A 57,413-nucleotide genomic window follows, 5' to 3' on the forward strand; every position below is an offset into this window, starting at 1 on the left:
GTCCTCTAAAGAGCCGTTGAAGACTACGACGTTGATAGGTTGGATGTGGAAGCATAGTGATATGTGAAGCTGACCAATACTAATTGCTCGTGAGGCTTGACTATACAACACCCAAACAGTTGTTGTATAAAGCTCGATTGATTCGATATTAAGCAAAATAGCTTGATTCAGAAGACCGTTAGTAAGACAATGTTCAACTCAGATATACCTGTTAATGTATTCTATTTGGTACGAAGTAAGGCAAACACTACAAAAAAGTAGTTAAATAAGACCCGAACAAGTCCATAACAGTTGTGCTGGCGACAATAGCAAGAGTGAACCACCTGATCCCTTCCCGAACTCAGAAGTGAAACCTCTTTGCGCTGATGGTAGTGTGGGGTTACCCATGTGAGAGTAAGTCATCGCCAGCTCATTATTCGAAACACCCCTAACTTAACAGTTGGGGGTGTTTTTTTGTGCGCGGGATAATATTATAAGTAGATGAAATTGGGGCAGGTATTTAGATGCTAGATCCAAAAGTAAAATCAAAGCCATTCAAATACTATAAAACGAGTCTCTGCTGTTGCTGCAAATATATCTGTTTACTTTTCTATGCTGAATTTCTGTGAAGACTTGTGTATTGTGATATTAATTTAGAGAATAAAAAAGCGTGGAGAGGATGATGGTAGCGCAATTTAAAATAAAAATTTTACTCAGTTGTTGTGCTTTGGCATTGACTGCCTGTCATGCCGATAACTCATCTTCTGGCAGTATTCAAGAGGCTTCCACCTCATCTTCTAAATCTGAAGCTACAGCCTCAAATGTACAAAAATATAAGATCGCACAGGTGGCACAATTTAATGAGCCGTGGGCAATTGAATCACTCAAAGATGGCCGTTTACTGATTACCGAACGTAAAGGAAAATTACAACTTTTTGATCCACGCACCAAGCAGAAAGTCGAAGTTAAAGGTATTCCTCAAGTTGCCTATGGTGGCCAAGGAGGCTTGGGTGAAGTCGCTTTACATCCGGATTTTGCAAACAATCAGTGGGTCTATCTCAGCTATGCTGAACAAGGTCAGGGTGGCTATGGCGCAGTGGTGATCCGTGGCAAACTGGATTTAAACCAGACTGCCCCTCAATTGACTCAAATTGAACGGATCTGGACTCAAGTCCCTAAATTTTCAGGGCAGGGACATTATGCACACCGGATTGTATTTGGACCGTATGGTAAGCTCTGGATCGGTTCAGGGGAACGGCAGCAATTTACTCCAGCACAGGATATGCAGTCCAATGCCGGTAAAATTATTCGTTTAAATGATGACGGTTCAATTCCTGCTGATAATCCTTTTATGAATCAGGGTAAAATTGCCCAGCAGATCTGGAGTCTTGGACACCGCAATCCTTTAGGCATGGCTTTTGATCCACAGGGGCAGTTCTGGGTGATTGAAATGGGCCCGAAGGGTGGGGATGAGCTGAATAAGATCATCAAAGCTAAAAATTATGGCTATCCAGTGGTGTCAAATGGTGATCATTATGATGGCAAGCCCATTCCCGACCATGCTACTCGCCCGGAATTTGAAGCGCCAGCACTGGATTGGACGCCGGTCATTTCTCCTTCAGATCTGTTGTTTTATACAGGAAATGTATTTCCACAATGGAAAAATAAAGCGATCACGACTGGTTTGTCTTCCAAGGCGCTTGTGATTGTGGATACGACACAGAATCCGGTCAAAGAAGTCCAGCGTGTGGATATGAAGGAGCGGATTCGTGGCGCGATTCAGGCCAGTGATGGTACGCTTTGGATAATTCAGGATGGCACGCAAGCCAAGTTATTAAAAATGACCGCACCTTAATCCTTTTTTTGAAAGGCTGCATTTGAACATGAAATATCGAGCGAGACAGAATGCTCATGATTTGCTGACGACCTGAGTAAATTTTTTAAGATGATCCTGATATGAAAGAACAAGGCCTCGACATCCTGTGAAGGCCTTTTCATATTCTGGCAAAGGTATAATGTCTGTTATACCGATCAGCATCCTGCTTGGTGAATATTTTTATTTTTCTGATAAGACTGCCTGTCTTGGTATGACTCGAATATAGCCCGAAGTAGTGTAGCCCAATAGGGCATTTAACTGCATCGATTGTAGGTCAAAGCTGACAGGTGAATTTCAAAAATAGCAGTGAAAGAATGATTATTCAACCAAAGCAGCAGTCCATCATTTTTATTAAATGAATCATTAAACCCAACCTGAATATTTTAGTTTGAGCACGATCTAAGCTTAAAAACAAAAAAGCCTCAACATCCTGTTGAGGCTTTTCTGGATTTGCTTCTCAGATCTGACTCCTGTCTAATCTGTCAACGTCCTGTTGATTTGCGCTTGTTATTGTTGTCGTATCGCTTTGCAGACGTCCTGTCTGTCTATGTAGTGACTATAGTCCTAACTAAGCGTAGTACATAGCCGCTAAATGCAGCGGTCGCTGTAGGCGAAAACCTACGATGCTGTCGGCTAAAGTCTCAAGCACTGACATACTGAATTAATTTATCCACCACTACTTTTAGATTTTTAGTATCAAATTCATTGCCCTGGAACGAATAATCCTTATTTCTTGCGAAGATGTCACGGATTTCAATCACGGCATTGGTATCGATCAGTCCAAGTTGAGTCCCGACCTGACGAATCTGGTCTATTGAACGTGAACCGTTGGTGACACCATAACCAATATAGGCTGCCGGTTTGCCTTGCCATTCCTTGGCAAGGTAATCCAGCGCATTTTTTAGCGCAGGGCTGTAGCCATGATTATATTCAGGTGTGATAAAAATAAAGGCATCGCCGCGCGCAATTTTGTCTGCCCAGTCTTGCTGTTTGGGCTGATCATAGATCCCGGTCAGTGGCGGATGAGCACCGCTAAAGAGTGGAAGAGCCCATTCTTTTAAATCGACAATTTCAATTTCAAGCGTACTAAAACCATAGCTTTTAATTTCCTGTAGTACCCAGTGCGCCACTTTAAGCGCGGTACGCCCCTCACGTACACTGCCGACCACAATATAAATTTTCATACCTATTCCTTTCTGGGTTTCTTATCATCCAATTAAATTAATCAGATTTCAGAGAGGTGACTAGAGATGATTTGTATCCTGAGTATAAAAAAGCTCCCGAAGGAGCTTTTAAAAATCATGCGATTAGCAGATGTTTTACATCAACTTTAGGCCTTGCTGACCGGCAGGGGTTACTTTAAAGATTTCCACTTCAAAGGTGATGTTCTTGCCTGCCAGTGGATGGTTAAAGTCCACTTCGGTGATGTCATCATTGACTGAACGTACCACACCATACAAGGTCGCCTTGGCTTTGTCTTCAAACTCGATCATGTGACCCTCGATCGGACGTTCTCCAAACTTCACCGTATCGAACTTCTGGATGTTTTCCGGATTCCACGGACCAAAAGCATCTTCCGGAGGCAGACTTACAGTACGACGGTCACCGGCACGTAAACCAAACAGTGCTTTTTCAAAGCCTGGCAATAAATTACCATCGCCAATCGTGAGGCTGACCGGGGCTTCACGGCTACGGGTATTGTCAATTTCTACGCCATTTTCGATCGCGACAGAAAAATGCAGCTCGACCTTAGAGCCGTCTGCAACCCGGGTTTCTTCATTAGGATGAATAAAATCAGTCATGTTGTGCTTGCGCCCGTTGAATTCGATATTTTTCTAAGAAAAAGGTATCAATTAGCATCAGAATAGTGCCAAGCGTGATGGCACTGTCTGCGATATTGAAAGCAGGGAAGTGGCTGTTCTGGTAATACACATGAATAAAATCGACCACATAGCCGAGACTGACCCGGTCGATTAAATTACCGATTGCACCACCCAAAATCAGGGCAATTGCTAGCGGTAAAACCTTCATGTTTTTTGGCATACGCATCAGCCAAAAAACAAAGATCACAGACACAATCCCTGCCAGTGAAGTAAAGAAATAACGTTGCCAACCACCCGCATCGGACAGAAAACTAAAGGCAGCGCCATAGTTATGCAATAGTGTCCAATTTAAAAAGGGCAGCACAGGGATAGGATCTGCATAGTTCAGATTCGTCACTGCAATCCATTTGGTCCATTGATCCAGAATGATCGCCACAATGGCCAGCCCAATCCACCATAAATTATGTGGATAGAACTGGAATAAGCCCTTTTTAGTCTGGGTATTAGGCATATTTTCTCTCTTCGCCTTGGCCTGTAGGAAGGTTAATAATACAACGGCCACAGAGTCCTGGATGTGAGCTATGTGTATTTACATCCGGAAGCACGTGCCAGCAGCGTACACATTTCTCGCCATCTGCCGCAGAGACTTTCACGTTAAGCCCTTCAAGATCTGAGGCTTCACCTTGTGTAGCCTCAAACTCGTTCACGATCACTTGCGAGGTAATCAGAACGAAGCGTAATTCATCATCGAGACGGTCAAGTACGGTTTTCAGTTCTGCTGTTGCCCACAGTTCAACTTTCGCCGACAGGTTCGAGCCGACTGTTTTGGCACCACGTGCAGTTTCAATAAACTTATTCACGGCCGACTTCACCGCAATCAGGGTTTGCCATTCTGCTTCTGAAATCACGTTGGCTGTAGACGCGACCGGAATGTCATACCATTCAGTGGTGAATACATATTTCTCTGATTGCTCAGGAATCAGTGGCCATGCTTCTTGTGCAGTAAAGCTCAGGATCGGTGCCATCCAGCGCACAAAGGCCTGTACCAAATGATACAACGCAGTTTGTGCAGAATGACGCGCTTTTGAGTCCGCTTTGGTGGTGTATTGACGGTCTTTGATGATGTCGAGGTAGAAACCACCGAGGTCGTTGATACAGAAGTTAGTTAATGCGCTGGTCACGATATGGAAGTTCATATCTTCATAAGCTTGCTGAACGGTTTTCTGAACTTCCGCTGCACGTTGCAGGATGTATTGATCCAGTGCAATCAACTGATCGACTGGTAATGCATCTGTTGAAGGTTTGAAGCCATTCAAGTTCGCTAACAAGAAACGCAAGGTGTTACGGATACGACGATAACCATCGGATGCACGGCTAAAGATTTCTTTACCCGCGGTCATTTCATAACGGTAATCCGCAGAGGCGATCCAGAAACGCAAGCCGTCTGCTCCCATATCTTTAATGATGTCTTGCGGTGTGATTACATTACCGATTGATTTCGACATCTTGCGGCCTTTTTCATCGACCACGAAACCGTGAGTCAGCAAGCCTTTATACGGTGCGCGTTCATTGATGGCAATCGAGGTCAATAACGATGACTGGAACCAGCCACGGTGCTGGTCTGAACCTTCAAGATACAAATCAGCAGGATCAGTTAAGTCTTCACGTTCACGCAGTACCGCATAATGGGTGGTACCAGAGTCGAACCAAACGTCTAGCGTATCGCGTACAGCATTGTATTGCTCCGCGTCCGCACCGATGAATTCAGATGCATCACGGTTGTACCAACCATCAATGCCTTCTTGTTCAATCAGTTTTGCTACGATTTCGATTAATTCAGGTGTACGTGGGTGCAATTCATTGGTGTCTTTATGTACGAAGAACGGAATTGGCACGCCCCAAGTACGTTGACGTGAAATACACCAGTCCGGACGACCTTCGATCATGGCCTGAATTCGGTTTTTACCCCAATCTGGAACGAATTGGATGTCATTTTCAATCGCATTCAACGCGCCCTGACGCAGGCCTTTGGCATCCATGCTGATAAACCATTGTGGTGTGGCACGGAAGATAATCGGGGTTTTATGACGCCAGCAATGTGGGTAGCTATGCTTGATTGGCTTATGTGCCCACAGCTTATTGGCTTCACCCAGCGCCGCAATAATTTGTGGATTGGCTTTATAAATGTGCTCACCCGCAAACAGTGGCGAAGTCGGTAAATACACCCCATTTCCGCCGACTGGATTGTCAACCTTCAAGTTGTACAATAAGCCCACTTTATAGTCGTCCACACCATGACCCGGAGCCGTATGTACTGCACCGGTACCACTGGTGGCAATCACGTGCTCGCCCAAAATGACCGGTACCTGACGATCGCTAATTAAAGGATGTTGCAGAACAAGGTGTTCAAGTTTGCTACCGCTAAAGCCTGCAATTACTTCGAATGAAGTAAAACCATAACGCTCAGTTGCAGATTCCACCAGATCTTTGGCCAGGATAAAGTTTTGTGCTGCTTTTTCGTCACCACGTGCTTTAACCAGTTGATACTCAATTTCGGCATGTACAGCAACGGCCTGGTTGGCAGGTAGTGTCCAAGGCGTGGTGGTCCAGATGACGATGTCTGTTGAATCACTAACAGTTACACCCAAACGTGCAGATAAATCCGCTAAATCAACCACCGTAAAACCGACATCAATGGCATCTGATTTTTTATCTTCATATTCAACTTCAGCTTCAGCCAAAGATGAACCACAGTCCAGACACCAGTTCACCGGTTTCAGACCCGGCTCGATATGACCGGCTTTGGCAATCGCACCCAATGAACGTACGATGTCCGCTTCCTGTTTGAAGTTCATGGTCAGGTAAGGGTTGTTCCAATCACCGAATACACCCATACGCACGAAGTCTTTCTTTTGCAGTTCAACTTGGGTGTAGGCATATTCACGGCAGGCTTTACGGAAGGTAGAGGCATCTACCTTGACGCCGACTTTACCGACTTTTTCTTCAACTTTGAGTTCGATTGGCAGACCGTGACAGTCCCAGCCCGGTACATAGGGTGCATCAAAACCATCCATCACGCGGCTTTTGATGATGATGTCTTTTAATACTTTATTGACCGCATGACCCAAATGGATTTGACCATTTGCATAGGGAGGGCCGTCATGAAGTACATATTTTTTCTTGCCAATACGCGACGCACGAATCTGCTGATAAATGTTGTCGGCATACCACTCTTCTAACCATTTCGCTTCACGTACTGCCAAATTTGCTTTCATTGCAAATTCAGTACCTGGGAGGTTTAGCGTGGCTTTATAGTCCACTGCATTTTCAGGAGTTTGCTTATCGCTCATGCAAGTCGTCTTCCAATCTAATCAGTTATGTTACTGACACGTTTTACAATAAAAATATGGGATATTAAAAGGGAAATGTAGGATGATTTCGACGAAACTCCAGCAGTTTCTCGACATCATCATCAATTCCGGCTTTTAGCGCTTCAAGCGAAGGATAGTCCTTTTCGCCATGTAAATAGTTTAAGAACGTCACCCGCATTAACAGGCCATACAGATTAGCAGAAACATCTGGAAAATGTACTTCTAATCGCCATTCTGGATGGGCTTGTTTGATGGCTGGGCGTGTTCCCACATGACCCGCACCAAACAGGGCAGTGGGGTCATAACCCGCAATGCCTGTTTTAGTAGCATGATCATGTTTTACTTTATCCCTGAGGGATTCAGTTTCACAGATGACTTCAACCCCATAAATGCCATTCAGACAGGGCTTATGCCGGTTTAGTCGTACATTAATGGTTGGGAAATCAATGGTTCGGCCAATCTGATCGCCGTATTGCACCCGTCCGGTAATGCTATAGGGTCGGCCGAGTAATTTGGCAGCAAGGGCTAAATCGCCTGCTTGTAAAGTTTGACGAATCCGGGTTGAACTGACCCGTTCACCCTCTAAAGCAATGGTGCTTAAATTGGTGACTTGGAAACCATAATTGCGCAGGAATTCGCTATTGCCCTGACGGTTTTTACCGAAGTGAAAGTCATCACCGAGTACCAGATGCTGTGCATTGAGTTTGTCTTTTAAAATATCGGCAAAGGCTTCTGCAGTCAGGCTGCGAAAAGTATGATCGAATTTCGCCACCGCAATATAGTCCACACCGAGTTCAGTCAGGTATTCGACTTTTTCACGTAAGGATGAAATCCGCGGTGGGGCTTCATAACCCTTAAAATATTCAAGCGGTTGCGGCTCAAAAATCATTACAACAGATTTTAAGCCCTGTGCTTCAGCCACCTGTTGCAGCTGACGGATCATCGCCTGATGACCTAAATGCACGCCGTCAAAATTGCCGATCGTCAAGGCCGTTTTGGGTAGTTCAGAATGAGATGCTAAAGCATTTAGACGGAGCAGCTGCATGGGCAAATCAAGTGCTTGGAAATATCGAGAGGCTATATATTGCCATAATCTCGCCGTTTCGTCTTGTTGTTGTGTTTTTATGCAATATTTTTCTTGAAAATTCATTTTCCTGAATATCAAATCAGATTGTTTTTCGACGCTTTAAATGGATCCGATCAGCGCATTCCTGCTTTTCATTCAGCGAATTTTGCTTTCTAATGTCAGCGCTTTTCTTTGTATTTTTCTTTGTATCAGGTATTTCAAATGTCCAATCTGGCACTCATCATGGCGCTACCCAATGAATCAAAAGGCTTGTTTGAAGCTCAAGGCATAAATGTGCATTACAGCGGGATTGGTAAAGTGAACGCAGCCTTTAAAGCCTTCGAGGTGATTCAAAAAACGGGCTGCACAACCTTGCTGAATTTGGGTACAGCTGGCAGCTCGCATTTTAATGCCCATGAACTGATTGAAGTCAGTCAGTTTGTACAGCGTGATATGGATGTTTCACCACTTGGTTTTGAAGTCGGTGTAACACCCATGGATCAGGATTATCCTGCCGCGATTGAACTAGAGGCTTTCTTTGAACATTTACCCAAAGGAATTTGCGGGACAGGCGACAGTTTTGAAACCGGTAGTGCGAAAGTGCCATGTCATCTGGTCGATATGGAAGGTTATGCCCTGGCAAAAGTGTGTAAGAAGCTCGGTGTTCGCCTGATTTCAGTCAAGTATATTACGGATGGGGCCAATGAGACTGCGCATCTGGACTGGGAGGAAAACCTGTTACTGGGTGCGAAAAAGTTATTAGATTTATATCGAATGGTAAAATAAGAGAGAAGGGTAAGTTTGCTCGGCGACCATAGCAGCTATGGTCGTATGCCAATCAGAAGCGCTTGCTTATTTATCCGTACGTGGAATCACGCCGTATAACATCATATTGACCGTATGCTGGATAATGCGTTGCTGCATACTGCGGTTACGCAAGGTTTTCCCTGTCACCATTTCCATCTGGGTCGAAAAATCTGCATAGTTCTGGGTAAGGGCCCAAATATTCAGAATCAGCAATTCAGGATCGATATCTGCTGAAATCTTGCCCTGTTCCTGCCAGTTAGAAATGACTTTGGCCTTACGCTTCACCAGTTTCTTTAGCGGGCCTTTTAAAATTTCCAGTATATGCGGTGCGCCTTGGATCACCTCTAAAGCAAACAAACGAGATGCTTTAGGCTGGGTACGCGATACTTCAATTTTTTGCATTAAATAGTTGGTAATCGCTTCTTCAGGCTCAAGTTCGGCCTCAAGGGTTTGTAAAGGCGCCAGCCATTTTTGTAGAACGGTGGTCAATACCTCTACATAGAGGGCTTCTTTATTTTCATAATAATAGAAAATATTCGACTTATGCATTTCTGCAATCTGTGCAATTTCATCTAGACTTGCCCCATTAAAACCGTACAGGGAAAATACATCTAGTGCAGCATTCAGCAGCTGGTTGCGTTTTTGAGTACTCTTTTTTTGTTCCATTAGCAAATATAAAAAACAATGAAAAAATGGGAATCCTCAATTGTACGGCAAATCATCAGATTTGTGCACACAGTCCATGGCTAATTTTTTGAATAATGATGATTTATTCTCTAGATCAATATTTAAAATGGCTTAAATGCATCAAGCCAGAGCAAAAAATGCAAGTTTATGAAAATACTTAAATTATTGAAATATTTTTATTTTGAAATAGAGTCAAAAAATGAATGCTTTTATGACCCAGATTAGCCTGCAGTTTTAAATTCAGCTCAGGACTTGGCTTGAAGATGAAACCCAAAACTCCCCTATTCTGGGCTTCATCGGATATTTAGGTGGCCAAAACTGCCTGTAAGACTTGCTGTTCCAGTTCTGCAAATTTCAGACTTTTTTGCCGTGGACGTGGCAACCCAACCCGAAACTCTTTGGCAATATGACCCTTATCCAGCAGGATAATCCGGTCTGCCAGTTGCACTGCCTCACTGACATCATGAGTCACCAGAATCGCGGTAAAGCCTTGCTCGGTCCATAAGCGTTCGATCAGGTTTTGCATCTCCAGACGTGTCAGGGCATCCAGGGCACCGAGTGGTTCATCCAGCAGCAGAATACGGGGCTGATGCGATAATGCACGTGCCAGGGCCGTCCGTTGACGTTGACCACCAGACAACTGTGATGGCCACAGCCCGGCTTTCTCTTTTAAGCCCACTTTTTCCAGCATGTGTGAAGCTTTGGCATGTTGCTCTTTGCCGAGGCCTAATTGTACATTCTGTTCGATGCTACGCCATGGCAGCAGGCGCGGGTCCTGAAACATCACCCGAATATCATCTGCAGTAATTCCTTCACGGATATGCCGTGCGGATTTAAACTTGATTTCGCCATAACTCTGTTTTTCCAGATCAGCAATCAGACGCAATAGGGTACTTTTACCACAACCACTACGACCGACAATCGCCAGAAATTCGCCCGGTTGAATATGCAGATCCAGATCTTCTAGAACTTTGACTGAACCATAAAATTTGTGCAATTGTTCAATAATGATTTCGGCACCAAGGGCTGCATTCGGATTGATATCTGTCGCAGGTTGCTCGGGTGGTGCAATCGGGTCATTGACATGACGCCCTAAACTCAGATCAGTCATTATATGCTCCTCATTTCAATTTATTTTTGATAGCCGGCATGCCAGCGCAGCAGGAATCGTTCTAAGGCGACTGCCAGCACATCGGCCAGTTTACCGAGCAGGGCATAGAGTAAAATACCGACCAGGACGATATCCGTTTGCAGGAATTCGCGTGCATTCATGGTCATATAGCCAATACCGGACTGGGCAGAAATCGTTTCGGCAACAATCAAAAGCACCCAGACCAGCCCTAGAGAAAAGCGTAGCCCGACTAAAATGGAAGGCATTGCTCCTGGGAGAATAATCTCTTTATACAGCTGCCAACGCGTGAGGCCGTAGCTTTTACCCATCTCGATCAATTGGGGATCGACTGAGCGAATTCCGTGATAGGTATTGATATAAATCGGGAAAAATACCCCGATCGCGACTAAAAACAGTTTGGCGGATTCATCAATGCCGAACCAGAGAATCACCAATGGAATCAGCGCGAGCGCCGGAATGTTGCGGATCATCTGCAAAGTGGTATCGAGCAGGGTAGAGGCGATTTTGGATGAACCATTTAACAGACCCAATAACAGACCTAAACCACCACCGACCAATAAGCCGCTGATGGCACGTCCTGCGCTGACTTGTACATGAGTCTGGAGTTCGCCGCTGAGCAATAAATTCCAGAAGGCCAAAATTACTGCAGTGGGTGCAGGCAAAATCCGGCTTTCCAGTAGACCTGTGCTGGAAGCAATTTGCCAAATGGCAATCAATATAACTGGAACCAGCCAGGGCAGCAAATGCCGCCCCAGAATTGTTCCACGTGAAACCTGCTTTTTTGAGAGGGTTTCAACGGAAACGACTTTCGACATTAAGCAGACTCCTGAATTTTCTCAGCCTGCTTGTTCTCATCCGGTGTGTAGTTATTCGCTACGATTTCACCGAATGGACCCGTCAAGTTCGGTTGAGCCAATTTTTTCTGGGTTTCCAGTGGAAGGAATGGGAACACCAGTTCGGCAAAACGGATGGATTCTTCCAGATGCGGGTAACCAGAAAAAATGAAAGTATCAATTCCTAAATCCGCATATTCCTGAATACGTGCTGCGACAGTTTCCGGGTCACCAACCAGTGCCGTACCTGCGCCACCACGCACCAGTCCTACACCGGCCCAGAGGTTTGGCGATACTTCCAGCTTGCTACGGTCACCATTGTGCAGTTCAGCCATACGACGCTGACCGACCGAATCCATAGATTTGAACTTGGCTTGGGCCGCTGCAATGGTGGCATCATCGACATATTGAATCAGTTCTTCTGCTGCTGCCCAAGCCTGTTCATTGGTTTCACGCACAATCACATGCAGGCGGATACCGTAGCTCAGTTCACGACCCTTAGCGGCTGCCTTGGCACGGACATTTTCAATTTTTTCTTTGACTGCTGCTGGTGGTTCACCCCAGGTCAGGTAAGTGTCCACCTGATCGGTGGCCAGCTCAACCGCATCATCTGAAGAACCACCGAACCAGAGCGGCGGATGTGGCTGTTGTACAGGTGGATAGAGGAGTTTGGCATCATCGACACTTAAGCGTTCGCCGTGGAAAGTGAAGCTTTCACCAGTATGTGAACGCTTCAGAATTTCACGCCAGATGGTGGTGTATTCAGTGGCAGTTTTATAGCGGGTTTTGTGATCTTCATAGACGCCATCACCTTTTAGCTCCTGCTCATCACCACCAGTAACCAGATTTAGCAGCACCCGGCCATTGGATAAACGGTCAAAGGTTGCAGCCATACGTGCCGCCAGCGCAGGTGTGGTCACCCCGGTACGAAGTGCCACCAGGAATTTTAGTTTTTTCGTTGCATCAATCAAACTTGCTGCTGTTAACCAAGGATCTTCACATGAACGGCCTGTGGGAATCAGGACACCTTCATAACCTAAGTTATCGACCGCAACTGCAATCTGCTTCATATAGGCATGATCGACTTGGCGTGCACCTTTGCTGGTGCCCAAGTATCGACTGTCACCATGTGTTGGGATAAACCAGAAAATTTTCATGCTCTATATCCTTAAAATTAAATTGCTCAGAAATTAATGTGGAGTAGTCGGCGACCAAATCTGTTGCTGGACGCTAATGTGATTAGGAATTAATTGAACCCGCTGGAACAGGTCAGCTTGTCATTGCGTGCTACCAGCAGATTCAAGGCTGATTTCTGAAAACTCATCGCAATGCTTTGAACCTGTTGCCGTGCTGTATGTTCTGCAGCAGTGCTTCGCTGTGGCTCGTGTTTCCGGCAAGCAGTCAGAGCCAAGCTGCATAAGGCTAAACTGAGGTAGGAAACCGTTTTTAAATGACTCATCTGTATTCCCGAATTATTCTGTTGTTATTTAATAATCGCTGCATCAATATTCAGCTTTTGTGGAATCAGCTGCTGCGCATAAAACGCATCTGCCACCTGTTGCTGTTTTTGAATCACGTCAGTCGTGAGAGGTTTAACGCCAAAGCCCATACGGGAAATCGAGGTTTTTAAGACATCAACGGCCAGACCGGTCGGTTGTTGCAGAAGTTTGGCTGCTGCATCCTGGTTTTTTGCAACCCAGTCCGTGGTCAGATTCAGTTCATTGACGACTGCCTGTACCACCTGAGGATGGCTTTCTGCAAACTTGCGATCTGCCAGATAAAATTGGTGATTGCTCACGATGTTCTCACCCGTGGCAATCACACGCGCGCCAATTTGATGTTCAGCAGCGGCAAAGAATGGATCCCAAATCACCCAAGCGTCCACTGCACCACGTTCAAAAGCTGCACGTGCATCAGAGGGTGGCAGGTAAATCACTTCAATATCGCTGAGTTTCAGATTGTTGGCTTCAAGAACTTTCAACAGTAAATAATGCACGTTGGAACCTTTGTTCAAGACTACACGTTTGCCTTTCAGATCCTGAATCGATTGAATCGGGGAGTCTTTCGGTACAATTAGGGCTTCGGCTTTAGGCGCTGGTGGCTGGTTTGCGACATAGACCAGATTTGAGTTCGCTGCCTGGGCAAAAATGGGGGGTGCTTCACCTGCTTCACCAAAAGACACGCTGCCGACATTCAGGCCTTCAAGTAACTGTGGGCCAGCCGGAAACTCCACCCATTTCACATTTACGCCTTGTTTTTTTAATGAGGCTTCTAGCGTGCCGCGTTCTTTTAAAATTGGCAGTACGCCGTATTTTTGGAAACCAATGTTTAGGGTGGTGGTATCTTCCTGTTTTGAACAGCCAGAAAGCATCATGACGCCAGCCATTGCAGTACCGAGTACTGCAGTTTTTGCTAAAAACTGAACATTAGATTGGCGCATGAAGCAAAACTCCCGAAAGTGAAAACTAGCGAATAAAACCTAGACACACGCTAATCGTTTTTGTTTTTCTAAAAAAATAACTATTCAGGAATTTCTAATGAAGAAAAAAGATAAATAAAAAAACGCAAAACTTATGCGAAAAAGTGATTTATATGACAATGAAGATCTGCCAATAAAATTAATCAAGCTTATGAAATATATATTTATTTTTATAAATTCAATCTGCTGATATATTTAGCTAAAAAGCAGCAATGGCATTTTAAAATTTAAATTGGAATTGTCAGATATCTTTATCTGAAATTAAGCTAAGGCACTCAAAGAAAAAGCCACCTTAAAGTGACTTTTTACAAACGATTGAATTACGTTGATAATTATAAAATGCCTGACGCGCATCCGGCAGGTCATCGACTGAAGCTGGTTCAAAGCCCTGTTCCAGAAACCAGTGCGCGGTACGCGTGGTTAAAATAAACAGCTGCTGAATCTGCATGCTTTTGGCTTTTTCTTCAAGATAATGCAAGATCTGGCTACCGCGATTGGACTGGCGATAACTTGGATGCACTGCGACACAGGCAATTTCTGCAGAACGTAATTCATCGCCCGTGGTCGGAATCGGGTAAAGGGCTGCACAGGCCAGAATCATGCCATCCCGTTCAATCACGGCAAACTGGTTAATTTCATTTTCCAGACGTTCACGGGAACGATAGACCAGAATCCCTTCTTCTTCTAACGGACGCAGCAAGCCGATCAGGCCACCGACATCCTGAATATCTGCCATTCGCACTTCTTCATAATGTGCGTCAGTGACCAAGGTGCCAGAACCATCACGGGTAAACAGCTCTTCAAGTAGCGCACCATCATAGGCATAGGAAATCAGGTGCACCCGATGTACGCCGTTCATGGAGGCCTCTTGTGCTGCCTTAAGTTGCAAGCCTCTTTCAAGCCCATCTTGTTCTGCCGGAATATAGTCATCCAGCTGTTGCGGGGTGACTTCGCGTTTGAGCTGGCCGTTACTGTCCATTAAACCATGCTGCTTGCCCAGAAAAATCAGCTTATCTGCCTTCAGTCGAATCGCAGTTTTGGTCGCAACTTCTTCAGCCAATAGATTAAAAACTTCGCCGGTGGTGGAATAACCAGTCGGGCCAAGCACCACAATATTATGGCTGTCCAGATGTCGCTGAATCGCATCGGTATCGACCGCGCGGACTTCACCAGTGAGCTGAAAATCTATGCCATCACGAATGCCATAAGGTTTGGCCGTCACAAAATTTCCTGAAACCGTATCAATACGGGCACCATACATCGGTGAGTTGGCCAGTCCCATAGACAGCAGGGCTTCAATTTGCAGACGAATCGAACCGACCGCATTCATCACACAGCTTAAGGATTCACGGGTGGTTACCCGGCGCTGCTGATGAAAGGGCGTACTGATCTGGCTCTGCGCCAGATTCTGGTTAATTTGCGGACGCGCACCATGTACCAGAATCAGCCGAATGCCCAAAGAGTGCAATAAGGCGATATCGTGAATGATATGTTGAAAATTGTCATTTAAGACCGCTTCACCATCAAACATGATCACAAAGGTTTTGTTGCGGTGCGCATTGATATAAGGCGCAGAATGGCGAAACCAGTGCACATATTGCAATGTTGTGCTGTGTGAGGTTTCTGCTGAAGTCATGCCTGTGCCTATTTCAATGATTGAAGATCCAGCTTTGATTCTAATGAAAAAAAACGCAAGTGGAAGTGCAGAAATAAAAAAACACCTGAAGGGGACTTCAGGTGTCTGCAAGACGAGCAGCAATGGAGAAAAATTAATTGATGATTCGTATAATTCTATTGCTACGTTCATTGACCAGAACGTAGTCATTGTTGACTTTGTACCATTGCTGGAAACGGCCGGTATTCGGTAAACGGCGAGCTTCGCGATCACTCACTTCAAAACGCTTGTTATCGTATTGACGCGGTAAGCTTTGTCCTACGCGCCAGTCACGGCTTGGATTAACCATACGGTTGTTATGGCGGCGGTCATCATTCCAGCGACGGTCGTCATTCCATTTTTTACTGTCTTTGGCATTCCAGTGCGGTGCCGGTTTATGCGGATTATGGTTATAACGCGGGTCATGCTGTGGTGCTGCCATTGCAGAAGTAGCCAACAAAGCACTTAGGGATAACGCAATTGTAGTTAGGACTTTTTTCATGGCTCTCACCTAAAATGTAGATCTGATTTCGATGAGATTAAATTAGCGAATAAGTACATAGAAAGCGTGAGGGCTATTTAGTTAAATTGTTAAATTCATGAAGAAATTTAGAAGATAAATCACTTGAACCAAAAGTGTGAAAATCAGCAGGAGTTTTAGTTCAAAAATTTTCAATTGCTGAAAATAAAAAAAGACCCAAACATGGTTGAGTCGATACGAGGATCGGAGCTTGAACAGGATGGTGAATTAATCCCCCACAATCCGGATAATGCTGTTATTTTCAGAATTGACCAGAATGTAGTCATTGTTAATTTTATACCACTGCTGTTTGCGATCTGGTCGAGGCAGGTTATGCTCTTTATATTCGACTTTATAGCCATTGCCACGATAATGCTGCGGCATGACATAGCCAGGCTGCCATCTGAGCTGTTGCAGGCGTTTGACCCCGCGTTCTTCACGCATACGGCGTTTATCATGTTGCCCTTGATCATTTTCACGGAATTCACGGCCTTTCTTGCCATGCCCATGACGGCTATCCATTTGTGATTCAGCATTGAAATGAGGGGAGGCTATTGCAACATGACTCAGCATGAATGTACTGCAGGAGATCGCTAATGCCACCAAAACCTTTTTCATGTTGAACCCTCATTAAATCGTTCATGTTCTACTGTGTCTAATATACGGAAAGATTACAGAGAAACTGTGAAGAACAGGCACCAGTTTTATAACAAATGCAGAGATATTATGATTATGTCATGATTTTACATGAGCTTAGGCTGCGCATTTGTCCGATGACCCGACAGGCTGAGCCTAGTTCTTATCTCATCAAAGTGAGGGCAAACATGCAAGCTAAAATCGATGATTTAGCTCAAAAAAACAGCATTGAAGTCACACCGAAACGATTTATGATCGGCTTAAAACACAGAAAATTCTAAAAACTTTCTGGATATTAATTCCATTGCTCGGTCAAACCTTGCAAGGACTGAATCGCTGCAGCCACCGATTCAGCTTGAACTGCATCATCGAGTGCCACAATGAGAGCCTCGGATAACTGCAAATGTTCGATGCGGCGAATGGTGTCAATTTTACGTTTTTGGTCAGCCATGCTGTGTTCCTGATTTAAGCTATATGGAATCAGAAAAGCATAGCTCAGAACAATTTATTTGAAAAACCGAATAATTTTATAAATTTGATATAAAAAATCGATTGATTGTCAGGCTGATAAAACACAGGCTAAAAAAAGGCACTTTTAGGAAGTGCCCTCATAGATATAAATTGCGTGGCTTTTAATATGCGTAATTCAGATCGGTATAATCGTTAAGTGATTTTTGTACATGTGCCTGAATAAAGCTACGGACATCTTCGGCAGTCATGGCTTTCCCCTGATTGCTGATCACATGCTCAATTTCGGGTTGACCTTCAATTTTAACTAACTGTGCGAAATTCCCCATCTATAATCTTCAATTTAGGTGGGGATGGATAGCACGACTTTTCGTTATTCGGGTCTTTCTTGATTTTTTATATATTCACGAATTACATCAATTGTCGCACCACCTGTTGTAAGCAAGCAATAAGCCCTAGTCCAAAGTACAGGCTTCCAATAATACTGCTTTAGTTCTGCATCAAATTCTTTGCGTATAAGTCTGCTAGATACCGTTTTGAGGTTATTTATAAACTTGCTTGGCATGATATTAGGGTGCATTTCTAGTAATAAATGAATGTGGTCAGCTTCACCATTAAACTCAAGCAAGTCAATTTCCCAATCTTGACAGTTCTTTCTTACGATTTCTTCAAGGCGATTGAGCATTTCATTTGTAAAGCATTTTCTCCTGTATTTTGTTACCAACACTAAATGATAAGTTAGCTTATAAACACAGTGGTAATGTGACTTCATGTTATTTACACCAAGATTAATATTTGTTAAATTATAGGTATGAATGAAGTTCAAATGAAAGCCTACAAGTATCGTATTTATCCGAATGGTGAGCAAAAAGTGCTAATCGAAAAGCACTTCGGCTGTGCTAGGTTTACTTACAACTGGGCTTTAGCACTTCAACAAAAATATTATGATGAACATAAAAAATCACTGAGCCGAAAAGATATTCAGGATCAGCTTGTGAGTATGAAAAAGCAAGAACAATACTCATGGCTCAATGAGGTGAACAGTCAAACCCTACTTAGTGGATTACTTCATGTTTATACGGCTTTTGGAAACTTCTTCAAAGGTCGGGCGAAATTCCCCAAGTTCAAGTCTAAGAAAATTCCACAACGATCATATCAATGCCCTCAACATGGTAGTGTTGATTTTGAAAAAGGCACACTGAATCTACCTAAATTAAAAGGCATTAAAGCTGTATTTAGTCGTCAATTTGATGGAAAGATTAAAACTGTCACTATTAGTAAAACAGCAACAGGAAAGTATTACGCATCAATTTTAGTTGAAACTAATCAAGCCAAAGTAACAGCATCAATAATTGAGGCAGATAAAACCATTGGTATTGATTTGGGCTTAAATCACTTGTTGATTCAGTCGGATGGTCAAAAAATTGAAAATCCAAAATATTTACGACAAGCTCAAAATGGATTAGCAATTCAGCAAAAGATATTTGCTCGAAAGAAAAAAGAATCCAAGAATTATCAACGTCAGAAATTAAATGTTGCATGTATCTATGAAAAGGTACGTTTGCAACGCTTAGACCTACATCACAAACTAACGCATCACTTGATCTGTGAAAACCAAGCGACCACGTATGCATTAGAAGATTTAGGAATTAAAAACATGGTTAAGAACAGTAAACTAGCCAAGTCCATTTCGGATGTGGCATGGGGGCAATTCTTAACGCTGTTACAATACAAAGCTGAATGGTATGGCAAGAATGTTTTGAAAATTGGTCGATTTGTACCAAGTTCAAAAACTTGTTCTTGCTGTGGCTATAAGATGGAAAAGTTACCGCTAAGTGTCAGATTGTTTGAATGTCCAAGTTGCAACTTGGTTGAAGATCGTGATGTGAATGCGAGTATAAATATCCGTAATTTCGCTTTAGCTGATGCACTAGGGCTTCGTGCTGTGTAAAGAGTTCCTGTGCCACAATACTTGTCAGCGCAAGTGTGGCATCGAAAGGTGTAATCAATTTGATTGCATGGGTCGCAAAGATTCCCCCACTATAACTTTCAGTTTAGTGGTGGGAGTATGTCAATTCAGTCATGGTGCACTCGAGTGAAATTTGTTGGAGCTTAGTATGCTGTAATTTGAGTGGAACTCAAGGCTGGCTGTATCAGGCTGCGGAAGATTTATTCACTGTGCGAAGCTCAAACGGAAATGAAAAGGCAGCGATTACTGCACTGCTGTCTCATCATCTTTTCTTCAAATATTTAAATGGCTTGTGTCGGCGAAATCCTACTTTTGACAGCCCCAAAGTAGGCAAAAGTCTTTTGTTCGCCATACCCAACATCCTTGTCGTGATGGCTAAGGTGTGACATTCCTGTCACACTCGCGTATCCAAAATCAACTCAATGCAATTGTGGGACAGCAACAGCAGGCGGCGCTTGCTGATATTAAATCAAGATGATTTTAATCTTGTGCATCGATACTCTGACCATTCATATGCAGACTGTCATCACCCATCAGATACAGATAGGCCGGCATAATGGAATCGGGTGTAGGTAAGGTCTTTGGATCTTCATTCGGATAGGCCTTGGCGCGCATGGCAGTACGTGTTGCCCCGGGATTGATGCAGTTATAGCGGATATTCGGATGCACCTGCTCTTTGGCAAATAACTGGTTCACCGCTTCAATGGCAATTTTAGACACCGAATAAGCGCCCCAGCGTTCGCGGGCTTCGCGGCCTACACCTGAACTGGCAAACACCACCGAAGCATGCTCAGATTTTTCTAATAAGGACAACAGCGCCTGGGTCATGATAAAAGGTGCCCGCAGATTGACCGCCATGACATCATCCCAGACATTCACCGGATAATCCGCCAGCGGAACCCGTTCACCTAAAATCCCGGCATTATGCAGAATTCCGTCCAGACGGCCAAACTGACGATCCAGGGTATCCAGCAAAAGTTCATAATCACGTTCCGAGGCGCTAGAAAGCTGTAGCGGCAAGATGGCAGGTTGCGGCGCACCTAAACTTTCAATTTCATCATAGATGACTTCAAGTTTGTTTAAGGTACGTCCATGCAGCACCACAGTTGCGCCATGCAAGGCATAACTGATTGCTGCTGCACGTCCAATGCCATCGCCCGCACCTGTGATCAGGATGATTCGATCCTTGAGCAGATCGGGGCGAGGTTGATATGCTGAATATTTCACTATCTACCTCCTGATTTTTTATTGTTCAGTTTTAAGCTTTTAAGATACCGCAGTCGGCTGTTTGAGTAGCAAGGTCTGAATCAGCTGATGTAATTCTGCAACAGTATCCACTATATAGTCGGCTTGCCAGGCTGTTAAGTCATCTTTGTATTGCAGTGGTAAATAACCATAAGCTGCCAGAACGGTTGGCATCTTGGCATGACGCCCCGCATCAATATCGCGCGGATGATCGCCGATATAAATACAGTCTTCAGCCGCAAGATTCAGTTGCTTGGCAGCCAGATACATCGGTTCAGGATCAGGCTTGGTTCGGGTGACATCTTCCGGACAGACCAGCACGGCACAGCGTTCACTTAAATTCAGTGCTTTCAGTAAAGCCTCACTGAGCCAGCGTGGTTTATTGGTGACGATACCCCAGGGAATATCCTGTGCTTCCAGTTGTTCCAGTAAAGGATACATGCCGTCAAACAGATCGGTATCGACTGCAATATCTGCGCCGTACCTGTCCAGAAAGCGCTGACGATGTTGCAGAAATACCGGATCTTCCAGCTGCATTTCCGGATAGACCAGTTTCACCATGGCGCGTGCGCCTTCGGAGACCTGAGTCCGGATCAGTTCGGGTTCGACCAGCGCGCGGCCTTCTTCACGGCACATCTGCTGGATAATCCGGATAAAATCGGCCGCGGTATCAATCAGGGTGCCATCGAGGTCAAATAAAACGGCTTTCATGCGCTGGTCTCGTTCTGGCTTTCTTTGACTGTATAGACCATATAGTTGACATCGACATTTGGTGCCAGCCAGTAGCGTTTGGTGAGCGGATTGTAGTGCAGACCGGTCATGTCTTTGAGTTTCAAGCCGGCATTGCGAATATCGTGCGCCAGCTCGGAGGGCTTGATAAATTTGCTGTAATCATGCGTGCCTTTGGCCAGCATCCGCAGCACATATTCTGCACCAATAATGGCAAATAAATATGATTTTGGATTGCGGTTAATGGTCGAGAAGAACACATGGCCGCCTGGCTTGACCAGCTTGTGACAGGCCTGAATGATCGAGGCCGGATCGGGTACGTGCTCCAGCATTTCCATACAGGTCACGATGTCGTATTGGCCAGCCTGTTCATCGGCCAGTTGTTCAACCGGGATCTGACGATATTCGATATTGGTCACGCCTTCCTGTTCGGCATGAATCCGCGCCACATTCAGCGGCGCAGCACCCATATCAATCCCCAGTACATCGGCACCGCGACGCGCCATGCTTTCGGCCAGAATACCACCGCCACAACCAACATCGAGGATTTTCTTGCCGCTCAGGCCACCCGCATGTTCATCAATCCAGTTTAAACGTAGTGGATTAATCATGTGCAAGGGGCGGAACTCGGAATGCTGATCCCACCATATAGCTGCAAATGCTTCAAACTTGGCAATTTCTTGTGGATCAACATTCAATTGCGACATCGGTGTCACCTCAATCAGTCGTGATTATCTAAAAATACATAGGGGCCGAATGGCCAGAGTGACTGACTTAAAACCTTGAAAATCAGTCCTCTGCTTTAGTGTAGCGTTTCTGGCAGAAAAAGCGATAAAAGCAGCAAAAAAGTTCACAGAATGAAAACGAAATCGGCATAATTGATTTATAGTGAACCCATACACTAAGCATAATGATTTAGAGGACGATAATCCCAATGAAAAAATTCCTTTTAGGCGCTGTTGCCGCATCTGTTTTGGCCTTTTCCGGCAGTGCTATGGCCAATTTTGTGGCAGGTCAGGACTATCAGGTGGTCGCACAACCAGTCAAAGTCGAAAAACCGGGCAAAATTGAAGTACGTGAATTCTTCTGGTATGGCTGTGGTCACTGTTTCATGCTGGAACCACATATGCAGGGCTGGTTGAAAAAATTACCTAAAGATGTTCGTTTTGTACGTACACCTGCTGCGATGAATCCACTCTGGGAACAGGCGGCACGTGCTTATTATGTGTCTGAAGCCTTGGGTGTGCGCCAAAAAGCCCATTTGCAGTTATTCCATGATATTCATGACAAGCAGCGTCCAATTTTGGAACAGGCACAACTGGCCAAGTTCTATACCCGTTATGGTATTTCTGAAGCGAAATTTAACACAACTTATAAATCATTCCCGATTTCATCAAAAATTGCGCAGGCCAAAAATCTGGCTGCTCAATATCAGTTAAGCGGCGTACCGGCGGTGACTGTCAATGGTAAATATATTGTGCAGGGCAATGATGCCAAAGTAATTCAGGTGGTGAATTACCTGATTGAAAAAGAGCGTAAAGCCAAATAAGAAATAACCGAGTATCCGTAAAAAACCTGCATCAATAATGCAGGTTTTTTTATTCAGATGGGGGGAGTACTTGTTTCTGTATTGATTGACGGATCTGCTGTTTTTGTCGGAATTCGATGCCAGTGCAAAATCCCTCGCAATAAAAGCTGCATCTGTAGCACGCTTTGGGTTTTAAAGACATTGGATTGGGTGCGGCGTAGCTCTGGATCAGCCTGATGTTGCAGATGAATCCAGCCCATGGCCCAGTTCAGCGACAGATCAATCAGCATCTGTGCCAGTGCCTGCAAATCTTGCGAAGACTGGATATGTTGGGCGGCTTGCATTTTTTCCAGTTCATGCATGACATCTTCAGTCAAAAAACGAATTTCCCGTTCTATTCCTGCACGTAACATTGCCGAGCCCCCCCAGCGTTCTGCAACAAAAAAAATCCAGGGTTCAGGGTGATATTCGACTGCCTGAAAAAATAGCTCAATTCCGGTTTTAGTCCGGGTGTTGGGCTGATACAGATAGGCCTGTCCCAGTTGATTCAGCACTCCCTTGAGATGAATCGCGACCTGATCCAGCAGCTCTAGTCCCAACTGCTCCATATCCTGAAAATGCCGATAAAATGCCGTGGGCACCAGTCCAACGGCATGCGCGACTTCACGCAGACTGATGGTGCTAAAAGCGCGACCCTGACTGCTCAAGGCCAGTGTGGCATCCAGTAGCGCCTGATGGCTTTGCTGCTTGCGATCTTCACGTAAGGACATAAATGGGTTTCCTCAAGGGGAGATTTAGTCTAGCAAAAATTAAGGCAAATCGTAGCGCCACAGGTCGGCAGAATTTCGATATTTAACCGCACTCTGATGCATCGATTTTGTAAATCAATCATCCGGCTGACCAATCTTGGCAAAGGCTTCTGTTATACTGAGCCGCAATTATTTTTAGCCTATACAGGACTTATCATGCGTATCGACCAACGAGCATTAGATCAATTACGTGAAGTGAAAATTACCCGTAACTATACACGTTATGCGGAAGGCTCGGTATTGGTTGAGTTTGGTCATACCAAAGTACTGTGCACTGCCAGTGTAGAGAGTTCTGTTCCACGTTTCCTGAAAGGTCAGGGCCAGGGCTGGGTGACGGCTGAATATGGCATGTTGCCACGTTCAACCCATACCCGTAGCGACCGCGAAGCGGCACGTGGCAAACAGAGTGGCCGTACCCAGGAAATCCAGCGTCTGATCGGTCGTAGCTTGCGCTCAATGGTTGACCTGAAAAAGCTGGGTGAAAATACCATTACCATTGACTGTGATGTGATTCAGGCTGATGGCGGTACCCGTACTGCAGCGATTACCGGTGCTGCGGTGGCGCTGGTCGATGCCATGAATGTTTTGCTGGAAAGAAAGAAAATCAAACATGATCCATTAAAAGGTCTGGTGGCTGCGGTTTCTGTTGGTATTTTCAAAGATGAAGTATTACTGGATCTTTGCTATGAAGAAGATTCGAACTGTCAAACCGATTTGAACGTGGTGATGACACAGGCCGGTGAATTTATTGAAATTCAGGGCACTGCGGAAGACAAACCATTTACCCGTGCCCAATCGGATGCCATGCTGGAAATGGCCGAGAAAGGCATTCAGGAGCTGGTAAAAAAACAGCAACAAGCTTTGGGCTGGTAATTCATTACTGCCAAATATAAAACGCATCTCCGGATGCGTTTTTTTATGCCGGAAATTTCAGAATATAGCCCATTGAAAATGCAGCACAAAACTTCCTGACAAAATTCCGACATGAATCGGCTAGATCCAGAGCTATTTTACCCCGATATTCAAACGATATCACCATGAGGAATGCGAGATGAAACAGTGGATTTGTGCAATGTCTTTGCTGGGCATGTTTGGACTAAGCGCCTGTGACTGGGGCAATCAGCGGGAGGATGACGAGCGTTCAGTGTTAAATCAGGATCGTGAGGAGGATAACGGAAGATATAACGACCGTGATGGTGACGATGATGACCGCGATCGCCGAGGTGACCGCGATGATGATGATTAAGACTTAAAATAGAGAATTGAACAAAATATATGCAAAAAAATTCCAAAAATAAAAAAAGGGTGCTTCGCACCCTCAATAGTCATCTATCGAATTTAGGCTTCAGCATTAAATCGCATCGATAAATCCACAGCTTTGACATCTTTGGTCAAGACACCCATCGAAATATAATCGACACCGCTACTGGCAACTTCACGTAAATTATCAATGGTGATATTGCCAGATGCTTCCAGTTTGCAGCGGCCGGCCACATGCTGTACTGCCTCAATCATTTGCTGCTGGCTGAAATTATCCAGCATCACGATATCCGCATTGGCCTCTAAGGCCTGATTCAGTTCATCCCAGGTTTCGACTTCCACTTCGACCGGTTTGCCTGGCGCAATCTGGTGTGCCTTGGCAATCGCCTGAACAATTCCGCCAGCGGCCATAATATGATTTTCTTTAATCAAAAAGGCATCGAATAAACCCAGACGATGATTCTGCCCACCACCAATGGCAACGGCATATTTTTGTGCAATACGCAGGCCAGGAAGGGTTTTACGGGTATCCAGCAGCTTGGTATTTAAGCCATCCAATTGTTTGACATAATGCGCTGTTTTCGTCGCAACGGCAGACAGTGTCTGGACAAAATTCAGCGCAGGACGTTCCACAGTCAATAAACTGCGTGCAGAACCGGCCAGTTTCAGGAAAGTTTCATTGGCTTGAACCCGATCACCCTCATTTTTTAGCCAGATCACTTCAACACTTGGATCATAAGCCTGAATCAAGGCATTCACCCAAGGTTGCCCGGCCAGTACCATATCTTCACGGCTGATGATCGTGGCAGTGGCCTGTTCATCTTCAGGGGTCAGCAGGGCAGTAATATCACCGTCACCAATATCTTCTGAAAGTGCCTGTTGGATATTGATCTGAATCGACTGGTCTAGCAACGCTTGAGATATGCGCATGAGTATTTCCGTATCTTTTAAGCCGTGAAAATTGCGCATTATCTTAGCACTGTTACATAAAAAATGAGCGATTTTTCCTACAGTCTGCCGGGATGAATTGAGATTTGTGCCTGAAAGTTTTAGCATGAAGCCGGCTGCAACCCTGATCGTGCAGATTTTATTTTTGGAGAGAATGGTTTTATGCAACAGGCAGCCGAGTTTCAGGTTAAGAATGGACAACTGATGGGCGCACGTCACATTCCCTCTCCCAATTTTAACCAGCGTCCGGACAATACCGAGATTCAGCTCATTGTGGTGCATAACATCAGTCTGCCACCCTCACAGTTTGGCGGCGGTTATATTGAACAGTTTTTTCAGAATCAACTTGATTGGTCAGTCCATCCCTATTTTCAAAGCATTGAAGGGATGCAGGTTTCGACCCATCTGCTGATTTTACGTTCTGGTGAGGTACTGCAATTCGTCAATTTTAATGACCGTGCCTGGCATGCTGGACGTTCGACCTATTTGGGTAAAAAAGAATGTAATGATTATTCGATTGGCATCGAGCTGGAAGGCAGTGACGACTTGCCTTTTGAACCGGTACAGTATGCAGCCTTGATCAAAGTCACTGCCTGTTTGCAAGATTATTATCCTAAAATTCAGCAGCATATTGCCGGACATTCGGATATTGCCCCGGGCCGTAAGACCGATCCGGGACCGTATTTTAACTGGGCTGATTTTCGTTGCCAGTTACAGCATTATAAAAATACCTCAACCTCGCTTGAGGGATGCAATTAAGCAATGAACTTCTGACAGAGGTTTCATTACAATAGCCACAAATTTATACATTAGGTGAATAGGATGGCGCTTTGGCGTTCGACCGTCATTGTCAGTGCGATGACCATGTTGTCACGTGTACTGGGATTGGTTCGAGATATTGTTTTACTGAATGTCTTTGGTGCGGGTAAGGACTTCGATACCTTCGTGGTCGCATTTCGTATTCCAAACTTTTTCAGGCGATTATTTGCCGAAGGGGCATTCTCACAGGCCTTTATTCCGGTTTTGACCGAATACAAAACCAGTCGTACCCATGCCGAAGTGCAGATTCTGATTAGCCGGGTCTTTGGCTGTCTGGCAACGGTAATGAGTCTGCTGACCATGTTCGCAGTGATTGCTGCACCGTTGATCATGTATATCTATGCGCCCGGTTTCCATAGCGATCCTGAGAAATTCGCCTTGGCGACTGACATGTTCCGCCTGACCATTCCTTATTTACTGTTCATGTCACTGACGGCTTTTGCCAGCAGTATTCTGAACAGTTATGGCTCTTTTAGTACACCGGCCTTTGCACCGGTCTTGCTCAATGTTGCCATGATTGCTGGTGCGCTCTGGCTGACTCCGCATATGGCAGAGCCGATTATGGCACTGGGCTGGGCAGTCATCATTGCCGGTATTTTACAGCTGGCGATTCAGATTCCTGAACTGTGGCGTAAAAACCTGCTGATCCCACCTAAAATTGACTTCAAGCATGAAGGCGTGGATCGCATCATGAAGTTGATGCTGCCGGCTTTATTTGGTGTATCCGTCACGCAAATTAACCTGCTGCTGAATACCATCTGGGCTTCATTTATGCAGGATGGTTCGGTGTCCTGGCTGTATAGTGCTGAGCGCATGACCGAGTTGCCGCTTGGCCTGATTGGTGTAGCGATTGGTACTGTCATTTTGCCATCTTTATCGGCACGACATACCGAGCAGAATCCGGAAAAATTCCGCGGCATGATGGACTGGGCCGCTAAAGTGATTGTAATGGCAGGTTTACCGGCCAGTATTGCCTTGTTTATGCTGTCGACCCCGATCATTCAGGCCCTGTTTGAACGTGGTCAGTTCAGCTTTGAAGATACCCAAATGACGGCTCTGGCGCTGCAATGTATGAGCGGTGGTGTGATTGCCTTTATGTTGATTAAAGTCTTTGCCCCGGGTTTCTATGCACAGCAGGATACCAAAACACCGGTGCGTGTCGGTCTGATGGCTGTGGCTGCCAATGCAATCCTGAACGTGATTTTTATCGGTATCTTCAAGTTGATTGACTGGGAAGCAGAACATATGGCACTGGCACTGGCATCGACCGGTTCAGCCATGGTGAATGCCGGCCTGCTTTATTACTATCTGCATAAGCGTCATATTTTCCGCTTTGGCCCGCACTGGAAAAAAATCTTCCTGCAATTCATGTTTGCCAATGTGGTGATGATCGCAGCTTTGGCTTATGCCTTAAGTTGGTATAATGCCGATGTGTCGCAATGGATGCGTGTCGCAGAAGTACTCATCTTGTGTGTCATTGGTGTGGTGGCCTATCTGGCGGCCTTGCTGGTGGCAGGTTTTAGACCGCATCATTTAAAACCTTAAGTGAATATTGAACTTGATATTCGCTTAATAAAGCCATAAAAAAACAAGAGCCAGAAGGCTCTTGTTTTTTTCGAAGGATCATACTTGCTTCGACTCAATCTAAACTGAATCTAGACCTTACCGCGGGAAAGAAATCCAACGATCGCAAGAATCACCGCAATTACTAACAAGATAATTGCAAAATCCTTAGATAAGCCTGCTACTCCACCGAAACCAAGTAGACTCGCAATTAATGCAATAACAGCAAAAATAATAGCCCAGCGAAACATATATATTCTCCATGTGTTTTTATTTTCAAATTTAGTATAGAAATAAACGATTCCAGCGACTGTTAGTGTTTTGTTGACGAACTGTCTATGATTTAACAATAGTTTACGTGATGGTAATAAGAATTTGAGCGGTAGGTCTGCGCAGTTTGGGCTGCTATAATCAGCTGATTTTTGAGTGCGCCGACCTGATCATGACCGATACTTTACGTCCCGAATTTTGGAAAAACTATGGCCTTGCCGAACTCACGCAAGCCGAGTGGGAAGCCTTGTGTGATGGTTGCGGACTCTGTTGCCTGATTAAACTGGAAGATGAAGATACCCAGGAAGTCGCTTATACCAAAGTGGCCTGCAAACTGCTGGATTGTACGACTGCGCGTTGCTCCAATTATCCAGAGCGTTTGCACTATGTGCCAGACTGTATTCAGCTCACGCCAGAAAAATTGGAAACGATTCACTGGTTGCCTTCAAGCTGTGCTTATCGCCGGGTCGAGCAGGGCAAAAGCCTGCCATCCTGGCATTATCTGATCAGCGGTTCACGGGAAAGTGTGATTCAGGCACGCAAGTCGGCAGCAGGGCGCTGCCTGAGTGAAGCCGACATTCCTGAAGACGAGATCGAAGACTATATCGTGCGTTGGGTGCGTTAATTTGCCGCGATAAGTAGCTATTGATTTGCCGGCTGCAGTAGGGCCTGAGCCGAAGCACTGGCCATCGGACGATAGAAATAAAAGCCTTGTCCAATCTGACAGTCACAATGGATCAGGGTATCGAGTTGTTCGGTATTTTCGATGCCTTCGACCAGAACATCCAAAGCAATACTGGAACCAATCTGGGTAATGGCTTTGACAATCGCCAAGGCGGACGGGTCACTGTTCATACGCTCGACGAAGTTGCGGTCAATTTTGATGCAATCCACCGGATAGTCTTGTAAACGGGTTAGTGAAGAATGTCCGGTGCCGAAATCATCCAGTGAGATCTGGATTCCGGCCTGTTTCAGCAGGTTCAGGGCCCGGATCACATAATTGGCACCATGCTCGGACAGACTCTGTTCGGTAATTTCCAGTTCCACCTTATGCGCAGGAATATCAAAATTGGACAGGCGGGCCAACATTTTTTCAGCATAGTCATCGCGCAAAAATTCAACCGGTGCGGCATTGATTGAAATCGGCAACAGATCCAGTCCTTGGGCCTGCCAGCGACTCATATCGGCAAAGACTTTCAGTTGCATGGTTTCACTGATACGTGAGGCCAGCTCATAGTCCTGAAAGGCACCAAAAATCTCGGAAGGCAGTTGCACCTGCTGATCCTGATCTTGCCAGCGTAACAGTGCTTCAAAACCAATCACCACACCATCAGACAGACGGACTTTGGGTTGATAGTAGGGAATGATCTGATCGGCCAGAATAATCTTGCGGGCCAAAGTCAGCTGCTTGGTCATATTTTCCAGCGAACCACACATGTCCTGATTAAACATGCGGATGCCGCCACGACCACTATTTTTCAGATCATTTAGAGCAATATCGGCACATTTCAACAGGTTCGAAGTATTTAATGCATCACGTGGATAGATAGCACAGCCAATACTCATGGCACTGCTGATACTGTCGCCAATATAATTGATCGGTTGATCCAGCTGGCTATAGGCCAGTTGTGCCGTGGCCAGCAGCTGTTCTTCACTTTCCAGATTTTTCACCAGAACCGCAAATTCATCTCCACCCAAACGGGCCACAATGGTATTCGGGCCGAAACAGGCCTGGAAACGCTGACCCAGAACATGGAGTAGATGATCGCCAGCAATATGACCTAGGGTGTCATTGATGTGCCGGAAATAATCCAGATCAATCAGCAGTAGACCCGCCTTGGTCTGCTGTTGTTGCGCTTTCAATAGCACCTGTTTAAAGGTTTTATAGAAGGTACTGCGATTATACAGACCAGTCAGTTCATCTCGTTTAATGGCTTCTTTTAAGCGGGTTTCTGCAATTTTTTGCTGACTGATATTGCGTGAGACACAGAGGATGCTTTGGGTAATATTGTGCTGATCCAGAATTGGGGTCAGCAGATGATCCCAATATTGGATCGGCTGGTCTTTGCTCTGAGTTTTACTAGAAAAACGGCTATTTAAGCCTAGGGCTGCCTGTTTCAGTGCGCGTTGTCCGGATTTTCGGGCTTCAGGTGCTAAACGGTTCAACCAGGACAATGAGCTTTCCTGAGCCTGCGCGACGGTTTCGGTTTCCGCAATCAGGCCACAGCACTGGTTACTATGCCGAATTTGACCTTCAGGACTGATAATATGGATGCAGTCTGCGCTGGCATCCAGCATATTTTCCTGGGTTGAAACGATTTGGGACAGTTGTTGCTGGATTTCAAAATAATCATGCACATCGGTCAGTGAAACCGCCCACTGCAACAGATGTTCAGGTTCATGATGAAATTTTACCGCCAGCGTACACATGCGATAATGTGTATCGCTGCGTTTAATCCGGCATTGGGTTTCAAAATTCTGATGCTGATCCAGTGCCGCATGCCACAGCTTCGAAAACAGCTGTAAGTCCTCGGTATGAATGAAACTCTGCCACGATATATTGCCCGGTTCATTCAGGTTCACACCAAGATAATCGGTCATGGCGGCGTTAAAATAGTGCAGATGTGTTTTGCTACTGACCCAGAGAGGTTGGGGTAAGGCATCAATCAGTTTTTGAAGCTGAATTAATTCAGACAGATGAACAGGGGTTGAACTCAGTGATGTTGCCAGCAGAGGTTCCGACTGGCTCACAGCTCCCTGTTCAAATTTATCATGCTTCATGCATTCACCAATACAACCCAAAAAATACCCAAAGGGCGACATAAGTTTCTTTTAATTAGAATAAACAATATGAAAATTACACTGTAATTAATTCACAATTAATCATGTTCAAATTACTTGCTTTTATGAAGATTAATTCATTCAGAATTAAAAAAATAGAGGATTTCTACATAAATTAATTTTTTATGCTTTATGTTTGCAATCTTGGAATCAAAACTGCTGGTGTTAGAATGAGATCAGAATTTAGTTTGAGCCAATAATAACATGTCAGATAGTCATATCCCGCTTCCAGAACGCTTAAGACCACGTGACCTTGCAGAGATTATCGGGCAGGAACATTTGCTGGGGGAACAGGCGCCCTTACGCCAGATGATTGATCAGGGTCATCTACCGTCGATTATTTTCTGGGGACCACCCGGCGTTGGAAAAACCACCATTGCCTTACTGTTGGCACAAGCGGTAGATCGGCCTTTTATCAGTCTGTCTGCCCTGAATACCGGAGTGAAAGAGCTGCGTGAAGTGATTGCCGATGGTGGTGATCTGCTGACGCCAGTGGTCTTTATTGATGAAATTCACCGCTTTAATAAATCCCAGCAGGATGCACTGTTAAATGCAGTCGAAAAAGGGAAAATTACCTTAATTGGTGCCACTACCGAAAACCCGTCTTTTGAAGTGAATAGTGCCTTATTGTCACGTTGTCAGGTGTATAGCCTGAATGCGTTGAGTGCGGAATCGATTCAGACTCTGCTCACACAAGCCTTGCAAAATGACCGTTTTTTGCAGGAACGACATATCCTGATTGAAGAATTTGATGCCTTGGTGCAGTTCGCAGCAGGTGATGCCCGTAAAGCATTGAATTTACTTGATCTGATTGCCAGTACTTTTGAACCGGATATGGAAAATATCATCACCAATGCAGGGGTGGTGAAAGTGGCACAGCAAAATATTGCCCGTTATGACAAGTCCGGTGAACAGCATTATGATCTGGTCTCGGCTTTTATAAAATCAATTCGCGGCAGTGATCCCGATGCAGCGCTGTACTGGATGGCACGCATGCTCAAAGGCGGTGAAGATCCGGTATTTATTGCCCGCCGTATGCTGATTGCAGCTTCTGAAGATATCGGTAATTCCAATCCGAATGCCTTATTGCTGGCGGGTGAATGTTTCCGTTCGGTGCAGGCCGTCGGAATGCCGGAATGCCGGATTATTTTAGGGCAATGTGCGGTGTATTTAGCCACCAGTGCCAAAAGTAACAGCACCTATCTGGCAATTAACAAGGCGATGGAGCTTGCAGATAAAACCTCGAATTTGCCGGTGCCTTTGCATTTGAGAAATGCACCGACCAAGCTGATGAAAGAACAGGGCTACGGGGTGGATTATCTGTATCCGCATCATTATCCTGAGCATTTTGTGCTGCAAGACTATATGCCGCCAGAACTGAAAGATACCAAACTGTATGAGTCGGCACGCAATAAACGTGAAGTTGAAGGAGAGCGCTTACAGCAACGCCGCTGGCAACAACAGCAACAGCAGCAATAATATCAGTACACAAATAGATTAAACTCAAGCAAAAAAAAGCCCAATTCAAGGCGAATTGGGCAGAAATTAGGATGTTTTTTAAGGGAGAGAACATCCTAGAGGGTAGCCGATCAATCTGGTCGGCAAACCTTGAGTTAAATCAATCAGCTCACTGATTTTCCTAGTATGTGATGATATTAAGCCATAGGCTTTCCAATGTAAAAACGATCATTTTCATCTGTAATATTTGTTTTTTCGATTAAAGCTTAAAAGGTCAATCTGGCCCAGCCACAAAAAATCAGGGATAAAAAAACCGAGCTGTTGAGCTCGGTTTTTTTGAAGCAATGGACTATGCCATTAGATATTGTCGAGGTTAATACCTAAACGGCCCGCAACTTCTTCATAGGCTTCAACCACACCGCCTAAACCTTGACGGAAACGATCTTTGTCCAGTTTTTTCTTGGTGTCTTTGTCCCATAGACGGCAACCGTCTGGAGAGAATTCATCACCCAAAACGATACGGTCATGGAATACACCGAATTCAAGTTTGAAGTCGACCAGAATCATGTTGCCGGCATCAAACAATGCTTTTAGCACATCATTGACTTGGTAAGTCAATTCTTTCATTTTTTCCAGTTGCTCAGCAGTCGCCCAACCTAAAGCAATCGCTTGCGATTCATTGACCATTGGATCGCCAAGCGCATCGTCTTTAAAGAACAATTCGAATGTAGATGGAGTCAGTTCTTTACCTTCTTCAACACCTAAACGGCGGCATAAAGAACCTGCTGCATAGTTACGAATCACACATTCAACCGGGATCATATCCAGTTTTTTCACCAGCACTTCATTTGGAGTCAGCAGCTTTTCAAAGTGAGTTTCAATACCCGCTTCTGCCAGCTTTTCCATGATGAAGGCGTTAAAACGGTTGTTCACCTTGCCTTTACGATCTAGTTGCTCGATTTTTTCGCCATTGAATGCAGAGGCATCATCTCGAAAGACTAAAATCAGATGGTCTGAACTGTCTGTGGTGTAGACAGATTTCGCTTTACCAGTATAGAGCAAGGTTTGTTTTAACATGAGGGAACCTTTTACAAAAAAAAATGCCTAGAAATGTCTAGGCTGGCCAATTTTGGTAAATCTGGTTGAGCAGTTCTGCGGCTTTTTCACGGTCGGCAAAACTGTTATCGGCATTGAACACAGCGAGGTTATTACTTGAACCGACAGAAGATAATCTTAATACATAGGTTTGCTGGTCGACCCGAATCGTGACTTCGTAACGGTTTTTATTCTGCGCAACGATGCTATGATTCAGGCTGCTGAGGGTGGCAAGCGTATATTGCCAAATTGTAGCAGAATTTCCGTCAATTTTAAGCAGCGGATTAAGATTTCCGTCTGTGACCAACTGTGGTTTACCAACAGCATTGCTTTCAGTCAGCTCAGCTTGAGCGGTGTTCTCAGTCTGGGCCTGAGGGCGTGGCAAGGCAAAACGGTTGCCACGCTGGTTTTCAAGCTTCGGTGCATTTTCAATTGCAAGCGGATCGACTGTTGGAGCAGGATACAATGGCGTTGCAGGACGTACCATGGCGCCTTCAGGATATTGTAAAGCGTCCAGAGTTGTAGTTTCTTTATAGTCTAAAGTGCCGTTATTAAAGGCCATTGAACTACAACCTGCCAAACTGAATACTGAAAGTGTAAGGCTAAGTCCTAAACGTAATTGCATAATCTTGTGCTCTTTTATTTAATAACGCCCGCTTCGACCAGTGCTTCATGAAGCGGAGCGCGATATTGTTCTGCAAGTGGTGTTAATGGAAGGCGAATGCCAGTACCAATTAAGCCCATGTCATGGAGTGCCCATTTCACAGGAATTGGGTTTGATTCGCAAAATAAAATATTGTGTAAATTTGCAACCTGAGCATTTAACTGTTCAGCGTCTGTAGCATTACCTGTAATGGCAGCGGCACACACTTCACTCATGGCTTTCGGAGCCACATTCGCTGTGACCGAGATATTGCCTTTGGCGCCATGACCCATCAGCTGATATGCCGTTGCATCATCACCTGAGTAGACCACCATGTCTTTGTCTTTCAGACCTTGTAAGAGTTCAGCACCACGCGGTACATCACCCGTCGCATCTTTAATCCCGACGATTTGTGGAATATCGGCCAGACGAATCACGGTTTCATTCAGCATGTCGACACCGGTACGGCCAGGGACATTATACAGAATCTGCGGAAGATCGACCGCTTCAGCCACAGCTTTATAATGCTGGTACAAGCCTTCCTGGGTCGGTTTGTTATAATAAGGCGTCACCAGAAGAGCAGCATCGGCGCCGAGCTCTTTGGCTTCACGGGTAAGTTGGATGGCTTCACGGGTCGAGTTTGCGCCTGTGCCGGCAATAATAGGAATACGTTTGTTGGCCACACGAATGATTTCTTTGATCACCTGGGTGTGTTCACTCATGCTCAGGGTCGAGGCTTCGCCTGTCGTTCCAACGGCAACAATACTGTTGGTGCCCTCTGCAATATGCCATTCAACCAGCTTCTCGAGACCCTTCCAATCTACGCTGCCATCTTCAAACATAGGGGTGACGATTGCGACTATGGAACCTTGAATGGTCTGTGCTTGCTGAGTCATTTTAAAAAACTATCCTATTTGTCCATCCGAAAGGAATGAGAAAACATAAATTGGGATGGATTTGTATTTTGATTTATAGCAAATTCAATGGACTTGCGCTGAATTGAAGATTGCTTATGCAAATTATGACTGATCAAACGCATAAGAACAATATGCTTTAGTCAAAGCCACTCAATTCTTTATACAAAGCCTTTTGAAAACAATCAAGTAATAAATTAGATGATTTATCCGGCGAAATACTGTGGTCAAACTGCGACTTAAGTCCCGGCTCAGCAAGATATTATGGAATTTTGTCTGCAAAATTAGCTCGATTTGAGTAAAAATCTCGGCCAAGTCGTGAATTTCGTTGTTTTTAGCTGCTAAATTAATATTTTTATTGAATGAACCTATATGTAAAACATCTTTGTCTGGGGGCTAAGCTGATGTAAACAGGTTGAAAAATTGAATCTATTAATCTTTTTTTAATATCAATGAATTGCATAATATTTTTCTAATCGGTTGGTTTTTTAACTTGATGTATAAGTCTTAAAGCATAAATTGTGAATTTTAAAACTTTTTGATTAATTGCTTTTGCGACTTTATCTCAAGGTCTATTGCATGGAGCTGCTTCAGCTGCTGTGGGGATATCCAAGTAAAACGTTCAACTTATTGATAGTTATTTCTGCGCTCAGGCTCATAGATGATGGTCTTTCTTTTGTAACGCTGATTGAACAAGGATAATCCAATGGAAAAATCAGACAATAAGCATGCTATCGTCACGGTCGCCATCTGTTTTCTGATAGCGGTGATTGAAGGCTTGGATATTCAGGCTGCTGGTATTGCTGCAGCCGGTGTGCGTGAACACTTCGGTCTCGATAGTTCCCAGTTGGGTGTGTTTTTTAGTGCAGGGATTCTGGGTTTATTACCCGGTGCACTGATCGGCGGTCGATTTGCAGACCGTATCGGCCGTAAGAAAGTGTTGATCTGGTCGACAGCAACATTTGCCATATTCACTTTATGTACAGTTTGGGTCAATAGCTTTAACAGTCTGCTGGCAGTACGTTTTCTGGCCGGAGCAGGTCTGGGCGGTGCGATGCCGATTCTCATCACACTCGCTTCTGAAGCGGTATCGCCGCAAAATCGTGGTCGTGCAGTCGGCTTGATGTATTGCGGTATGCCTGTGGGTGCTGCGATTTTATCTTTAATTGCTGCGACTGAATTTGGTGCCAACTGGAAAAATGTTTTCTATCTGGGCGGCTTGTTACCGATTTTTGCAATTCCATTGATGATGCTATTTTTGCCTGAATCGAAGGAATATCTGAAAACACAGAACAAAACTGCAGCAGAACTTGCCGTTGCACCACAAGGTTCATTTAAGGACCTGTTTAATTCGGACAACCTGTTACGTACCATGTGCATCTGGATCAGCTACTTCTTTACGCTGATGGTGGTTTACATCATGTTGAGCTGGTTACCCTCATTGTTTATGGAACTTGGCTTTAGCCGTAAGGATGGTTCAACCGCACAGTTCTACTTCATGGTCACGGCGACGATTGGTACAATTATCCTGGGTATGCTGACCGATCGCTGGAAAAAAGCGTATGTGATCCTGTTGATGTACGGCGGTATTCTTGCAGGTCTATTGGCACTAAATGGTGCAAGCTCACTGAACCAGATGTATATGGCAGCAGCATTGGCAGGTGCCTTCGTAATTGGCTGTCAGGGTGTACTTTATGCCTTCGGTAGTATCGTGTATCCAACAGAAGTGCGCGGTACCGGTGTCGGTGTAGCTTCTGCAGTCGGTCGTATTGGTGCCATGCTAGGCCCAGTCATCGCAGGTCAGCTCCTGGTGGCAGGTTTTGGTGCCGCAGGGGTAATTACAGCCGCAATCCCATGTATCATCATCTCTGCACTGTGTATGCTATTCCTGGTGAACCGTACCAAAGTGTAATAGGCCAAGATTTGAAAAAGCCTGCTTTTGCAGGCTTTTTTGTGTTTAAAATTCAAGGAATCAGATCCGCAGTGCGGTTAAAAACAGGCAGAATCAGAATATGCAGTCACAGGGTTTTTAGCAGCCGCTCTAAAAATCCGATAACAATTTGCGCTATGCTTGGACATAAATCGAGATTTCAATGGATGAAAACAGATGCAAAATAATATCGCATTGCTGGTCGTAGATGTACAAAGAGGATTTACCCCAGGGGGTAATCTGGCAGTGGCCAATGCTGACCAGATTATCCCCAATATCAATTTATTGGGGCAGTATTTTCAAAATATTATCCTGACGCAGGACTGGCATCCAGAAAACCATATTTCTTTTGCAGACAATCACCCCGCTAAAGCGGCTTATGACAGCATTCAGCTGGATTATGGCACTCAGGTTTTATGGCCAAAGCATTGTGTGCAGGGGACAGTAGATGCCGAGTTGCATCCGGATTTAAATTTACCGCAAGCGCAACTGATTATCCGTAAGGGTTTTGATTCCCGGATTGACAGTTATTCCGCCTTTATGGAAGCAGATCAGAAAACCACAACCGGTTTGGCCGGTTATCTGCGTGAACGTGGTATTGATACGGTATTTGTGGTTGGGATTGCTACTGATTTCTGTGTGGCTTGGACCGCCATCGATGCCTGCAAACTGGGCTTTAAGACCTATGTCATTGCCGATGCCAGCAAGGGCATTGATCTGAATGGTTCCTTGCAACATGCCTGGCAAGATATGCTGGCGCATGGAGTAAAACGCATCTATACCAAAGATATCGTTCAGCCGGTTTAAAATTTTATCATGATGCGCTTCGGATATTTCTTTGATCTTCGGCGCATTTAAATCTTCAGATTTCTGGTATTGAGAGATGCCTGTTTTATCTTGTTATTATTCTGCCTTTGTACCCCTGGATGAACCCCATGTCAGCCTTGCTCCAGTTTAGCCAATTTGTCCAAAAAACCTTTGCTTTATGGGTGCTGCTGTTTTCCGGCATTGCCTTAATGCTGCCCGAGGGCTTTGTCTGGTTACGCGCTTATATTCCATGGATGCTGGGCATCATCATGTTTGGTATGGGCATGACCATGACCGTAGGCGATTTTAAAAGTGTGCTACAAAGTCCGAAAGCTGTCGGGATTGGGGTCGTGGCCCAGTTTGTAGTGATGCCGGGTCTGGCTTTTCTCTTGTGTCAATTGTTCCAGTTGCCGCCGGAAATTGCGATCGGGGTGATACTGGTCGGTTGCTGTCCGGGTGGTACTGCCTCCAATATCATTACCTATATGGCCAAAGGCAATACTGCTCTGTCTGTGGCCTGTACTTCCGTCTCAACCTTATTGGCTCCGATTCTGACCCCTGCGATTTTTTATCTCTTGGCCAGCCAATGGATCGAGATCAATGCCTTATCCATGCTGGTGTCGATTCTACAAGTGGTGCTATTTCCAATTCTTCTGGGCTTGATTGTACGGAGTCTGCTCAAGCAAAAAGTAAATGCCTATATTCAAGTGATGCCGCTGATTTCTGTGATTGCCATTGTCGCGATTGTGGCAGCGATTATTGCCGGCAGCAAAGCTCAGATTCTGCAATCCGGACTACTGATCTTGGGGATTGTGGCCTTGCATAATGGTCTCGGTTATTTGCTGGGTTATTGGGCCAGTCGTATCTTTAAGCTGGCGGAAATAGACTGTCGTGCGGTATCGATTGAGGTGGGAATGCAGAATTCGGGTCTGGGTGTGGCTTTGGCTGCGACCCATTTTGCAGCTTCTCCACTTACGGCTTTGCCCAGTGCAATCTTTAGCTTATGGCACAATATTTCAGGGCCAGCTCTGGCCACCTATTGGGCAGCCAAAAGCAGGGTAACGACATTAGAGCCAAAGCAAAATCTGGATACAGACAGCTAGAGTTTTAAAATGCGGCAGTGATTTTAATTGCTGCAAGGCGCTGAATAATAGAACTTGACGAGTAACAGCTTAAAAATTCTGCGCATAAAAAAGCCCGATTTAAAGTCGGGCTTTGTACTGTACAACCTTTATGAGGCTTTGGACTGTTTGGATTTTAAAATCTCGGTTCTAAAAGTCTGTGCCAGTTCAGCCGTTTCTGCATCCATGCCATTCACTACAAAGGCATGACGGGTCAGGACATTGGTTGGATTCGGCATGCTCACTAGCTGGAAATGTTCGCTCACATCTTTTAGCAAGCTATTCGGGACATGTAAGGCACTTTCTTTTGCGACCAGGTGCTGGCTAAGACGCTCAGAGGCCTGCACCGAGCTGAGCTGCATCTCCTCGACTTTAGACGCAATTGCACTACGGGTTTGTAGTACAAAACGTTTTTCTTCACGATAGCGTTTATACAGTACTTCCGAGAGTAACTGGAATACCGCACTGATCATGGTCAGGCAGGCCAAGGCATTTGGCTTGTCTGCCGCAATGCTGATAGTGGCACCTTTTTCATCAAATTTATGCACAGTACTAATATCACTGCCATTCAGTTTGTAGCGCTGCACACAGAGTTCAGTGGCTTTATTCAGGAAAATCTGACACAGGTTGAAATAAGGCACCGATACGGTTTTATTCACGCTATCGAGTAACTGTTTTGGATCATAGAACTGGATATTCAAGCTCAGGCTATCGCTTTCCAGTACAGCTGGCTTATGTTCTTTTTCTTTGGCTTTATTTTTTACTGCCTGCTGGGCTTGGGCAATGGCCAGCGCAGCATTGTGCTTTTCCTGTTCCAGAGCTTGGGTCAGGGTCTGAATCTCGAATTTTAAACGGGATTCATTGTTAATGCGTGCCAGATATTCGGTTCGGCTAGGACGCGCGATCGCGCGGTACGCCACCCAAATCAAAGTATGAATAATGAAAGAGAACAGAATCGCCAGCCATTGCGTCCGCAGAATTTCACCCATACTTGGCTCAATCAGGGTGATTTCAATCAGACCGACTTTTTTCTCGTTTTGCAGTGCATCACGGACAAAAACTTCACCATCACGAGTTTTGGTCAGTCCACCGGTGGCTAAAACCTGACCTTTCGCATCCAGAATTCGAATCGAAGCCACACTCGGGTTGGTCGCATAACGATTTGCCAGCAAAGCCAGAGAAACACGATTGGCGGGTTCCAGCTCGGACAGGCTGTCTGTCACCAGTTGACTGGTGATCAGCTGCCCCTGACTGGTGCGGTTTTCATTCAGTTGGTGAGTGGTTGCCAATACCAGTAAAAAGGTATGCAGAGCAAAACTTACAATCAATAGGCTAGCAAATAGCCCTTGTCTAGGCGCATTCAACGTAAACTTCCAAGGCAATTCTGTTCAATTTCGATTATGATTCTAACAATAGTTGTAGCTCAGACCCGAGTCAATTCATGCGAGAAATCATTCTTATATCATTTTTAGGACCTGACCAGCCTAATCAATTTACACGATTAATGCAGGTTTTGTCCGCCCATTCCCTACAGATTTTAGATGTGGGGCAAGCGGTTATTCATAATCAGTTAACCTTAGGTATTGTTGTAGCGTCTGATGACCAGACGGCGACAGCATTAGCCATGAAGGAAATCCTGATTCTAGCACATGATATCGGGTTAACTGTGCGCTTTAAACCGATCTCTGCGACTGAATATGATCAGTGGGTCAAAGAGGGTGGGCGCACACGTTATATCGTAACGGCATTGGCCCCTGAATTAAATGCCTCTCATTTGCAGGCCGTGACCCAGATTGTCTCGACTCAGGGTTTTAATATTGAAACCGTAACCCGTCTGTCTGGCCGTCCGGCCCTGGATGGCAGCAGTACCGGTCCGAAACGTGCCTGTATCGAATTTGGTTTAAAAGGACAAATGCTGGATGCCGCAGCCATGCGTGCTGCCTGTTTGCGTTTGTCCAGTGAACTGAATGTCGATGTTGCGGTTCAGGAAGACAATGCCTATCGCCGTAACCGCCGTCTGGTCTGTTTTGATATGGACTCGACCCTGATCGAACAGGAAGTGATTGATGAACTGGCGATTGAAGCAGGGGTCGGTGCGCAGGTTGCTGAAATCACCGAACGCGCCATGCAAGGTGAACTTGATTTTCAGGCCAGTTTCCGTGCCCGTGTGGCTTTATTGAAAGGCATGGATGCATCGGTACTGCCGAAAATTGCCGAGCGCCTGACCATTACCGAGGGTGCTGAACGCCTGATTTCGACTTTAAAAGCATTGGGTTACCGTACTGCAATTCTGTCGGGTGGTTTTCAGTACTTTGCCGAATATCTGCAAGGCAAACTGGATATTGATGAAGTACATGCCAATGCGCTTGATGTTCAGGATGGTGTAGTCACGGGTGAAGTCAAAGGTCATATTGTTGATGGCGCGCGTAAAGCTTTATTGCTTGGCGAAATTGCCAAAGAGATGGGAATTTCCCTGGAACAGACCATTGCAGTCGGTGATGGTGCCAATGACTTGCCAATGTTATCGATTGCAGGACTCGGTGTGGCTTTCCGTGCCAAGCCACTGGTGCGTCAAAATGCCACTCAGGCGATTTCCAGTGTGGGACTGGACGGGGTACTGTATCTGCTCGGGGTACACGATAAAGACCTGAATCAGGCATAAACACTCTTTTTGATAGAATAAACGCGACCTCAGGGTCGCGTTTTTTGATTGCCTTTGTACTAAGGTGACCAAGCCAGCAGAGAAGATTGACTATAAAAACATCGATCATCTTAAACGGAAAAATAATTTTTTCAGTCAATAACAGCCCTGATAATTTTGTAATGACACGCCAACATTGACACAGTCATTGATCCACAAAAATGCCAAAAGCAAAAAATGTAATGACAATATAGTATCGCGACAAAGTATGTCGTGAGACCAGATCACAGGACTTTTTTTATGCAAAAAACTCAGCATAATGCAGGCATAGAGATACAAATCAACAGATTCCATTTTATTGATTGAACGAAATTCAATAGATAGAACCGTTGCAATATCAAACAGGCAAACTATCTATTTGGATGGAGGGGTTTATATGGTAACAGCGAATTTAGCAACGATCGTGGGCTTCAGTTTAGTCGCTGCAGCTGTAGTTGCTGTGTTCTTCTCGCCTTATCGTCGCTGGTTGAGTTTTATGGCAGCCGGGATGTTGGTCTGGGGCTTGATTGAGATGATTCGTGTAGGCACACAAGCCTGGTTTGATCTGCCAATGACCTATAGTTATCTGAGTGCATTGACAGCAGTCATGATGGTGGTCACTTTCTTATTATTGCGTGAAGACCGTCGTGCAGAGCGTGCCTTGGCAAAACGCCGTTGTATCGAACATACGCCAGTCTATGAAGATGACCAGCAGCAGCTTTCGAGCCGTTAAGTCTACAAATCGCAAAGAAAAAATGCACCCACGGGTGCATTTTTTAGCTTAGAAATATGATACAAACTGCTTAATCAACCTAGCCAAGAATTATGCTAGGATATTTGTCAATTTTCGTACAATTAGAATAGGCATCCTCCATGAAACTGTCGTCCATTCCTGTGTTAAAACTTCCTCTTATTGATATGAGTACCGATCCACTGGACTTGTTGGTCGCGGGTCTGGCTTTACGTATGAAGCAATTGGCACGTACCAGCCCAAAATTTATTGAACTGGTACATGAGCGTCAATTCCGGATCCAGATTGGCACAGATGAAGGTATGGCACGTCAGATCATTGTCAATAATGGCCAGATTGAGACGGTTTCAGGTGATGCAGAGAAAGCAGATTTTGTATTGCAGTTTGCTGATAGTGAACAGGGTGTAAAGACCTTGGTCAAAGGTGACCCGACAGCATTCATGACCGGTATGCAAAATGGCACCATCAAAATGGAAGGTGACTTTGGCCTGCTGGTCTGGTTTAACCAGGTGGCGAAGATGATTCCACCCAAATTGCCCAAACCGGTCAAAGAAAAAATTAAATTTGCCCGGGCGTTTATTAAAGAAAAAACGGGTAAATAAAACTCTGCTCCTGACTTCCTCTCCTTTTTCAAGGAGGGCTGAGGGCAGGATTCAGCCAGTTTCAATCTGGGTAATGCCAGTCAGTTAGGGAGTTTAGATCTAAGCTCCTTAATTTTTTAAATCTTTTGCAGAAACAATTATTTTCTAATCTTGCGGTACAATACACCTGATGCCCCAGACCGTTGGGGATGAGGTTTCCAGCTACCCCATATCATTATGAATAACAATAATAAAAAACCAGACAGTTTCCTGCCTGATCTCGATTACTGAATCTGAGGGCTTTTTAATGTGGAAAATAATGTCGCTATTCAACTTCTAAATTAAACGTCACCGGCCCATCATTGATCAAATGTACTTTCATATCCGCTGCAAAAATACCAGTTTGTACATGTTTAAATTGTGACTTTGCATAGTCAACCAGTTGCTCATACAGCTCTTTTGCAGCAGCAGGTGGCATGGCAGGGCCAAAATCTGGACGTAAACCTTTTTGGGTTTGCGCCATTAGGGTAAATTGCGAAACCAGCAGTAAACTGCCTCCGGCCTGACCGACATTCCAGCCCATTTTGCCTTGTTCATCATCAAAGAATCGGTATTTCAATATCTTATCAATCAGCTTTTTACCTTTTTCCAGATTGTCGTCCTTGCCCAGACCCAGAAAAACCAGAATTCCTTTATTTATTTCGCCAGTGGTTTCACCCTCGACCACGACTTTAGCTTCTAAAACTCTTTGTAATAAGGCACGCATTTTACATATTGACTGATAACGATAGATGGGCGTGATTGTAGCAAGAATAAAACCTGAAGCAGTATCAGATGCTAATTTTTATGAGTTTTAAATATTTGAAAATCAATTGATTAATTTTTATAAATTCATTAAAACGATTGAAGTGATAAAAATAATCTGTTTTAACAATTTTTAGTTTTTATATATCTTAGCACCTGCAGGAAAGGTAATAAATTGAGAGATTTAGAAATGTTTAAGCGTTCATTACTGGTTGCAATGCTTGCAACTGTCACAGCCACACAAGCTGCTCCTCTAACTAAAGACAATGGTGCGCCAGTCGGTGATAACCAGAACTCAATCACAGCAGGCCCAAATGGTTCAGTCTTGCTTCAAGACGTTCAATTGGTACAAAAACTACAACGTTTTGGTCGTGAGCGTATTCCGGAGCGTGTGGTACATGCGCGTGGTACAGGGGCTTATGGTGAATTCGTTGCAACTAAAGACCTGTCTGACTTAACAATTGCTTCTCTATTCAAGACCGGTACTAAAACTCCAGTTTTTGTACGTATGTCTACGGTAATTCATGGTAAAGGTTCACCGGAAACCCTGCGTGACCCGCACGGTTTCGCGATCAAGTTCTATACTCAAGAAGGGAATTGGGATCTGGTCGGTAACCAGACACCGGTATTCTTCATCCGTGATGCGATCAAATTCCCGGACTTCATTCATGCAATGAAGCCAAGCCCGGTGACAAACGTACAAGATGCCAACCGTGTATTTGACTTCCTGTCGAGCCAGCCATGGGCTACCAACATGCTGACTTATGTGTACGGCAAACAAGGTGTGCCCACCAGCTACCGCGAACAGGACGGTTTCGGTGTACATGCTTACAAGCTATATAACGACAAGGGCGAATACAAATATGTGAAATTCAACTTCCGCTCGCAACAAGGCGTGAAGGGTTTGAATGTGAAAGAAGCTGCCGTGCAACAGGGCAAAGACTTCAATCACTTGACCAATGATCTTTATAACAACATTTATGCCGGCAACTTCCCGAAATGGGATCTGCATATCCAGGTACTGGATCCAAAAGATCTCGGCAAGTTTGATTTTGATCCACTTGATCCCACCAAGATCTGGCCAACTGACTTAGTTCCAGAAGTGAAAGTGGGGACATTGACCCTGAACCGCATGCCAAAGAACTTCTTCAATGAGACTGAACAGTCGGCATTTGCACCAGGTAATCTAGTTCCGGGTATTGAGCCATCGGAAGACCGTCTGCTACAAGGCCGTATCTTCTCTTACTCAGATACGCAAATGTACCGTCTGGGTGTGAATCACCAGCAAATTCCGGTGAACCGTCCAGTGGTTGCTGTAAATAACAACAACCAGGAAGGTTATATGAACGTGTCTGAGCGTGACTCGGATGTGAACTATGAGCCAAGCCGCAAAGAGCCAAAAGCTGCAACTGCAAAAGCACGTGCGGTACAAACACCATTATCGGGTCATGTACAGCAAATCGGTGTGAAAGAGCAGAACTTCAAGCAGGCAGGTGAGCTGTACCGCTCGTATACTGCCAAAGAGAAAGATGACCTGATTATGAACCTGGCTGCGGATTTAGGTGCAGTAAAAGATTCAGAAACCAAGCACATCATGTTGTCTTATTTCTACAAGGCAGATGCCGACTACGGTACACGTATGACCAAAGCGGTGAAGGGCAACATCGCAACGGTCAAAGCCAAAGCAGCACAACTCAAAGACTGATTTCGATTGGTCGATCAGGATTGGTGACTAGGGTTTAAGAATTCACCTCCGCAAAGTCCTGTAGAACTCCAAACCTTTCCTGCACCCTAGGGGGAGTTCTACAGGCACTCCGTTTTACTCATCTTATCTAATCTGAATAGAATCATTTTCGATTCATGTCTCTATTTGATTTCTGTTGGAGTTCATCATGAAAGCTATGCAGCATGCAGTTTTAGCCAGTATTCTCGCGATAGGTTCCATGTTCGCAAACGTGGCCACCGCCAAGGAGATCTCCTCCCCCGCTAAAACTGTGGAAAATGTTCAGATGAGCTCACAACAGGAATTAGTTGCATTGTTTTTTGCCGCAGCCAAAACCGGCAATCACGAAGTGATTCATGAATTTCTAAAGTATGGTTTTCCGGTTGATGTACGCAATAGTGCCGGTTTTACCCCACTGATGATGGCGACCTATTATGGTCATCAAACTATTGTGACGACCTTGCTCAATCATGGTGCTGATCGCTGCGCCCGCGACAATAAAGGCAATACCGCATTGATGGGGGCACTGTTTAAAATGGAACTTGCGATTGCCAAACAGCTGCGTCAGGTCGACTGTGATGCCCAAGCCAAGCAGACCGGGCAAAAGACCACAGCCGAATTTGCCAAGGTGATTGGTCAGGAAAAACAGCTGCAGAAAATTATTCAAGAACAGGGGAAAACCCCAGGCCAGTTGCCGAAATAAAACCCCTTATACTCTGATACTTTTGTCGCGAATTCAGCTAGCTGTACGTAAATCCTGCAATATTGCATAAAATTTTATGCTTTAATGTTGAGATAAGCACAGCGATATTTCCTTAGTTATGGCTCCAATTATCCGTTCCCTGTTAGATACTGACTTGTACAAATTCACCATGTTACAAGTGGTATTACACAAGTTTCCGCAAACGCATAGTGTCTACCATTTTCGTTGTCGTAATCTGGAAGATACAGTCTATCCACTGACGGATATTCTGGATGATCTCAATCATCAACTTGATCTGTTGTGTCAGCTCAACTTTAAAGAAGACGAGTTGCAATATTTAAGAAGTCTGCGTTTTATCAAGAGCGATTTCGTCGATTATCTGGAACTGTTTCAACTGAAACGCCGTTTTATTCAGGCCAGTATCGATAGCGAAGGTCGTTTAGACATTAAAGTTGAAGGCCCGATGGTTCAGGCGATGATGTTTGAAATCTTCGTACTGGCAATTGTCAATGAACTGTATTTTAGCCGGATCCGTAGTCCTGAAGTGCTGGCTGAAGGTGAGCGCCGTTTACAGGCGAAAATACAATTATTAAAAGAATACGATGCATCGCAACATCCACATGATCCGCCATTTTTAGTGTCGGATTTTGGGACACGTCGCCGTTATAGTTTCGAATGGCAAAAGCATGTGGTAGAAGAATTCAACAAGGCTGCACCACATGTCTTCCGTGGTACCAGTAATGTGTTATTGGCGAAAGAATTGGGAATTACCCCGATTGGCACCATGGCGCATGAATTCCTGCAAGCATTTCAGGCGCTTGACGTGCGTCTGCGTAATTTCCAGAAATCTGCGCTGGAAACCTGGGTACAGGAATATCGTGGTGATTTAGGTATTGCCCTGACTGATGTGGTCGGTATGGATGCTTTCCTGCGTGATTTTGACCTGTATTTTGCCAAACTGTTTGACGGCCTGCGTCATGACAGTGGTGATCCCTATGTTTGGGGTGACAAGGCCTATGCACATTATAAAAAACTGAAAATTGACAGCAAAACCAAAATGCTGACTTTCAGTGATGGTCTGAATCTGGAAAAAGCCTGGAAACTGCATCAATACTTTAAAGACCGTTTTCAGGTCAGTTTCGGGATTGGCACCAACCTGACCAACGACATGGGCCAAACCCCCTTAAATATCGTATTGAAACTGGTGGAATGTAACCGTCAGTCGGTGGCAAAAATTTCGGACAGTCCAGGCAAAACCATGACTGATAATGATACTTTCCTGGCTTATTTGCGTCAGGTTTTCGAGATCACTGAACCTGCTTAAGCACATTTTAGACATGAGTAATTTTAAAAACCGCTTCGCTACAGGGGCGGTTTTTTTATACAAGATGGCTTTTTAGCATGACTTATCTAAAATCCTGCTAATCATCTTAAAGGAAACCGCATAAGTGTAAAAATGAGCTGTGCTAAGATCAAAACAATTTGACCCATCATAGCCATGATAACGATGACAGCTTCAGCTTTTAATTTTGGTCTGCTGATCGAGGCAGAAGATTTAGTTCCCTATTTGGGCCATGAAAAACTTCGTATTGTCGACCTCAGCCGGGCTTCTGTGTATGAGCAGTTGCATATTCCACATGCCCTGCATTTACAACCCAAGCTGCTGGTTCGTCAGGAAGAGCATACGATGGGGCTATTGCCGGATGTAGAAGGCTTGCAGGCCCTCATTGCTTATCTGAATATTTCGCCTGAGCATCATGTGGTGGCCTATGATGATGAGGGCGGGGCGTGGGCCGGGCGTTTACTCTGGAATCTGCATTGTCTGGGTTTTGAAAATACCAGTCTATTGAATGGCGGGATTCATGCCTGGCTAGGTGCAGGTTTGCCAACCTCGTCCGATCAGGAAATATTTAGCCCGGTGAGTCATTTAGTTCCTGTCAATCTCGAGCAAAAATCAGAGTTTCAGATTGACTATGATGAATTACACCAGCTCATTGAAAATGAACAAGTTCAACTGTGGGATTGCCGCACTGAAGATGAATATACTGGCCTGCGTCTGGCAGCGCGCCGCGGCGGTCATATTCCGGGAGCACGTCATTTTGAATGGAGTACTGCACTTAACCGGCAAAATCATTTAAAATTGCAGCCTTTACCACGTACTCAGCAGCGTCTGGAACAACTGGGCTTTGATTTGACTCAGCCGGTTGTGGTGTACTGCCAGTCCCATCATCGCTCAGGTTTGGCCTATATTCTGGGCCGTTTACTGGGCTGGAAAATTCGAGCCTATGATGGTGCGTGGAGTGAATGGGGCAATCGCCTCAATAGTCCAATCGCTACAGGGGAGGTGCCATCTTGAGCATCACATCACGTTTAAAACAACAGTTTTTTATTAAAGCTCAACGATTAGTACCGCAACATCGCCTGTCTCGTGTGGTCGGCAAAATTGCTGCCAGCGAAAACCCGATTATCAAAACGGCTGTAATTACTGCCTTTAAGGCACAGTACGGCATTGATATGTCGATTGCTGAACAGGCCAATGCCTTGAAATTCAAATCATTTAATGAATTCTTTACCCGTGCCCTGAAACAAGGGATTCGTGCAGTTGATCCAGATGCCAGCAGCATTGTTTCACCTGCGGATGGGGCGATTTCCCAGCTGGGTAAAATTGAAAATGGCGATGTGTTTCAGGCCAAAGGTCAAAAATTTACTGTAGAAGCGCTGATTGCTGACCCGCAACTGGCTGAACCCTTCAAAAATGGCGAGTTTGCGACAGTATATTTGTCACCACGTGATTATCACCGTGTGCATATGCCATTTGCAGGGACTTTGACTGAAACTTTGTATGTACCGGGCGAGCTGTTCTCGGTCAATCAGGTCACAGCAGAAAACATTCCGGGTCTGTTTGCCCGCAATGAACGCATGGTCTGCCTGTTTGATACTGAAATTGGCCGTATGGCCGTGGTCTTGGTTGGTGCAATGATTGTCGCTGGTATTGAAACGGTGGCTACTGGCAAGGTTAAACCTTCTGGTCGGATCGAGTTAAACCAGCATGATCTGTTCCTGGAAAAAGGTGCGGAACTGGGCCGGTTCTACCTCGGTTCAACTGCAGTGATTTTATTTGAAGAAAATAAAATGCAGTGGGATGCCGCTTTCAAGGCCAATTCTTTGGTGAATATGGGTGAAGCATTGGGGCATACGGTTTAAAGATTTTAGCCTCTTGTATCCTCCCCCTTTTTCAAAGGGGGATCGAGGGGGATTAATCCTGAATGATATAAATCCTCCCTTGCGGAGCAATGCTCTTCACCCTTTTCCAAAGGGGGAAGGATACAAAAAAAGCGCCATCAGGCGCTTTTTTTATTTAAATCTTTAGCGCTTCACCACAATCGAATCAATGCCACTGTGTTGCAAGGTCTGCTGGGCAATCAGTGCCGCATCAGCCGAGTCATAAGGGCCTGAGACCACGCGATACCAGACTTTGCCATTTTCTACGCTTCTGACCACATCAGCAGACAGGCCATTCAGAATAATTTCCGCACGGCGGGCATCGGCCTGATCCGGATCATCAAAGCTGCGTACTTGTAGAATATAGCTGACCGGAGCTGTAACCGGTGCTTCGCTGACTTCCAAGCCAGGTTCGGTGCTTGCTGCAGCTTCAGGAACTTCAGGTCGAGGTGCTTCTACAATCACCACAGTATCCTGTCTTTTAGCTTCAGGTACCGCCTGTTCAGGAATCGGAGTTACTTGTTGTTGTGGCAACAAATCGTAAAAACGGTAATCCTTATTGGTGTCTTCTTCCTGGACAGATGCTGCAGTCGTTTGAGTTTTAGGCTTAACCGGTTCCCATGGCTTCCACAACATCAGTGCCATTAAAAAACTCAACACGATTAAAATGATCACGAGTGTGCCGAGCCAGGTCGGAATCAGTGGCTTTTTAGGCTTATTCGGTCTTTCAGATACACCGCGTTGCGTTTTTCCAAACACTTGGGATTTCCTCTATATCGGGTTGCCTCATAGAAAAGGCATAACAGTGGTTATGCCTGACTATTATTTCATCCTATGTGATTAAGATCCAAATGTCATTATTTAGATCAAACTGCACACCAGATTTATACTTGAACTATTTTTTCAAATAGCTGGCAGAATCTAGCCAGGTATTTTCTGAACAGCTAAAACAACAGTTTTCGTTGTGGCTTCGAGTAGAGCTTTTGTCTTGCGAGCATGCAAAACAATCTATACATGCTTACTCAAGCGAAGCTTTCGCCTTGCGAGCATGCAAAGCGGTGCTTTGCTTACATGCTCTCAGGCGCAGACACACCTAAAAGTTCTAAGCCATTACGCAATACCTGACGTACGTTCACTGATAACAGTAAACGCGCCTGAGTCAGTTCAGCATCATCACCGAGTACTTTATTGTCGTTGTACCAGCCGTGGAACAAGGCTGCCAGCTCTTTCAGGTAGTTGCCGATTTGATGTGGCTCATGGCTGTTTGCAGCACGCACCAGAATTTCTGGATAGGCAGCCAGTTTAGCCAGAACTTCAGTTTCAGCATCCAGCTCGAGTCGGGCCGCCAGAGTACGCGCTGCCGCAGCGTCAAAATTCACGCCTGTAGAGGCCGCTTTTTCTAACATACGGCAGATTCGGGCATGCGCATACTGGATGTAATATACAGCGTTGTCTTTGCTTTGCGACACCGCTAAGTCTAGATCGAAATCGATGTGTTGTTCAGATTTACGCATCACATAGTAGAAACGTGCAGCATCGTTGCCGACTTCTTTACGCAGATCACGCAAGGTCACGAACTGACCTGAACGAGATGACATTTGTACCATCTCGCCACCGCGCCACAGGCTGACAAACTGAACCAGAAGCACTGTTAATTTCTTCGAGTCATAGCCCATCGCATCAATCGCTGCTTTTACACGTGCGATATAACCGTGGTGGTCTGAACCCCAGATATCAATAATATCGGTATAGCCACGTTGTAATTTATTCAGGTGATAGGCAATGTCAGAGGCAAAGTAGGTAGTCTGGCCGTTACGGCGTTTCACCACACGGTCTTTTTCATCACCAAATTCAGTCGACTTGAACCAGATATTGCCATCTTTTTCGTACAGGAAACCGCGCTGATCTAGGGTCTGTAAGGCTTCTTCAATTTTTTCGGTTAATGATTCTTCGCTGAACCATTGATTGAAAGTGACACCAAACTCGCCCAGGTCATCTTTAATATCGTCCAGAATCGCTTTGAGTGCTGCCTGTAGGAAGACACGATAGCCTGTACCAATCAAGGCCTGAGAATTAAAGATCAAACCATCAATGTGCTTTTCTTTGTCGCCAGACACCACCACTTTGTTGCCATCTGCATCCAGTTCAGCAGCGAATTGCACATCTTCCGGTACATCTTTATACACATCCGCAACCGGGCGGACATAAGCATCGCCATCCTGGTCAATAATGCTTTGCGCGATTTCTTTGACATAGTCGCCTTGGTAAGCATTTTTCGGGAAGACCAGTTCCTGACCATTTAACTCTAAATAACGCAGGTAAGTTGAAGTGGCCAAAATGTCCATTTGACGGCCAGCATCATTGACATAGTATTCGCGATCTACTTTGGCACCAGTCGCCTCTAAAAGATTGGCAACGGTCATGCCATACGCGGCACCACGACCATGACCCACGTGCAGGCTAGAGGTCGGATTGGCAGAGACAAATTCAACCTGAATGCGTTTGTCCGCATTGACCTGGGTGCGACCATAAGCATCTTGCTGTGCTTGAATTTGATCGAGTACCACAAAGCGCTGGTCTGCATTGAGGAAGAAGTTAATAAAACCAGGACCTGCGATTTCCGCTTTGCTGATATCTGCCACTTCAGGAAGAACAGCAAGCATTTTTTCTGCTAAATCACGCGGCTTCATACCCGCAGCTTTAGAGGCAATCATCGCGATATTTGAGGCGAAATCACCGTGTGTTCGGTCTTTGGTACGCGTCAAACTACTGCTGTTTTTCCAGTCAGATGGGAGGACACCTTCAGCTTGAAGGGATTGCACTGCATGTTCTAGAGCTGCTTGGATTGCCGTGTTCATAATCAGTCGAAAATAAATGTCGCAGAAAAACAGCAAATATAGCAAATTTCATGCTCTTTAGGTAAAAGCATTTCTAGGGAATAAAAATTATACGATCACTCCACAGATTTTTTACAATCTGGTCTTTGGGAGAATGTGATCAATCGGGTGAAAATAACATCAATTTTAATAAAAATGCACCTTCAGAAGTATAAAATTTGGCTTATATTAGTGATCTTAAAATATAGAAAAAGAGCAGTCCGTGGATTCGCAACAACATCCGACCATTATTGGCAATATTCCTAAACTTCCGGCGAAATGGGCACTGATTATTGTGCCGTTTATCTTGTCTGGTCTGATGAGTGGCATCATTTCCATGATCAATATGCTGCGCAATTTAGGCTGGATTGATGGATTTATGGCACTCTGGTTTCATAACTGGATGATTTCCTGGGCGATTGCTTTTCCGATTGTGGTGACCTTATTGCCGTTCGTGCGCAAATTCACTGGGCTATTGGTCGATATGTCCGGATCTCAGCCACCCAAATGATCATTTTTTAAATTTGATCTGGCTAGAGTCAATTCTTGGGCATTTTAAAAGTCGGGCTCTATGGGGCGAATAGTGTCATCTTTAAATTAAATGCTCTACCGCCGCCCGGATGATCCCGAGCACCAGACCGATACAGGCACCCACCACGACCCCATTGACCCGGATCATATGCAGGTCGCCGCCAACTTCATTTTCAATCTTGTCAATCATCTCGCTCGAATCCCATTCGTGAATGCGCTCGCTAATGAAACGAATCACTTTTTCACTGTACTGATCACTCAGATCCACCGCGATCCCGCTAAGACGTTTATTCAGCAGCTCACGTACCGAAGCATTCGAGATAATATTTTCTCCGACCTGCTGAATCGCAATTCTGAGATTCTCGGCAATACCGGAATCCGGTTTTTGCAAATCCTCTTTAATGGCATCACATAAAATCACCACGGCACCACTGATAAAATTCAGCACCTGCGGGCTATCGAGCAAGGCATCCTTGGTTTCATTCAGACGCTGGCTGGCTTCACTGTGGTTGTCGGCCAGTTGCAACATCCAGTGATGTCCAGTTTCCTCAATTTTAAGCCGCCAAGGATGATCCGGGTCGGCCAGCATCGCTTCAACCCTCTGAATGACAGAATCAATACTGCGTTGCTGTACATCAATTCCAATCCAGCTCGCGCCTTTGGCCAGTTTCCAGACTCCCATTTCCTTGAACAGGTTGCGGGTCAGTTCCCGGGTTTCTTCAGGATGTGAGCTCATCCAGGCATGTACCACGTCTAGGCCGCGTTGCAGTACATCCTGATGAAAATCATTTTCGAGTACGGCGCGCAGCATCTCGCTGGCCAGGGTATTGATCTGGGTGTTCTTGACCCATTGCACGCTATTATTCTGGATAAATCCGGCAATCTGTTCCTGCCCGACAAATTCGAAAACTTTAGGCACGGTTTGCTGGATCACCTGGGTGACCTGGGCATTATTCTGCGGATTCGCCAGCCAGCGCCCCGCGGCCAGACTCAGGTCGGTACTGGCCAGACTGCGCTGTACAATTTGCGGAGAGAGAAAATTTTCCTGCACAAAACGGCCCATTGACTCTGCAATACGGGCCTTGTTGCGGGGAATGATTTCGGTATGGTCACGTAAAAATTTCGGGATCGGCAAGCGGCCAAAAGGATTACGGAACAGTACGGTAATCGCATACCAGTCAGCCAGACCACCGACCACACCGGCTTCTGCAGAGAGCATCAGGATATGAATCAGCCAGACATATTCGGGCAGCAGCTTGGCAGCAAGCATGAGTGCCAACCAGATCAGTACCGCGACCACTAGCGCGATGGTCGCAAAACGTTTACTGCGTTGTAAGCTCGGTGAGATAGGCTCTGTCTGCATAGATCATCCTGTCAAGAGGGATTGGCCGGTTGCGGTTGCAGCACTGCGCCGGATGGACTTAGACCATATTTAGCCCCAAGTGACTGTAAAATCAAGCGCGCATCAAAAGCATCACTAGGTGCCTGACCAGCTTTGAAGCATTCAATGGTATAGGCCACCTGAGCAGGATCCAGGGTGACAGTATAAGGACGGTCATAGAACGGGTCTGGCCAGAACCCCGGATAGCGACGGTAATAACCATATGGATAATAGCTCGGTGCCGGATAGACGATCGCCTGACGTGGCGGTTGCTGGGTACGATTACTTGGATCATTCAGCACTCTAAAGAACTGAAAGCCATTTTGCACAGTGGTCTGCGCGGCTTTGAGCAGGGTAATTTCCTCAGCCGTGCCAAAGCTCATATTGGGCCGGGCCTGAAACCCAATCCGATAGGTGTTGCTGTTGAGGGGCGTGGTACTGTAGCGGCCCAACTGATCAAAGCTTAAAGGCTTTGAGGGTGTCGTTGCACAGCCACTCAGACCCAGTACCGCAATGAGAGCCAGCCCGCAGAGGGTATATTTCATGTTCGATCTCCTGATGCAATGATCCAGTCCAGATAGCGGAGCTTAAAAACTCTTAAAAACTACTGTCTGGCTGGGTCAGGAAAGTTAATTCTTCCGCTGTCGATTCCCGGCCTAAAAGCTGGTTTCGATGCGGATAACGTCCGAAACGGTCAATAATCACTTTATGTCTTAGCTCATAGTCCAACACAGTTGGATTATCCAGCGCTTCAAACAGTTGCAATGCCACTTCATGGATACGTGCTGACTCACTGTGCATAAAGGGCATGTATAAAAAACGGCGGTAGACTGGATCAAGCGCTTGATCGAGTTTTAGCTGGATCATTTCCTGCGCCAGGACCAAAGCCATACCATCTTGAGCAAAAGCACGTGGATCATTGCGATATAAATTACGGGATAACTGATCCAGGATAATGATTTCGGCCACCCGGCCTGCTGGCGCTTCTCGCCAGGTCCATAATTCGCCTTGTGCAGCCTGCCGATGCAAGACGCTAAACTTTTCAGCCAGTAAGGCATCAAAGGCTGCGCTTTTAACAAACCAGTTCGGTTCTGCGGCCGGGGAAAACCAGAAGTCTAAAAAATCTTGATAATTCATATGCTTTATTGTTTGCCTCTGCTCATTTAATTATAAAATCACAAATTTCACATGTCTTATAGGGGAAGTTTGTGTTAAAAAATTGCCAAATTAAAAATCAATAGTTTGCCTGAAAACTAGACAGCCTATCATGTGCCGGCCAGAAATCACGTTATACTGATTAAACTGATGATTTTAATTTAATAGTTTAGCCCCTTTAAGCGAGATTGTAATGAGTCAACCTGAACCGACTTCCCCAAATGTGTTACCGACCTGGGTAGAGTCGTCACTCATCAAAGGCATGCTGCGTGGTATTGAGCGTGAAAGCTTACGTATGCAGAGTGATGGTTTCCTGTCACAGGCAGGGCATCCGCGTGCCTTGGGTTCAGCCTTGACTCATCCACATATCACCACAGACTATTCTGAAGCCTTAATGGAGTTCATTACGCCGCCGCAGGACACGATCAAAAAAGCCTTGGACTATCTCACTGATATTCACGCGATTGTGCATCGTCATCTGGAAAATGAGGAAAAACTCTGGCCGATGTCGATGCCCTGCATGCTGGATAGCCGCGATGAAAGTATTCCGTTGGCGCAGTATGGCAGCTCGAATATCGGCTTATTTAAAACCTTGTATCGTCATGGCTTGGGGGTGCGTTATGGTCGCCGTATGCAGACGATTTCAGGGGTGCATTATAACCTGTCTTTCCCGGATCATCTGTTCGAAGCCTTACAGCAGCAGGAGCAGGATGAAGCACTCAAGGACTTAAGCCTGCAGGATTATCGCAGTCACCGCTATATGGGGCTGATCCGTAACTTTATTCGTCTGACCCCACTGGTGATGTTCCTGGTCGGTGCCAGTCCGGCAGTCTGCCAGTGCTTTATGACCGGTCGTGATCATCATCTATTGCCCTTGGTAAAAGGCACCCTGTATACCCCTTATGCGACAGCATTGCGTATGGGACGATTTGGCTACCAGAACTCAGCCCAGAAACAGCTCGGCATTCACTATAATAACTTGCAAGACTATCTAGAAGGACTGCAAAAAGCAGTCAAAACGCCGTATAAACCCTTTAGTCGTCTTGGACTGAATGCAGCAGATGGCCAGCCGACTCAGATCAATGATCATGTGCTGCAAATCGAAAATGAATATTATAGTCTGGTACGTCCGAAGCAGGTGCCACAAGAGGGTGAAACCCCATCTCAAGCCCTGGAAAATCGCGGGATTGCCTATGTCGAGCTGCGGGCAGTCGATGTCAATCCATATAGCCCGATTGGCATCAATGAAGACACCGCCGGCTTCCTGGAAGTGGTGGCCTTGTATTGTTTATTGCAGGACAGTCCAGCACTTTTCGGTGAGGAGCAGGAGATCATTGAGCAGAATCAGACCGAAGTGGTAAATCGTGGCCGTGCGCCGAATGCTGCAATTCTGGCAGATGGTCAATGCTATCCGATTGAAGACTGGTGTGCCATACATCTGCAACGCATGCAGCCTCTGGCCGAGCTGCTCAATCAGACCTATGCAACCGACCTGTATAGCAATGCCATGAAGATGATGCAGATCCGGGTCGATGAAGTTGATGCAACTTTATCTGCCCTGGTGGTGGGCGATACACGCACTCAAGGCAGTATGTGGCACTTTGGCCAGCATCTGGCTCAGCAACATAGCAGTGTTTATGAAGCACACCAGCTTAGCCCGGAAACACTGGCTTATTTTGAAGAAATGTCACAAAAGTCATTGCAGCAACAACAGCAACTCGAGCAA

Annotated in this window: 57 protein-coding genes and 2 rRNA genes (1 of these 59 running past the window's edge); 25 read left to right on the top strand and 34 right to left on the bottom strand. The window is 45.3% G+C overall.

Annotated elements, in window-relative coordinates; all coding sequences use genetic code 11:
* From FTU87_RS02960 to FTU87_RS02970, 3 genes are all read left to right on the top strand, one after another.
* A 23S ribosomal RNA gene (locus tag FTU87_RS02960) occupies positions 1-104 on the top strand; the annotation flags it as partial.
* A gap of 191 nt (positions 105-295) precedes the next feature.
* Positions 296-410 (top strand): 5S ribosomal RNA (rrf, locus tag FTU87_RS02965).
* 251 nt (positions 411-661) lie between these two features.
* Positions 662-1,834 carry a PQQ-dependent sugar dehydrogenase gene (locus FTU87_RS02970; protein WP_180096662.1) on the top strand — a complete coding sequence of 391 codons (1,173 nt, stop codon included), beginning with the start codon at positions 662-664 and terminating at the stop codon, positions 1,832-1,834.
* Between the two features lie 662 nt (positions 1,835-2,496).
* Here the strand turns inward: FTU87_RS02970 and FTU87_RS02975 are convergent.
* The 5 genes from FTU87_RS02975 to ribF form a co-directional block, all read right to left on the bottom strand.
* Complete coding sequence (locus FTU87_RS02975) at positions 2,497-3,039, bottom strand: NADPH-dependent FMN reductase (protein ID WP_100354971.1); 543 nt, start codon at positions 3,037-3,039, stop codon at positions 2,497-2,499.
* 135 nt (positions 3,040-3,174) lie between these two features.
* A complete protein-coding gene (locus FTU87_RS02980; RefSeq protein ID WP_100354970.1) occupies positions 3,175-3,657 on the bottom strand; it encodes a peptidylprolyl isomerase in 483 nt (160 codons plus the stop codon).
* The gene (gene lspA / locus FTU87_RS02985) at positions 3,650-4,189 is read right to left on the bottom strand and encodes a signal peptidase II (protein WP_005173413.1); all 540 of its coding nucleotides are present in this window, start codon (positions 4,187-4,189) and stop codon (positions 3,650-3,652) included. The genes FTU87_RS02980 and lspA overlap by 8 nt, the downstream gene beginning before the upstream one ends.
* Positions 4,182-7,028: an isoleucine--tRNA ligase gene (ileS, locus tag FTU87_RS02990; RefSeq protein ID WP_100534571.1), complete on the bottom strand. Its 2,847-nt coding sequence runs from the start codon at positions 7,026-7,028 to the stop codon at positions 4,182-4,184. The genes lspA and ileS overlap by 8 nt, the downstream gene beginning before the upstream one ends.
* Before the next feature lie 64 nt (positions 7,029-7,092).
* Positions 7,093-8,094, bottom strand: a complete 1,002-nt coding sequence (ribF, locus tag FTU87_RS02995; protein ID WP_180000678.1) for a bifunctional riboflavin kinase/FAD synthetase — start codon at positions 8,092-8,094, stop codon at positions 7,093-7,095.
* A gap of 243 nt (positions 8,095-8,337) precedes the next feature.
* Between ribF and FTU87_RS03000 the strand changes: the two genes are divergently transcribed.
* Positions 8,338-8,901 carry a 5'-nucleosidase gene (locus FTU87_RS03000; RefSeq protein ID WP_100357021.1) on the top strand — a complete coding sequence of 188 codons (564 nt, stop codon included), beginning with the start codon at positions 8,338-8,340 and terminating at the stop codon, positions 8,899-8,901.
* 66 nt (positions 8,902-8,967) lie between these two features.
* On the opposite strand, the gene FTU87_RS03005 is transcribed toward FTU87_RS03000, so the two are convergent.
* The 12 genes from FTU87_RS03005 to tnpA all read right to left on the bottom strand — a co-directional run bounded on the left by FTU87_RS03005 (position 8,968) and on the right by tnpA (position 18,103).
* Positions 8,968-9,588 carry a TetR family transcriptional regulator C-terminal domain-containing protein gene (locus tag FTU87_RS03005; protein ID WP_005173402.1) on the bottom strand — a complete coding sequence of 207 codons (621 nt, stop codon included), beginning with the start codon at positions 9,586-9,588 and terminating at the stop codon, positions 8,968-8,970.
* Between the two features lie 325 nt (positions 9,589-9,913).
* Positions 9,914-10,720: an ABC transporter ATP-binding protein gene (locus tag FTU87_RS03010; RefSeq protein WP_180096663.1), complete on the bottom strand. Its 807-nt coding sequence runs from the start codon at positions 10,718-10,720 to the stop codon at positions 9,914-9,916.
* A 20-nt stretch (positions 10,721-10,740) separates the two neighbouring features.
* Entirely contained in the window at positions 10,741-11,556 is an 816-nt protein-coding gene (gene ssuC / locus FTU87_RS03015) for an aliphatic sulfonate ABC transporter permease SsuC (RefSeq protein ID WP_180072358.1), read from the bottom strand.
* Entirely contained in the window at positions 11,556-12,731 is a 1,176-nt protein-coding gene (gene ssuD, locus FTU87_RS03020; RefSeq protein ID WP_180096664.1) for an FMNH2-dependent alkanesulfonate monooxygenase, read from the bottom strand. The genes ssuC and ssuD overlap by 1 nt, the downstream gene beginning before the upstream one ends.
* 89 nt (positions 12,732-12,820) lie before the next feature.
* Entirely contained in the window at positions 12,821-13,033 is a 213-nt protein-coding gene (locus FTU87_RS03025) for a hypothetical protein (protein WP_180096665.1), read from the bottom strand.
* A gap of 24 nt (positions 13,034-13,057) precedes the next feature.
* Positions 13,058-14,014 carry a sulfonate ABC transporter substrate-binding protein gene (locus FTU87_RS03030; protein ID WP_180072362.1) on the bottom strand — a complete coding sequence of 319 codons (957 nt, stop codon included), beginning with the start codon at positions 14,012-14,014 and terminating at the stop codon, positions 13,058-13,060.
* Positions 14,015-14,345: 331 nt separating this feature from the next.
* On the bottom strand, positions 14,346-15,689 hold the full coding sequence (argA, locus tag FTU87_RS03035) for an amino-acid N-acetyltransferase (protein WP_180001720.1): 1,344 nt from the start codon (positions 15,687-15,689) through the stop codon (positions 14,346-14,348).
* 133 nt (positions 15,690-15,822) lie between these two features.
* Positions 15,823-16,209 (bottom strand): RcnB family protein, encoded by a 387-nt coding sequence (locus FTU87_RS03040; protein ID WP_180096666.1) that lies wholly within the window; start codon positions 16,207-16,209, stop codon positions 15,823-15,825.
* Between the two features lie 246 nt (positions 16,210-16,455).
* Positions 16,456-16,845 (bottom strand): RcnB family protein, encoded by a 390-nt coding sequence (locus FTU87_RS03045; RefSeq protein WP_005173376.1) that lies wholly within the window; start codon positions 16,843-16,845, stop codon positions 16,456-16,458.
* Between the two features lie 313 nt (positions 16,846-17,158).
* Positions 17,159-17,314, bottom strand: a complete 156-nt coding sequence (locus tag FTU87_RS03050; RefSeq protein ID WP_005173373.1) for a hypothetical protein — start codon at positions 17,312-17,314, stop codon at positions 17,159-17,161.
* Between the two features lie 181 nt (positions 17,315-17,495).
* Entirely contained in the window at positions 17,496-17,660 is a 165-nt protein-coding gene (locus FTU87_RS03055; RefSeq protein ID WP_180096661.1) for a hypothetical protein, read from the bottom strand.
* Positions 17,661-17,704: 44 nt separating this feature from the next.
* On the bottom strand, positions 17,705-18,103 hold the full coding sequence (gene tnpA / locus FTU87_RS03060) for an IS200/IS605 family transposase (protein WP_071850135.1): 399 nt from the start codon (positions 18,101-18,103) through the stop codon (positions 17,705-17,707).
* A gap of 54 nt (positions 18,104-18,157) precedes the next feature.
* On the opposite strand from tnpA, the gene FTU87_RS03065 reads away from it, so the two are divergent.
* Positions 18,158-19,282 (top strand): transposase, encoded by a 1,125-nt coding sequence (locus FTU87_RS03065; protein WP_249449770.1) that lies wholly within the window; start codon positions 18,158-18,160, stop codon positions 19,280-19,282.
* Between the two features lie 498 nt (positions 19,283-19,780).
* Here FTU87_RS03065 and FTU87_RS03070 read toward each other — a convergent pair whose 3' ends face one another.
* Genes FTU87_RS03070 through ubiG form a run of 3 tightly spaced genes read right to left on the bottom strand, consistent with a single transcriptional unit; the run spans position 19,781 to position 21,981 of the window.
* Positions 19,781-20,527, bottom strand: a complete 747-nt coding sequence (locus FTU87_RS03070) for a YciK family oxidoreductase (protein WP_180096667.1) — start codon at positions 20,525-20,527, stop codon at positions 19,781-19,783.
* Between the two features lie 39 nt (positions 20,528-20,566).
* Positions 20,567-21,256 carry an HAD family hydrolase gene (locus FTU87_RS03075; RefSeq protein WP_159516510.1) on the bottom strand — a complete coding sequence of 230 codons (690 nt, stop codon included), beginning with the start codon at positions 21,254-21,256 and terminating at the stop codon, positions 20,567-20,569.
* Positions 21,253-21,981, bottom strand: coding sequence for a bifunctional 2-polyprenyl-6-hydroxyphenol methylase/3-demethylubiquinol 3-O-methyltransferase UbiG (ubiG, locus tag FTU87_RS03080; protein ID WP_180096668.1), 729 nt, complete (start codon positions 21,979-21,981; stop codon positions 21,253-21,255). Before ubiG ends, FTU87_RS03075 begins: the two co-directional genes overlap by 4 nt.
* 227 nt (positions 21,982-22,208) lie before the next feature.
* Between ubiG and FTU87_RS03085 the strand changes: the two genes are divergently transcribed.
* Positions 22,209-22,823, top strand: a complete 615-nt coding sequence (locus FTU87_RS03085; protein WP_005173368.1) for a thiol:disulfide interchange protein DsbA/DsbL — start codon at positions 22,209-22,211, stop codon at positions 22,821-22,823.
* A gap of 53 nt (positions 22,824-22,876) precedes the next feature.
* Here the strand turns inward: FTU87_RS03085 and FTU87_RS03090 are convergent, their stop codons facing one another.
* A complete protein-coding gene (locus FTU87_RS03090; protein WP_180096669.1) occupies positions 22,877-23,572 on the bottom strand; it encodes a TetR family transcriptional regulator in 696 nt (231 codons plus the stop codon).
* Positions 23,573-23,767: 195 nt separating this feature from the next.
* Here FTU87_RS03090 and rph point away from each other — a divergent pair, with 195 nt between their 5' ends.
* Both rph and FTU87_RS03100 read left to right on the top strand, forming a co-directional pair.
* Positions 23,768-24,484: a ribonuclease PH gene (rph, locus tag FTU87_RS03095; protein WP_005173362.1), complete on the top strand. Its 717-nt coding sequence runs from the start codon at positions 23,768-23,770 to the stop codon at positions 24,482-24,484.
* Positions 24,485-24,698: 214 nt separating this feature from the next.
* Positions 24,699-24,857, top strand: coding sequence for a hypothetical protein (locus tag FTU87_RS03100; protein WP_180096670.1), 159 nt, complete (start codon positions 24,699-24,701; stop codon positions 24,855-24,857).
* A 92-nt stretch (positions 24,858-24,949) separates the two neighbouring features.
* Here the strand turns inward: FTU87_RS03100 and nadC are convergent, their stop codons facing one another.
* Positions 24,950-25,801 (bottom strand): carboxylating nicotinate-nucleotide diphosphorylase, encoded by an 852-nt coding sequence (gene nadC, locus FTU87_RS03105; protein ID WP_005173357.1) that lies wholly within the window; start codon positions 25,799-25,801, stop codon positions 24,950-24,952.
* Positions 25,802-25,981: 180 nt separating this feature from the next.
* Here nadC and ampD point away from each other — a divergent pair, with 180 nt between their 5' ends.
* Positions 25,982-26,578, top strand: a complete 597-nt coding sequence (gene ampD, locus FTU87_RS03110) for a 1,6-anhydro-N-acetylmuramyl-L-alanine amidase AmpD (protein WP_005173355.1) — start codon at positions 25,982-25,984, stop codon at positions 26,576-26,578.
* A 54-nt stretch (positions 26,579-26,632) separates the two neighbouring features.
* Positions 26,633-28,183 carry a murein biosynthesis integral membrane protein MurJ gene (gene murJ / locus FTU87_RS03115; RefSeq protein WP_180001045.1) on the top strand — a complete coding sequence of 517 codons (1,551 nt, stop codon included), beginning with the start codon at positions 26,633-26,635 and terminating at the stop codon, positions 28,181-28,183.
* A gap of 110 nt (positions 28,184-28,293) precedes the next feature.
* Here the strand turns inward: murJ and FTU87_RS03120 are convergent, their stop codons facing one another.
* The gene (locus FTU87_RS03120) at positions 28,294-28,452 is read right to left on the bottom strand and encodes a DUF1328 domain-containing protein (protein WP_004647174.1); all 159 of its coding nucleotides are present in this window, start codon (positions 28,450-28,452) and stop codon (positions 28,294-28,296) included.
* 191 nt (positions 28,453-28,643) lie between these two features.
* Between FTU87_RS03120 and FTU87_RS03125 the strand changes: the two genes are divergently transcribed.
* On the top strand, positions 28,644-29,096 hold the full coding sequence (locus FTU87_RS03125; RefSeq protein ID WP_180096671.1) for a YcgN family cysteine cluster protein: 453 nt from the start codon (positions 28,644-28,646) through the stop codon (positions 29,094-29,096).
* A 17-nt stretch (positions 29,097-29,113) separates the two neighbouring features.
* Here the strand turns inward: FTU87_RS03125 and FTU87_RS03130 are convergent, their stop codons facing one another.
* Positions 29,114-31,252, bottom strand: coding sequence for an EAL domain-containing protein (locus tag FTU87_RS03130; RefSeq protein ID WP_180096672.1), 2,139 nt, complete (start codon positions 31,250-31,252; stop codon positions 29,114-29,116).
* Positions 31,253-31,516: 264 nt separating this feature from the next.
* Here FTU87_RS03130 and FTU87_RS03135 point away from each other — a divergent pair, with 264 nt between their 5' ends.
* Entirely contained in the window at positions 31,517-32,791 is a 1,275-nt protein-coding gene (locus FTU87_RS03135; RefSeq protein WP_005173345.1) for a replication-associated recombination protein A, read from the top strand.
* Positions 32,792-33,127: 336 nt separating this feature from the next.
* Here the strand turns inward: FTU87_RS03135 and purC are convergent, their stop codons facing one another.
* Genes purC through dapA form a run of 3 tightly spaced genes read right to left on the bottom strand, consistent with a single transcriptional unit; the run spans position 33,128 to position 35,404 of the window.
* A complete protein-coding gene (gene purC / locus FTU87_RS03140) occupies positions 33,128-33,847 on the bottom strand; it encodes a phosphoribosylaminoimidazolesuccinocarboxamide synthase (protein WP_005173343.1) in 720 nt (239 codons plus the stop codon).
* A gap of 37 nt (positions 33,848-33,884) precedes the next feature.
* A complete protein-coding gene (locus FTU87_RS03145; RefSeq protein ID WP_100329542.1) occupies positions 33,885-34,490 on the bottom strand; it encodes a lipoprotein-34 precursor (NlpB) in 606 nt (201 codons plus the stop codon).
* Between the two features lie 14 nt (positions 34,491-34,504).
* Complete coding sequence (gene dapA, locus FTU87_RS03150; RefSeq protein ID WP_005173340.1) at positions 34,505-35,404, bottom strand: 4-hydroxy-tetrahydrodipicolinate synthase; 900 nt, start codon at positions 35,402-35,404, stop codon at positions 34,505-34,507.
* A gap of 724 nt (positions 35,405-36,128) precedes the next feature.
* Between dapA and mhpT the strand changes: the two genes are divergently transcribed.
* The 3 genes from mhpT to FTU87_RS03165 all read left to right on the top strand — a co-directional run bounded on the left by mhpT (position 36,129) and on the right by FTU87_RS03165 (position 39,262).
* Positions 36,129-37,334 (top strand): 3-(3-hydroxy-phenyl)propionate transporter MhpT, encoded by a 1,206-nt coding sequence (mhpT, locus tag FTU87_RS03155; protein ID WP_005173339.1) that lies wholly within the window; start codon positions 36,129-36,131, stop codon positions 37,332-37,334.
* A 195-nt stretch (positions 37,335-37,529) separates the two neighbouring features.
* Positions 37,530-38,159: a bifunctional nicotinamidase/pyrazinamidase gene (pncA, locus tag FTU87_RS03160; protein ID WP_005173338.1), complete on the top strand. Its 630-nt coding sequence runs from the start codon at positions 37,530-37,532 to the stop codon at positions 38,157-38,159.
* 128 nt (positions 38,160-38,287) lie between these two features.
* On the top strand, positions 38,288-39,262 hold the full coding sequence (locus FTU87_RS03165) for a bile acid:sodium symporter family protein (protein ID WP_180096673.1): 975 nt from the start codon (positions 38,288-38,290) through the stop codon (positions 39,260-39,262).
* A 128-nt stretch (positions 39,263-39,390) separates the two neighbouring features.
* Here FTU87_RS03165 and FTU87_RS03170 read toward each other — a convergent pair whose 3' ends face one another.
* Positions 39,391-40,644, bottom strand: a complete 1,254-nt coding sequence (locus tag FTU87_RS03170) for a hypothetical protein (protein WP_180096674.1) — start codon at positions 40,642-40,644, stop codon at positions 39,391-39,393.
* A gap of 77 nt (positions 40,645-40,721) precedes the next feature.
* On the opposite strand from FTU87_RS03170, the gene serB reads away from it, so the two are divergent.
* From serB to FTU87_RS03185, 3 genes are all read left to right on the top strand, one after another.
* A complete protein-coding gene (gene serB / locus FTU87_RS03175; RefSeq protein WP_100534551.1) occupies positions 40,722-41,942 on the top strand; it encodes a phosphoserine phosphatase SerB in 1,221 nt (406 codons plus the stop codon).
* 415 nt (positions 41,943-42,357) lie between these two features.
* Positions 42,358-42,693, top strand: a complete 336-nt coding sequence (aciT, locus tag FTU87_RS03180) for a ciprofloxacin tolerance protein AciT (protein ID WP_074383829.1) — start codon at positions 42,358-42,360, stop codon at positions 42,691-42,693.
* A gap of 140 nt (positions 42,694-42,833) precedes the next feature.
* Complete coding sequence (locus FTU87_RS03185; protein WP_180001041.1) at positions 42,834-43,313, top strand: SCP2 sterol-binding domain-containing protein; 480 nt, start codon at positions 42,834-42,836, stop codon at positions 43,311-43,313.
* Between the two features lie 304 nt (positions 43,314-43,617).
* Here the strand turns inward: FTU87_RS03185 and dtd are convergent, their stop codons facing one another.
* Complete coding sequence (dtd, locus tag FTU87_RS03190; protein ID WP_180001040.1) at positions 43,618-44,058, bottom strand: D-aminoacyl-tRNA deacylase; 441 nt, start codon at positions 44,056-44,058, stop codon at positions 43,618-43,620.
* A gap of 228 nt (positions 44,059-44,286) precedes the next feature.
* On the opposite strand from dtd, the gene FTU87_RS03195 reads away from it, so the two are divergent.
* The 5 genes from FTU87_RS03195 to asd all read left to right on the top strand — a co-directional run bounded on the left by FTU87_RS03195 (position 44,287) and on the right by asd (position 49,726).
* Positions 44,287-45,801, top strand: coding sequence for a catalase (locus FTU87_RS03195; protein ID WP_100534549.1), 1,515 nt, complete (start codon positions 44,287-44,289; stop codon positions 45,799-45,801).
* A gap of 187 nt (positions 45,802-45,988) precedes the next feature.
* On the top strand, positions 45,989-46,522 hold the full coding sequence (locus tag FTU87_RS03200; protein ID WP_180001039.1) for an ankyrin repeat domain-containing protein: 534 nt from the start codon (positions 45,989-45,991) through the stop codon (positions 46,520-46,522).
* Positions 46,523-46,640: 118 nt separating this feature from the next.
* Complete coding sequence (gene pncB / locus FTU87_RS03205) at positions 46,641-47,846, top strand: nicotinate phosphoribosyltransferase (protein ID WP_074383833.1); 1,206 nt, start codon at positions 46,641-46,643, stop codon at positions 47,844-47,846.
* 183 nt (positions 47,847-48,029) lie between these two features.
* Entirely contained in the window at positions 48,030-48,878 is an 849-nt protein-coding gene (locus FTU87_RS03210) for a sulfurtransferase (RefSeq protein ID WP_180001038.1), read from the top strand.
* Positions 48,875-49,726 carry an archaetidylserine decarboxylase gene (gene asd / locus FTU87_RS03215; protein ID WP_180001037.1) on the top strand — a complete coding sequence of 284 codons (852 nt, stop codon included), beginning with the start codon at positions 48,875-48,877 and terminating at the stop codon, positions 49,724-49,726. Before FTU87_RS03210 ends, asd begins: the two co-directional genes overlap by 4 nt.
* A 162-nt stretch (positions 49,727-49,888) precedes the next feature.
* Here the strand turns inward: asd and FTU87_RS03220 are convergent, their stop codons facing one another.
* Together FTU87_RS03220 and argS are read right to left on the bottom strand one after the other, a co-directional pair.
* Positions 49,889-50,503, bottom strand: coding sequence for an SPOR domain-containing protein (locus tag FTU87_RS03220; RefSeq protein ID WP_074383835.1), 615 nt, complete (start codon positions 50,501-50,503; stop codon positions 49,889-49,891).
* Positions 50,504-50,811: 308 nt separating this feature from the next.
* Positions 50,812-52,602, bottom strand: a complete 1,791-nt coding sequence (argS, locus tag FTU87_RS03225) for an arginine--tRNA ligase (protein ID WP_180001036.1) — start codon at positions 52,600-52,602, stop codon at positions 50,812-50,814.
* A gap of 241 nt (positions 52,603-52,843) precedes the next feature.
* Here argS and FTU87_RS03230 point away from each other — a divergent pair, with 241 nt between their 5' ends.
* Positions 52,844-53,131, top strand: coding sequence for a DUF2798 domain-containing protein (locus FTU87_RS03230; RefSeq protein WP_180001035.1), 288 nt, complete (start codon positions 52,844-52,846; stop codon positions 53,129-53,131).
* A gap of 81 nt (positions 53,132-53,212) precedes the next feature.
* Here FTU87_RS03230 and FTU87_RS03235 read toward each other — a convergent pair whose 3' ends face one another.
* The 3 genes from FTU87_RS03235 to FTU87_RS03245 are packed head-to-tail and all read right to left on the bottom strand — an operon-like array spanning position 53,213 to position 55,669.
* Positions 53,213-54,514, bottom strand: a complete 1,302-nt coding sequence (locus FTU87_RS03235) for a DUF445 domain-containing protein (protein ID WP_180096675.1) — start codon at positions 54,512-54,514, stop codon at positions 53,213-53,215.
* 11 nt (positions 54,515-54,525) lie between these two features.
* A complete protein-coding gene (locus FTU87_RS03240; protein ID WP_180001033.1) occupies positions 54,526-55,077 on the bottom strand; it encodes a hypothetical protein in 552 nt (183 codons plus the stop codon).
* A 52-nt stretch (positions 55,078-55,129) separates the two neighbouring features.
* Positions 55,130-55,669 carry a DUF924 family protein gene (locus FTU87_RS03245; RefSeq protein ID WP_180001032.1) on the bottom strand — a complete coding sequence of 180 codons (540 nt, stop codon included), beginning with the start codon at positions 55,667-55,669 and terminating at the stop codon, positions 55,130-55,132.
* Between the two features lie 211 nt (positions 55,670-55,880).
* Between FTU87_RS03245 and gshA the strand changes: the two genes are divergently transcribed.
* Positions 55,881-57,413, top strand: partial view of a glutamate--cysteine ligase gene (gene gshA, locus FTU87_RS03250; RefSeq protein ID WP_180001031.1) — the 5' portion only. Its footprint extends 45 nt past the window's final position; 1,533 of the gene's 1,578 nt are visible here — the first part of the coding sequence; the start codon lies at positions 55,881-55,883; its stop codon lies off the right edge, out of view.

Source organism: Acinetobacter sp. YH12156 (assembly GCF_013418235.1).
Lineage (GTDB): Bacteria > Pseudomonadota > Gammaproteobacteria > Pseudomonadales > Moraxellaceae > Acinetobacter > Acinetobacter pseudolwoffii.

Coding starts and splice junctions, on each gene's coding strand:
- ubiG (WP_180096668.1), bottom strand. CDS start 21,981: ATGTCGCAATTGAATGTTGATCCACAAGAAATTGCCAAGTTTGAAGCA.
- FTU87_RS03210 (WP_180001038.1), top strand. CDS start 48,030: ATGACAGCTTCAGCTTTTAATTTTGGTCTGCTGATCGAGGCAGAAGAT.
- FTU87_RS02980 (WP_100354970.1), bottom strand. CDS start 3,657: ATGACTGATTTTATTCATCCTAATGAAGAAACCCGGGTTGCAGACGGC.
- FTU87_RS03050 (WP_005173373.1), bottom strand. CDS start 17,314: ATGGCTGACCAAAAACGTAAAATTGACACCATTCGCCGCATCGAACAT.
- FTU87_RS02975 (WP_100354971.1), bottom strand. CDS start 3,039: ATGAAAATTTATATTGTGGTCGGCAGTGTACGTGAGGGGCGTACCGCG.
- FTU87_RS03120 (WP_004647174.1), bottom strand. CDS start 28,452: ATGTTTCGCTGGGCTATTATTTTTGCTGTTATTGCATTAATTGCGAGT.
- dtd (WP_180001040.1), bottom strand. CDS start 44,058: ATGCGTGCCTTATTACAAAGAGTTTTAGAAGCTAAAGTCGTGGTCGAG.
- FTU87_RS03065 (WP_249449770.1), top strand. CDS start 18,158: ATGAAAGCCTACAAGTATCGTATTTATCCGAATGGTGAGCAAAAAGTG.
- FTU87_RS03000 (WP_100357021.1), top strand. CDS start 8,338: ATGTCCAATCTGGCACTCATCATGGCGCTACCCAATGAATCAAAAGGC.
- dapA (WP_005173340.1), bottom strand. CDS start 35,404: ATGACTCAGCAAGCACAGACCATTCAAGGTTCCATAGTCGCAATCGTC.
- FTU87_RS03195 (WP_100534549.1), top strand. CDS start 44,287: ATGTTTAAGCGTTCATTACTGGTTGCAATGCTTGCAACTGTCACAGCC.
- FTU87_RS03040 (WP_180096666.1), bottom strand. CDS start 16,209: ATGAAAAAAGTCCTAACTACAATTGCGTTATCCCTAAGTGCTTTGTTG.
- FTU87_RS03235 (WP_180096675.1), bottom strand. CDS start 54,514: ATGCAGACAGAGCCTATCTCACCGAGCTTACAACGCAGTAAACGTTTT.
- nadC (WP_005173357.1), bottom strand. CDS start 25,801: ATGCGCATATCTCAAGCGTTGCTAGACCAGTCGATTCAGATCAATATC.
- FTU87_RS03025 (WP_180096665.1), bottom strand. CDS start 13,033: ATGAGTCATTTAAAAACGGTTTCCTACCTCAGTTTAGCCTTATGCAGC.
- serB (WP_100534551.1), top strand. CDS start 40,722: ATGCGAGAAATCATTCTTATATCATTTTTAGGACCTGACCAGCCTAAT.
- FTU87_RS03085 (WP_005173368.1), top strand. CDS start 22,209: ATGAAAAAATTCCTTTTAGGCGCTGTTGCCGCATCTGTTTTGGCCTTT.
- aciT (WP_074383829.1), top strand. CDS start 42,358: ATGGTAACAGCGAATTTAGCAACGATCGTGGGCTTCAGTTTAGTCGCT.
- tnpA (WP_071850135.1), bottom strand. CDS start 18,103: ATGAAGTCACATTACCACTGTGTTTATAAGCTAACTTATCATTTAGTG.
- FTU87_RS02970 (WP_180096662.1), top strand. CDS start 662: ATGGTAGCGCAATTTAAAATAAAAATTTTACTCAGTTGTTGTGCTTTG.
- ileS (WP_100534571.1), bottom strand. CDS start 7,028: ATGAGCGATAAGCAAACTCCTGAAAATGCAGTGGACTATAAAGCCACG.
- ribF (WP_180000678.1), bottom strand. CDS start 8,094: ATGCAGCTGCTCCGTCTAAATGCTTTAGCATCTCATTCTGAACTACCC.
- FTU87_RS03030 (WP_180072362.1), bottom strand. CDS start 14,014: ATGCGCCAATCTAATGTTCAGTTTTTAGCAAAAACTGCAGTACTCGGT.
- FTU87_RS03010 (WP_180096663.1), bottom strand. CDS start 10,720: ATGACTGATCTGAGTTTAGGGCGTCATGTCAATGACCCGATTGCACCA.
- ssuD (WP_180096664.1), bottom strand. CDS start 12,731: ATGAAAATTTTCTGGTTTATCCCAACACATGGTGACAGTCGATACTTG.
- ssuC (WP_180072358.1), bottom strand. CDS start 11,556: ATGTCGAAAGTCGTTTCCGTTGAAACCCTCTCAAAAAAGCAGGTTTCA.
- FTU87_RS03055 (WP_180096661.1), bottom strand. CDS start 17,660: ATGGGGAATTTCGCACAGTTAGTTAAAATTGAAGGTCAACCCGAAATT.
- FTU87_RS03125 (WP_180096671.1), top strand. CDS start 28,644: ATGACCGATACTTTACGTCCCGAATTTTGGAAAAACTATGGCCTTGCC.
- FTU87_RS03045 (WP_005173376.1), bottom strand. CDS start 16,845: ATGAAAAAGGTTTTGGTGGCATTAGCGATCTCCTGCAGTACATTCATG.
- FTU87_RS03245 (WP_180001032.1), bottom strand. CDS start 55,669: ATGAATTATCAAGATTTTTTAGACTTCTGGTTTTCCCCGGCCGCAGAA.
- argS (WP_180001036.1), bottom strand. CDS start 52,602: ATGAACACGGCAATCCAAGCAGCTCTAGAACATGCAGTGCAATCCCTT.
- FTU87_RS03185 (WP_180001041.1), top strand. CDS start 42,834: ATGAAACTGTCGTCCATTCCTGTGTTAAAACTTCCTCTTATTGATATG.
- FTU87_RS03100 (WP_180096670.1), top strand. CDS start 24,699: ATGTTTGGACTAAGCGCCTGTGACTGGGGCAATCAGCGGGAGGATGAC.
- purC (WP_005173343.1), bottom strand. CDS start 33,847: ATGTTAAAACAAACCTTGCTCTATACTGGTAAAGCGAAATCTGTCTAC.
- argA (WP_180001720.1), bottom strand. CDS start 15,689: ATGACTTCAGCAGAAACCTCACACAGCACAACATTGCAATATGTGCAC.
- rph (WP_005173362.1), top strand. CDS start 23,768: ATGCGTATCGACCAACGAGCATTAGATCAATTACGTGAAGTGAAAATT.
- FTU87_RS03165 (WP_180096673.1), top strand. CDS start 38,288: ATGTCAGCCTTGCTCCAGTTTAGCCAATTTGTCCAAAAAACCTTTGCT.
- pncA (WP_005173338.1), top strand. CDS start 37,530: ATGCAAAATAATATCGCATTGCTGGTCGTAGATGTACAAAGAGGATTT.
- pncB (WP_074383833.1), top strand. CDS start 46,641: ATGGCTCCAATTATCCGTTCCCTGTTAGATACTGACTTGTACAAATTC.
- FTU87_RS03240 (WP_180001033.1), bottom strand. CDS start 55,077: ATGAAATATACCCTCTGCGGGCTGGCTCTCATTGCGGTACTGGGTCTG.
- mhpT (WP_005173339.1), top strand. CDS start 36,129: ATGGAAAAATCAGACAATAAGCATGCTATCGTCACGGTCGCCATCTGT.
- FTU87_RS03005 (WP_005173402.1), bottom strand. CDS start 9,588: ATGGAACAAAAAAAGAGTACTCAAAAACGCAACCAGCTGCTGAATGCT.
- FTU87_RS03075 (WP_159516510.1), bottom strand. CDS start 21,256: ATGAAAGCCGTTTTATTTGACCTCGATGGCACCCTGATTGATACCGCG.
- lspA (WP_005173413.1), bottom strand. CDS start 4,189: ATGCCTAATACCCAGACTAAAAAGGGCTTATTCCAGTTCTATCCACAT.
- ampD (WP_005173355.1), top strand. CDS start 25,982: ATGCAACAGGCAGCCGAGTTTCAGGTTAAGAATGGACAACTGATGGGC.
- FTU87_RS03135 (WP_005173345.1), top strand. CDS start 31,517: ATGTCAGATAGTCATATCCCGCTTCCAGAACGCTTAAGACCACGTGAC.
- FTU87_RS03145 (WP_100329542.1), bottom strand. CDS start 34,490: ATGCAATTACGTTTAGGACTTAGCCTTACACTTTCAGTATTCAGTTTG.
- FTU87_RS03130 (WP_180096672.1), bottom strand. CDS start 31,252: ATGAAGCATGATAAATTTGAACAGGGAGCTGTGAGCCAGTCGGAACCT.
- FTU87_RS03090 (WP_180096669.1), bottom strand. CDS start 23,572: ATGTCCTTACGTGAAGATCGCAAGCAGCAAAGCCATCAGGCGCTACTG.
- FTU87_RS03200 (WP_180001039.1), top strand. CDS start 45,989: ATGAAAGCTATGCAGCATGCAGTTTTAGCCAGTATTCTCGCGATAGGT.